Genomic DNA, 57,671 nt, shown 5'->3' on the forward strand with positions numbered 1-57,671 from the left:
AGTTTATGTAAACCTGGGTAGATTACTAAATAGAAATCAGACGTAGATTTGAGGGACTATTTAACAATAGTTCATAAAAATTCACAAAAAAAGGTATTATCCCTACAGCAATCATCTAATGATTGCTGTTTGAATAATACCTAATAAATATATTTATCTTAATAATGGTTTACAGGAACTTTATAATGCGTCTACGCGGATATGCTGTACTTGTAATATTTTTACAGTAAATTGTAAAAACATTTTTTCTAACATGTTTTGGAATGTTCCTTCTCCATATGGAACACCTTGTTCTAGAGGTGTACGGTCAGTAGCTTCATCCCACTCAATAATACTATGTGATACAAGTTCACAATAAGGAAGGTTATTATAGAACTGGGTGCTCACTTGGTGGAATTGGGAAAGATCGCTAGACATAAATTGATCCTTTTCTGGGAAACCGTGGCCTAAATTTTGTGTTCTAAAGAAGTCAAATTCAGAGCGAGTATTTGTTAAAGGTAACTGTACAGGTCTAATAAAATCTGCTGCGTCAATTGTTGCTACACACTTAAACGGAATTTCAGTTGTAAATGATTTCATTGTAGAAGAAACACATTCGCCACTAGAATATGGGGCAGGTGCGGCATATTGAATATTTTTTCGTACATGCCCTTCAATATACAACTGATAGTCTCCAGTAGCAAACGGATCTACACCTGGTCCTGGTGAAACAGTTGGAGTCATCAAACGACATTGAGTAATTGCTACTCTTTTCTTAATGTCCTTAATTTCTAGAACAGGTTCTGGTAATTGGATATTAGCCACAAGATTACTAGAAACATTAACTTGTGATAATATCACAGGAACATTTAGGATGGGATCAGCTGCAGCAGATGGTGCTACAATTGGTGCCTGAAAATTAGCTTCACATTGTTCCACCGTTGCGGATTTACTAATATTTACACAATTAGTAGAACTAGAATTGGAATTTTTCATTTTTTTTCCTCCTTTTATTTATGATACAGTTTATCCTATGCTTTGTGAGTACTAGAAGAATAGATATATGGAGCAGACAAAACGTGGATTTTTATAAAAATACAAAAGAACATTTTAGGTACTTGCACAGATGTATCACTCTTTTTCATAAGATTTAAAAGGAGGTGGGCGTTTATGGAGAATAATAATTTCCTTGCCGTCGATTTAGGGAACAGCTGGTATAAGGTACTTGCCGCTGATAATGGGTCATTAGCGGAGTATGAATTGCCAAATGCGATAGCATTGTTTGATGAGGAGTTTTACGAGAAGTATTATGATGAGGAAGATGTAAAATTAGAGGAAAACTTAATCGTCGAGGTTAAAAGTGAGGCAATTTCAGCGAAGCGTGAGATTTACTATGCAGGAAAGTCAGCCACTAGACAAAGAAATGTAAGCTTAACTTCTTTTAATAATCAAAAAGTTGAAGAAGACCGTACTTTTATTCTATTATTTTCGGCTACAGCCTTTCACGCAATTCAACAATCACCAAATGAGACGGACATTTTTTACGAGATTGATCAGTTAGCCGTTTCATTACCAACGACACAGTATAAAGAGAAAAAAGAATTACTAAAAAAGAAGTTAAAAGGAACACATACTATTATTCTGCATAAGGTCCCAATGATCCAAGAACCAAAAGAAATAGTAGTGAAAATTCAAGTGAACGATGTTATTGTAGGTGCAGAAGGTGCATGTGCCTATTTAGGACTCACTCGTGACTTAAACACCCTAGAAATAAAAGATGAAGATCTTGTAAAGGATTCTAAAAAGGGAGTTATCATTGGTGATCTCGGCGGCGATTCCGTTGACTTCGTAGGCATTAAAAATAATCGACCAGTTGCCTCTATTGAGGGCGAAACGTTCGGGATTAATTTGTTTCTTGATCATATAATAAAAAAGGTTAGTAAAAATGAGTTATTCAAATTTGATTCTCGGTCCGAGCTAGAGGAAAAGCTGTGTGCCGATGTCTCTGAGTGGTATGTTGAACCTTTTGCTGGAGTTCGAAAGGATATTAGTAAGTATGTCATACCTCAATTAAAAACTATGGCCATAAAGTATCTTGAACTGTTTGATCAAATCCGTAGCAGTTCAACAGAGATTAAAGGGTCCGTTAAATATATTGCTGTTGGTGGCGCGGCTAAGTTAGCTAAAAAGCAAATTCAAGAAGCAGCGTTAAAATGGAACCAAAAAGGTCGGCCAATTGAATTGATGTTCCCTGAAAACTTAGAAAAATTAAATGTTCAAGGATTATTAATACTTGCAAAAATGAATCACTTAAAGAAACAAAGTAATTCGCGTCAATATGTTACTTATAATAGGTGATGACTGTGTCTAGAACATATACAGATTATACTAATAAAATAGCTATAACAATCCCTGACAGTTTCATAGACGTAAAAACAGGTAACAATCTTAAAGTATCAGCAAAAATACAGGAACAGATTGAGTATCATGCGAAAAATAATTCTCTTCATCACTACGTTTTTTCAGCCCTACATGATTATATGAAACCAAAAGTAATAAATTCTAGCCAAAATGAGCTCATTTTACAAGAGTTATCTACAATAAGAAAGTTAGTTGAAAAGGGAGATTTGGGATCATCTCATCCGAAAACTAACCAATCAAAAAGAATTAACAAAAGATCTCAATTAGAGATGAATGAAGTTGAAGATGTTCTAGATGCTTTTGGTGGGTGACGAATGGCTTAACCTCTAAATAACAGGCTTTACTAAAAAAACTCCACGGATTATCACGACTAAAGAGTTAAGTAAGGCTTTCACCTTATTGGTGAAAGCCTTACTTATTTTTACATATTCCAGGGATTGCAGAATTGCTTAAAAAGCATTATTATCATTATTGAGAATGATAATAATGTTGATGGAGATGGGAGGAAATATTATGAAAAGAAGAGACGAGAACATTCAAATTCATGGAAACGTAACAATTGGGGCTACAATTTCATTTCCTGAGACCGCTGAAACTCAAGCGCCGGCAGTGTTAATAATTGCTGGTACAGGTGCTGGGGACCGTGACGGGAATATTGGAAAGTTTAGATTAAATTTATACAAAATGATCGCTGAAGAATTAATTAATGCAGGTGTTATTACTCTTCGTTATGATAAACGGGGGGTTGGTGAAACAGAAGGAGATTTAAATAAGGCGGGTATGTGGGATTTAGTAAGTGATGCAGAAAGTTGTATTGATTACTTAAGAAATCATCCCAATGTTGACAAAGAAAGAATTTTCTTGTTAGGACATAGCGAAGGAACGATGCTGGCAACGGCTCTAAATGAAAAAACAACAGTCGCAGGCTTAATTTTACTAGCGGGAGCAGCAGATACAATTGAAGAGGCAACAAAATATCAAAGGGAACTACTTTACGAAGAATTTAATCAAGAAACTGGTCTAAAAGGCTGGTTATTAAAAAAGCTCAATGTGGCAGAAAAAGCGGAAAAAAATGCCCAGAAAATATTTAGTCGCATGCTTGAAAGTGATAAAGATGTGATGAGAGTTCAGTTCGTAGTAAAGATGCCAGCGAAATGGTTTCGTGAGCATCACAACTTTGACTTATATAATGCAATGAGAAAAATTAGCTGTCCCGTTCTTGCAATTAATGGTTCTAAAGATGTCCAAACGAGAATTGAAAATGTTTATAAAGTGCCGAATTTAGTAAATGGACCAGCAGAAGTTCACGTGATTGAAGGAATGAATCATATTTTACGAAAGCAAGAAGGCGACGTCTCAATTCAAAAATAAAAAAGGCTTACCAAGCACAAAGTGACTCTCCTTTACACCCAGAATTAATGGTAACAATTACAGATTGGTTAAAAAAAGTGTACAATAAGTAGAGAACTTTTTGGAGGTACGTTGATGACAATGTCTAAAGCAGATGTAATCTTACATCCAGTCAGAATGAAAATTATTCAATCGTTAGTGAAAAGACCCTTAACAGTCCAAGAGCTAATGGAATGGAACCCGGATGTTCCACAGGCAACCCTTTATCGGCAACTGAAGGTTTTAACCGATAGTCAGGTAATTTACATTACTGATGAGCGAAAGGTAAGAGGAACGTTTGAGCGAACCTATTCATTAAATAACGAAAAAGCGAATATTTCTTCACCAGAAGCTGCTGAACTGAATAAAGATGATCATTTGAAATACTTTATGACGTTTTTGTGAACTTAATGCATGGAGTAGATCAGTATCTGGATGGTACAGATGTGAACATGGGTGAAGATGGTTTTGGTTTTCGTCAAGTAGACTTATTTTTAGATGAGAAAGAATTTTATAATTTTAGGCAGGATCTTGTCTCGGTCATCCAAAACTATGCGTTGAACGAGCCAGATGGAAAGCGGCGGAGAAGAACCTTAGCAACTGTGATGATCCCAGAAGCGAAAAAATAAATAAAAAGACTGTGCCTGGTTTAAGTGTCTAGTGGACATTTACCGGCACAGTCTTTTTTTTCTAGCGTTTCTTAGCCTTGAACTCAGCTTTTATTTGTTTTAATAATTCAGGGTTTGTCATAACATCATATCCTGTAAGAGCCATACACTTTGCACCAAGCATTAGGCCTTCAAAACCCTGCTCACTCATGGCAGCTTCTCGAAATTCATTCGTATGACAAACATAAGGCTGATCACAAATTTTTACGTAAGGATGAATGGAAGGCACAACATGACTAACGTTCCCCATATCTAGGGAACCGCCACTTCCTTTTTGATGAATGTCATCTTTCGCAATTCCTAGCATCATTAAATTTTCTGTAAAAGATGAAGAAAGTGCTTCATTTGTATTTAAATCATCATAGGACAATTCGTAAAAAGAAGTTTCAAGTCTAGCTCCGGTAGCCAATGCTGCGGCTTTAGCGCAGTTCTTCACTTTTTCAAGTAGCTCATTTAAGTAGCTACGTTGTTGAGCGCGAACGTAAAATTGCGCGACTGCATAATCGGGAACAATATTCGCAGCTTTTCCACCCTCTGTAATAATTCCGTGAATTCGTGCGTCAGGGGTAATATGCTGCCTTAAAGCATTGATGCCATTAAATGTTTGAATAACTGCGTCTAGTGCATTAATTCCTTCATGTGGTGATGAGGCTGCATGTGCTGGTTTCCCAAAAAATTCGAATTGAATCGCATCCATGGCAAGTGAAGAACCACTTTTTTCATGGCGATACAGAGGGTGAACCATCATGGCAACATCTAAATGGTCAAAAACTCCAGCGTCAGCCATCGTTACTTTCCCACCGCGAGTTTCTTCAGCAGGAGTCCCGTAAACATAAACTTTCCCACCACAACTTTTTACTACCTTGCTTAAACCGATCCCCGCGGCAATAGCCATTGTGCCGATTAAGTTATGACCACATGCATGTCCAATTTCCGGAAGCGCATCATATTCAGCCATAAAACCGATCGACGGCCCTGGAATGCCGCTATCAAATAACGCGTCAAATGCTGTTGGTAGACCTGAAGTTCCGAGATTTACTTGGAAACCGTGTTTTCTAAGCTCCTCTGAAAGTATTTTAGAAGCTTGCCATTCTTCGTGACCTAACTCAGGATTTTCTCCAATATATTGGCTTATCTGATAAAAACTAGCGCGTAATTCTTCAATTTGTTGGTTTATTGTCTCTTTCATTCGGAACCCTCCGTATTGGTTGTTATTTGCCCATTTTACCTTAATTTTTAGAGGAACGAAATAATTTTTTTCGTGTATCCAGTTTGATATAATACTTTTGCAAACTATTGTAGAGGAGTGTTCGTAATTGAAAAATTTACAAAGTACAACAACATTACATAACGGTATTCAAATGCCTTGGTTTGGACTAGGTGTCTTTAAGTTAAAGGAAGGAGAGGAGGTTGTAAGTTCTGTAAAAGCGGCAATTGAAACTGGGTATCGAAGCATTGACACGGCTGCGCTTTATGGAAATGAAGAAGGGGTAGGGCAAGCAATCCGTGAAGTAAGTGTACCAAGAGAAGAGTTGTTTATTACAACCAAGGTTTGGAATTCTGATCAAGGTTATGAAACGACACTGGCAGCTTTTGATGAAAGTATGAAAAAGCTAGGGTTGGACTACTTAGATCTTTATTTAATTCACTGGCCACTTCCTGCAATAGGGAAATATAAAGAAACATGGAAAGCACTTGAAAAGCTTTACAAAGAGGGGAAGGTCCGAGCGATCGGTGTAAGTAATTTTCAAATTTCTCACTTAAAAGATTTGATTTCGGAATGTGAAATTGTACCGATGGTGAACCAAGTAGAGTATCACCCTCGCTTAACACAAACAGAGCTTCATGCTTTTTGTAAGCAAAACAAGATTCAACTTGAAGCGTGGTCACCGCTTATGCAGGGGCAATTATTGGATGAGCCAACACTCACAGAAATTGCTCAAAGATATGGGAAGTCAGTAGCTCAAGTTATATTACGCTGGGACCTTCAAAACGAAGTAGTCACAATTCCAAAGTCCGTGAAACCAGAACGTATTAAAGCAAACGCTGCCATTTTTGACTTTGAATTGAGTGCTGAAGATATGGCGCTAATTAATGGCTTAAACGAAAACCACCGTGTAGGACCGAACCCGGATGAGTTTAACCGAGTTTAAGATAGAGTAAAGTAGTCTGCCGCACACATTGGTGTGCGTTTTTTTCGTGGGGATTAGTACTGGGGAGTTGGATTACTAAAATACTTAACTTAAACAGAAAGCATTCGAAGCGATTCACAAATTTGCTGAACCGATTCATATATACCCAACATGTCATTTATCACCCTTAAGTTAAAAGAAAATATCGCCAATAGAGGAAGTAACTGTTAAAATTTAGTGAGAGAATAGAAGAAGAGGGTGAGTCTTATGGAAGAAATATTTTTGAGCTACTTATCGTCGATCAAAAATTTCACTGGTTCAGTTCTCATCGCAAAGGAAGGAAGAGTTATCTTTAAAGAAGGCTTTGGATTAGCTCGTGAAGGGGAAAAAAATACTTCAAGAACGAATTTTGGGATTGGTTCTATCACTAAATCTTTTACAGCACTATCGATTATGCAATTGGTAGAACAAGAGAAATTGAGGTTAGATGATCGTATCATTAAGTTTTTTCCTAAGGTTTACCCAGAGGCAGCAATTACTGTCCACCACCTCTTAAATCAGACGTCCGGCATTCCTAATTATCTTTTTGACAAACAAATGCAAACAGGGGGTGAATTTGCCCCGGAGGAGATTATTGATTTTGTCTTAGCTAAGCCGATCAAGTTTGCACCTGGGAAGAAGTGGCTATACAGTAACACAAACTATGTATTATTAGCGCAAATAATTGAAAAGGTTACAGGACAAACCTTTCAAGATTACGTGACAGAACAGATCTTTTCTCGAGCTAAAATGACGACTACTTATTTTGATGGACAGAAGACGGACAATAAGGCCCAATATTGGGAAAGCGCATTCGATTGTAAGCCTTCGCTACTTTTAGGCGCAGGAGATATCGTATCCAATGTCGAGGATTTATTTTTATATGATAAGCTGCTAAGTTCAGAGGTTTTAGCAACAGCGGATTCTCTGAAAAAAATGCAAGCCATTTCATATAAGGGAAGGCTCATAAAATATGGCTATGGTTGGTTTGTTAAACATAATTTTGGACAAAGAAGTATTTCACATGGAGGATTTCATCCGATTGGATACACCTCTCATTTTGAAAAATTCATAGATGAGCGGTTAACCGTGATTGTTCTTTCTAACAAACTAGAAAAATATTCAAAACTTGGTGTGAAGTATTTTAACAGTACAGATTTAGGTCGAGAAATTGCGGCGAGGTATTTTGGAAAGATTGCTTTACCATGGCAAAAGTTTAATTAATGGGAGATGAGATAAACATGATGACCAACGAACAGTTGAGAGCTGCATTAACCGTTGAGCAGTTTCCGCGCTCAGCGAAATATGATCCAGAGTGGATGATCGAAAATGAAATGGGTCCAAATTCAATCTGGTTAACAGAATTTGCAGTCGAAAAAATGGATTTGAAACCAGGAATGAAAGTGTTAGATATGGGCTGTGGCAAGGCGATGAGTTCGATTTTCTTAGCAAAAGAGTTTGGTGTTCAGGTGTGGGCAAATGATCTTTGGATTAGTGCTACAGAAAATTGGAAGCGAATTCAAGAGGCGGGTGTAGAAGACCTTGTGTTTCCGATTCGGGCAGAAGCACATGCTCTGCCTTATGCGAATGAGTTTTTTGATGCAATTGTAAGTATTGATTCCTACCACTATTATGGAACTGACGATACCTATCTACTTAAGTTTTCCGAACTCTTAAAACCAAATGGTCAAATTGGTATCGTCGTTCCGGGATTAACAAAGGAATTTGAAGATGAGATTCCTAAAAGAATGAAGCCGCATTGGGATAACGAGTGGTACTCGTTTCATTCTCCTGCTTGGTGGTCAAAGCTTTGGAAAAGATCTGGTGTCGTTGATATCGAGGTAGCAGATACACTACCAAATGGCTGGGATTTGTGGATGAAGTGGGAAACAACTGCGAAACAATCTGGGCTTTGGCAACGAAATGGTGATATTGACTTATTAGCGGCTGATGATGGGGAGTATTTCACGTTTACAAGAGTAGTCGCTAGGCGAAAGGATATTCTTAACGATCGACGTTCACCTTTAGTAAAATAGCGCACATAAAATAACCGCTAGGAGAACCTAGCGGTATATTTGTTATTTAATATAAGCTGACCCTACCACTACTAGTAGGATGAATAAGACAACAATTAACGTAAATGAGCTACCTTTACCGTGACCAGTTGGGTAACCTGCAAATTGTTGTGGTGCGCCATAGTGATACATGAAAGACCCCCCTTTTTTGAGTGGTACAGTATATATCTATGTAAGGGATGGTAAATCGGGTGGGCAGCTATCTCGAAGACAGCCAAGTTGGTGCACCTGCCTACTGAAAAATTTCTTGAAGCAGTAAGTCTTCATTAATAAAATCCATGGCTTTCTTTTTATAGGCATCATCGTGGAGAAATGTATAACGATTAGGTTTTACGCTTGGTGCAAGTTTAATAGCCTCTATATACTCGTCTTTTCGTAATCCTAGCCCTTTTACATGATCAAAAAATCCAGTTCGTTCGAAAACTTTCTTAATTCGTAAGGCTCGATGTTCCTGGGTATGAGCCATTATATAAGTGGCGATACCGACTTGAATCCCGTGCATCTGTGGCTTAGTAGAAATTTTATCTAACGCATGGGAAATCAAATGCTCTGAACCACTAATTGGCGAGCTATTGCCACTAATTGCTGTTGCAATACCTCCCATGGTTGCTGAACTAATTAATTCTTTTAAAAATATCGGATTTTTAATATCGTTCATTGGTGTTCGGATAAAACTATTGACTGCTTTTTTACTTAACATATGAGCAAAAGCGTTCACATGGCTAGCGCCGTTTTTCTCTTCAAACTCCCAGTCGTAAAGAGCAGTTATATTGCTAAGTAAATCGCCGATTCCTGCTAGGATTAGAGGAGTTGGAGCGTGCTGAATAATATTTAAGTCAGCGATAATTCCAAAGGGAACCTTTGCAGGAACTGTCGTTTTTTTACCTTCAACGTGGATCGAGCAGTTAGAGCTAGCAAAGCCATCGTTGGATGCAGAAGTTGGAATACTTATGAAAGGACTTCTCCTTGAGTAGGCGATGTATTTCCCGTAATCGATGATCGAACCACCACCAATAGCAATGACTACATCATATCGAGGCATCGCAAATGCTTTTTTTATTAGATCTTGGATATCGAGATTAGATGGCAGCATCATGGTATCTACTTCAATCGTTTCCAGAGATTTTTCTATATCATCCTTAAATGTTTCATAAGTGAAATCATCAAAAAGGATAACGGCATTTGAAAAGTAGTGCTTCTTAAGAATAGTTCCAAGTTTGTTTAGAACTCCAGAATTAATTTCTAAAATAGCAGGTATTGGTACACTTGTGACTGGAGAAATCATTAGGAGAGCACTCCTTTTTCAAGTAAATACAACTCGATTTCCTTAAACGTATCTACTGCGACAAATGGAATGTTCTTTTCTTTTAAAATGTCTTGCAGAGCATCTTTCGCAAAAGTGATATCCGCAAATGCTGCAGGATGACTATCGGGCTCGCTATCTCCACTAAAGTAAATGTGCGTATACTGGTCCTTCAGTTCTAAAATAACTTTTGATTTATCTATTCCGTATCGTTTTGAATAATGAGGATGGTTTTCATCAATGTTCATATGAACATTTTGCTCGCGGAAAAATCCTTCGTTTGAAAAGACTGTGACATTTTCTATGCCGTGTTTCTTTAAAATATGGTGGATATAGTAATCCGTTCCTGCACTTAATACGTAAAAATCGCCATTATTTTCTTGTACCTTTTTAATAAAGCTCGGGACATGCTCATCAATTGGGATGGAAAGAATATCAGCGATAATTTGTTCTTCATTCTGGTTTATGGAGCTAAAGACTTTACTAAGAAAATCAATATCTAACAGCTCTGCCCGTTTCCACTTATGAAATAACTCCTGACCATCAGGAAAATATTTTTCAATAACTAACCAATAAAAATCTTGTTTCGAAATCGTACCATCAAAATCTGATACAAACGCCCATTTCTTCATCTTTTCAGCTCCCTAGTTTTAAAAAGTTGCAATCTATATTGTTCCACATTAAGGAAGCCAATACAATCATTTTTAGTAAAAATTTCAAGCAAAAAAATAAAAAGTCCATCTGATATGGACTTTTTAAGGAAAATGTTCTTTTTGGGTGTCAGGCACCACTATGTCAATTTAAAGTAATCTTTTTCTAATCCTCGTAAAACTTCAATAGACTTTAAGGCAAAGGCAGAGCCATTTGCTTCAAGTTCTGCGATTTCCTTATCTAATGCTGTTTTTAGGGATTCTTCGTATGAAGGTAGTTCTCCATAAAAAGGCTTTACATAAACGTTTGGAATGTTTACCTGCTCACGGTGTGCTAAGGCACGGCGTTCATGAAAAAAGACGCCTTCAACCTGATTGGGGTTATGTAAATCACCTTGAGTTGGGTGGTTAACGACAGCTAGAACACGCATCACGTAATTCGTTTCTTTTACCATGGTGATTTCTCCGATATACTTTCCTGTTTTGTAAATCCCTGTGACTAACTGTCCAACCTCTAATTGCTGACTCAATGTTCATCATCCTTTCCTTTTGCCACTATCATAACATAACTGGTAGTATTTACACTGTGTTTAGCTTACTAACAGAAATGCTTGTTCCTTTATGAAAGGTACTCTTTAGAGTATAATCAAAAAATGTCGAATCTATTTAAGTAAGGAGTTAACTTATAAATTATGAAACTTATTTCTTGGAATGTGAATGGCCTTAGAGCTTGCGTGAAAAAAGGGTTTTTAGATTATTTTCATGAAATGGATGCAGACGTATTTTGTATTCAAGAAACGAAGCTACAGGAAGGACAGATCGAATTAGACCTCAGTGGATACCATCAATACTGGAACTATGCAGTGAAAAAAGGATATTCCGGTACAGCGATATTCTCAAAATAGAGCCTTTACATGTACACTATGGAATTGGTATTGATGAACACGATCAAGAAGGACGAGTGATCACATTAGAGTTTGAAAGGTTTTTCCTCGTGAATGTGTACACACCGAATGCAAAACGTGATCTAGCAAGACTAGGTTATCGACTGCAATGGGAAGATGACTTTCGTGAGTACCTGTACAATCTAGATACGAAAAAACCAGTGATTTTGTGTGGTGATTTAAATGTTGCCCATTCTGATATTGATCTGAAAAATGCTAAGTCCAACCAAGGTAACTCTGGATTTACCGATGAAGAAAGAGGGAAGCTAACCGAATTACTTGAAGCAGGTTTTGTCGACTCATTTCGTTATTTCTACCCAGACCGTGAAGAAGTTTATTCCTGGTGGTCTTATATGAACAAAGTAAGAGAACGAAATATTGGTTGGAGAATTGATTATTTTATTGTTTCTAATCAATTAAAAGAAAATCTTTCAGGCGCAGACATACATTGTGAGATTCACGGCAGTGATCATTGTCCAGTCGTGCTTGAGCTTGAAATTTAAAAAAAATTCAAAAAACCTTGAAGAATTACTTTTTTCTTCAAGGTTTTTCGTTTATAATTTAGAAAAGTTTATCTAGGTAAAGCGGTGAAGTGTGATATTCCCAGTGTGATTTTCTAAAAAATATTTTTAAAAAAGTTAAAAATTTCACTTGTCTAACCAATAAAGTAGTCTTACAATGAATTAACAGAAAATTTTAATAATACACAGAACTTTTGAAAAGGGGATAATTTTTATGAGTGCCACTGTAGTTGAAATTGTGAAGGCTTCAAATTTAAAAATCAAACCAGAAGACGACAAACTCGGTTTTGGTAGGTACTTTACGGATCACATGCTTGTCATGGATTATTCCGTAGAAACAGGCTGGACTCATCCGCGAATTACCCCGTATGAGCCAATTACTTTAGATCCAGCAGCAGTCATTTTCCATTATGGGCAAACCGCGTTCGAAGGCATGAAAGCATACCGAACAACTGATAATCGGATTTTATTATTTCGGCCTGAAAAAAACTTTAGCAGGTTAAATGCTTCAAGCGAACGTTTAAGTATGCCACCTATAAATGAAGAAGAGGTTTTAGAATATGTAAAGCAACTCATTAGTGTTGATCAAGATTGGGTTCCAACTTCTGAAGGAACATCGCTTTACATTCGTCCTTTATTATTGCAACAGAGTCATTTTTGGGCTTAGCTGCCTCAAAGCAATATAAGCTGGTCGTAATTTTGTCTCCAGTAGGTTCCTATTATTCGAACGGGCTTGCACCTGTCAGCATAAAGGTAGAAGAACATTACACAAGGGCTGTACGAGGCGGTACTGGAATGGCGAAAACAGCAGGAAATTATTGTGCCACTTTTAATGCGCAAACAAAAGCCATTGATGAAGGTTTTTCTCAAGTTTTATGGTTAGACGCTATTGAGAAGAGATATGTTGAAGAAGTAGGAACAAGTAATGTGTTTTTTAAGGTTAACGGGGAAGTCATTACGCCAGAATTAAGTGGTAGTATTCTACCAGGAATTACTAGGATGTCTGTCATTGAGATGCTTAGAAGCTGGGGGATGCCTGTAACGGAAAGAAAGATTTCGATTGAAGAAATTTTTCATTATTATGATGAAGGACTTCTTGAAGAAGTTTTTAGTACAGGAACGGCAGCGGTTATTTCACCAATTGGTGAGTTAGAATGGCAAGGGCGAAAAATCCACATTAATGATAAAAAAATTGGAGAGGTATCACAAAAACTTTACGTAAATCTTACTGGTATTCAAACTGGTAGAATTCCTGATTTGTACAATTGGACAGTCGAAGTGAAGTAAGGTATTTTTAACACGAGACTAGCACTTAAGCTTGACAGAAAAGCGAAATCGCCTCGACCAGCCCCGACAAGCAAATGTTCTTTCAGAAAAAAGTGCGTTTTTCCACTTTTTATTGAAGGCTGTTTTTGCAAAGTTTGTTGCTTTCGTAAAAATCCCGAGTACCGGATTTTTACACATAAATACTAAGATTTCACTACTTATTTAGTAATTAGTGCTCTTTTCTTACTTAATTTATTGGGTGTTATCTTTACCTATCGAATTTCCCCAATTATCTTAGGGTAAAAAGCAACAAGTTTTTTTGTGCGACGAGTAACAGTAGGAGCAATGTTTTAGAAAAGAGCCTTACTGAAAGGTTATTTGAGCTCGAGGGGCTAGGCGATAAAGCTAGACAGTTCTTAGTTGAACTATTATACTTTTCCTATAATTAAAAAATAGCAGCTTGGGTGAATTCCAGGCTGCTTCTGTCTTGTTATCTAAGGTCGTGATATCTATAGGTTAGGTGGTGTTAGGTTTGGCTTACATTAAAGAACAAAATGGAGTTTTTCCATCTGTTTGCTCATTAGATTGTCCTGATCAATGTGGGTTGTTAGTCCACAAAAAAGACGGGAAAATTATTAAAATTGAAGGAGATCCTGATCATCCTGTAACGAAAGGGAATATATGTAATAAAGTTCGACATATGACTCAGCGGATTTATGATCCGAAACGCCTTCAGTATCCTCTTAAACGAGTTGGGGCGAAAGGGGAAGGAAAGTTTGAGCGAATAACCTGGAAGGAAGCGCTTGAAACAATTCATACTCGTTGGACTGATTTGATCAGTACAGAAGGACCAGAAAGTATCTTACCTTACAGCTTCTATGGAAACATGGGGAAATTAAACTCTGAAGGAATGGATCGACGTTTTTTCCATCGCTTAGGTGCAACTCTTCTCGATCGGACGATTTGTTCAGCGGCAGGGTCAAAGGGATATCGCTACACGATGGGTGGTAGCTTTGGTACAGATCCGGAGGAAACAATCGATACGAAATTGTTTATATTCTGGGGCGTAAATGCGGTAAGCACAAATATGCACCAAGTGGCGCTAGCTGAAAAAGCACGTAAAAATGGCGCAAAAATAATTGTCATTGATGTTCATAAAAATCAAACAGGTCGCTGGGCAGATTGGTTTATACCAATATTACCTGGAACAGACAGTGCCCTTGCACTTGGTATTATGCACATTTTATATCAAGAAAATATGGTAGATCATAGATTCCTAGAAACATATACAGTAGGTTATGAGGAACTAAGAGAGCATGTAAAACAATATGATCCTCAAACAGTTGCTCACATCACCGGTGTTTCTGTAGAAGATATCTTTAAATTAGCTAGGATGTACGGAACCACAACACCGGCGTTCATTCGAATTGGGAATGGAATGCAGCACCATGATAATGGAGGCATGTGTGTTCGAACCGTTGCGTGTTTACCAGCTTTAACTGGACAATGGCTCGTTCGTGGTGGCGGTGCGATTAAAGGGAATGGTGGTTTCTTAGCCCATAATAGTGAAGCGTTGGAAAGACCCGATCTACTAGAAAATAAACATACACGTGTAGTTAACATGAATTTAATTGGGAAAGCGTTACTAGAATTAGAACGTCCAATTCGTTCGATGTTCGTCTACAATTGCAACCCCGCACTTGTCGCGCCTGAAGGGAACAAAGTAAGAGAAGGTTTGCTTCGAGACGACTTATTCTTAGTCGTACATGATTTATTTTTAACGGAGACAGCGAAGTATGCTGATATCGTCTTACCTGCGACTTCAGCATTTGAAAATATTGATTTTTATGCTTCATACTGGCATCATTATATGCAAATACAAGAGCCAGTCATCGAAGCATATCAGGAAAGTAAATCAAACTCAGAAGTTTTTCGTTTACTTGCGAAAACATTTGGCTTTGAAGAAGAATGTTTCCGAGACAGGGATGAAGATCTCATTAAGCAAGCACTGGATTATCCAGAAAACTCTTGGATTGACGGCATAGACTATGAGACATTACTAGACAATAAATATGTAAAAGCGAATCGAAAAACGCTAGTAGCTGAAAAGCTTAAAACACCTAGCGGAAAAATCGAGCTTTATTCCGAGCAATTAGAGGCATTGGGACTACCTGCGCTTCCGACGTACACACCAATAGTAAAGGATAATGATCATCCTTTTTTATTTATCCCAGCACCAAATCATAATTTCCTAAATTCTACTTTTTCTAATAATGAGAAACATATTTCATTAGAGAAGGTTGCCAGATTGCATCTTAATTGTAAAGATGCAGAACGCTTAGGGATTGAAAATGGTGAGAAAGTACGAGTTTGGAATGAGCGAGGTGAATGTGAGCTTGTGGCCGCAGTCGGTGAAAATGTCCTTCAAGGAGTTGTTGTCACCCAAGGTCTGTGGGCGGATCTTCCCGATACGAAGTATTTTGTCAATGCATTAACACCTGATCGTGTAGCTGATATGGGTGGGGGAGCGACATTTTTTTCTGGTCGAGTCAGTGTTGGAAAACTGTAAAGGAAAGATTTTATTGGAAAATTGGAAAATTTTATATATTATATAAATTAAGATAAAAGTTATGGTTATTTTTATAATCATAACTTTTTCTATTTATCAACGGTACATAATTTAATAGCCAAAAGGAGTTTTTCTATGACACATGAAAATCGCAAGTCGATTTTTAATGAAGAATTGCGACACTTAAAAGAACACAATTTTATTGAGCAAAGTGATTTTGAAAAAGTAGCCGCTGCTTATGAACAGTACTATGAAGCTATTTTGGTAGAAGAAAAAGCAGAGGCAGAACGCCTGGCAGAGCGTCGCAAAGCTAGACTTGCAGAAGCTAATCGGATTGCAGAAGAACGGATAGCTAACTTAAATTGGAAAAGGAGAAAAAGAAACTTACTCCTGAGCAAGTTAGAGAAAGAAATATTAGTTTATCATTAACTGTAGGTGTCATTCTTCTATTAATAGGTGGCTTGGTTCTGGCTACAAGTAGTTGGGAGAAAATGAACCACCTTATGAAAGTGCTGTCGATCGGTGGAGTATCATTACTTTTTTTTGGTATTAGCTATATTGCTGGAACATACTTAAAAATAGAGAAAACGGCATTTGCCTTCTTAACCTTAGCCTCCTTGCTTATACCTGTAACGTTTGTTGGGATTGGCTATTTCCAGCTTTTTGGCGAATGGCTTTCATTATTTGGTGAAGGTAAATACATTCTAGGCGTTATCGCAACATTGATCTGTTTTCCATTGTACACGTGGATAGCTATTCAAAATAAAAATCGCTTATTTATTTGGTTATCGTTATTTACTCTTACCGTTATGACAGGATTTGTTTTAGCTGCGTTGTATGTGCCAATTGATGTGTTTTATTTCGGAATGATCATTTACAATGGCTTATTACTAGCTGGATATCACTACTATAAATCTGATCAACGGGTAATGAATTTCACCCAGGAATTACCGTTATTTACTCAAGCGAACCTTATTATTAGCACATTGTTAATGCTCGTATTCTTTCAAAATCATCTTTTATACAGCGTGAATATTTTACTTACGGCTGTCATGTATATTGCAATTGTCTTCGTTTATAATCGCAAGGAATTTCATATTGTCTTTTCGCTGTTATTTGTCTATGGGATGTATCAGTTATTAGAAAATACATTTTTACAACCATTAAATTATCTAGGTTTCGCCTTGATCGGGATTATTTACATTCTCCTAGAGGACCGTATTGCTGATGGGTTTTTAAAGAAGGTTTTTAGAGTTACTAGTGGTATCGTTTCTGGACTCGCGTTCCTTTATATTAGTTTTGAAGGGTTAGTTGTCCGTGCTGATGAAAAATCCATCGTTTACTACTAGCTTATCTAGTGATTGCCATTAATTATATTTACCTAGCATTTATTACAAATCGAAAAGTATTTCAGTTTTTAGCGCCGATATTTTTAATAGCAACAGGGTTTCAATCCTGGAATTTACTTTCTTCGGCCTTCAACTTCAAATTGTTTGAGACCTATATGTTTGCTGTAGCGGGAGTTATGTTTTTATTCCTATATGTAAAAACAACAACAAGTATTTAATACCAATTCAACATTCAAGCTTTTACGTAGCAATTGCTACAATGGCGATCACATTGTGTTCTAGTTTTATCTTTCAAAGGTATCTTGAGTTAGGATTGCTTTTCGTATTTTTTGGAGTTATTTTGTTGATGACCCACGAGGTTCACCATAAAAAAGAGTATCAGAAGATTGCAGCATGGTTATTACCCATCTCATGGCTCTTGGCTTTGCGTTCATTTTACGAAGAATATCATCTATTGGATACCTTTTATATGAATGAAGTTGGCCCGGCAGGACATGTAGCTTTAAGTTCACTCATACTGCTTGGAATAAGTTACGTACTTCGGAACTACCGCGCACGGTTATTTTTACCAATGTTTGCGATTGCAATCAGTAGCTATACTCTTAGCCTATTAGCGATTATAACGACAAATGTACTACCTGTCTTACAATCAAGCTTTTTACTAGTTGGGACCATCGTGTATGTGCTCTTAGTTTATCAGACAAAAAATAAGCAATTTTGGTCACTGGTGTCCATTTCAACAGCAGCGCTATTCTTGTCACTGATTGAACCGTTAAAATTATATGAAAATTATAGCACACTCGTTGTTTCGTTATTTTTGGTTCCGGTTATACTCCTAATTATTTATGAATTTGTCGGTCGTAAGATTATTGATCTCAAGCCGTACTTCTTTTGGACTGCACATAGTTTATTAGTGATCATTATTGCGGGAGCCTTAGCTTTTCAAGCATTTTTGAATTATCAGCCACTAGCGTTCTTAATTCCACTTGTCATATATACGTACAGTTTGTTTAAACAAAGAGAAGAATGGGGCAAGAATTTATTTTTGTATAGTGCTTTGACTCAGATTCCAATTCTTGTTTTATTATTAATAAAATACTACACAATCAATTTCGATTATGCCCAAGGGTTAGCCTTTTCTACGATTATGATTGGCGGATTATGGGGGGCAAGTCGAACGGAATGGAAGGCACGAGTTGAACTGTTTCTAATAGCAATTGGAATGGTTTCATTGGTAAGTTTTAGCATCTTACATCAGCTAGATATCATTGATGTAGGAATGCTTGTAGTCATTGCTGCGTTTGTAATTATGCTTTTATTTAGGAGAAAATGGGAGCTTTTAACCATCCTGCCACTGTTTTTCGCAGCACTCTCCTTTTATGGCTATTCCGTTGGACTTGAAAAACCTATGAAAATCGTTGCCTATATTGTAGTTGTAATTATCCTGCATTTGGTTGGCAAATTCAGTCACACCTATTTATTTCTCCAGGAGGACAAAAAGTATCGGATTGATTGGTTTACTATTGTTTCGCCAGTTTTTCTATTTTATATAGATCATGCCATACTCTATAATGATCCTTTATGGCTTAAGCTAATACCTTATCTTTTCTTCGTTTATTTACTTTATATGCAAATTGGTAGAGTGAAAGGGAGGGTATTCAAAAACATTGTCATGACAGCAACGGCGTTATCTGTATTACTGCCATATTACTTAGTTTTAGATCATGTTAATGTCCCAGAGCTTATTGCCATGGAAGCAACGATGCTGCCGTTTATCGTCTTAACGATCTTTTTGAGTAAGAAAGCCTGGAGTGATTATTCAAAAGAAATGAATATCATTCAGGCAATTGTTCTCGTATTGGTAGCTGTCTTTATCGTAGGTGATGCCATCGAAAGTAATACACTCAATGATGCGATTATTGTTGGAGGATTGTCGCTCCTATCAATCATTGCCGGAATGCATTATCGTATCAAATCATATTTCTTTGTCGGTATAGCTGTTTTATTGTTAAATGTCTTTTTACAAACAAAACCATTTTGGGGTAACTTACCATGGTGGATGTACTTAATCATTGGTGGAGCAACACTAATCGGCTTTGCTTCGTTTTATGAGTGGCAAAAGCAACGTCCAACTCGAGAAGGGAAGACGATTTTACAAGAAAAGAAAGAAAAGTTCTTAAGGTCATTTAAAGATTGGAAGTAGACCAATTGCTTAACCTAAAAAGCACAAGGATTGTTTGTTCATTTCCTTGTGTTTTTTAACAGCGATGTAGGAGGGATAGAGTGGAAATTCGAAAGTTAAACCCAAGCGATGCAAAACAGTATGTAAAACTTAGATTAGAAGCTTTACGTATGAATCCTGAAGCATTTGGGTCAAGTTACGAAGAAGAAAAAGATAATCCAATTGAACTGTATGAAGGAAGATTGCGCTCCGAGACGTCGTATCATTTTGGTGCTTTTGTTCATGAGCAACTTATTGGGGTTGTTTCGCTGGTAAAGGAAACAAAGCAAAAATTTAGGCACAGAGCCAACATTTTTGCGATGTACGTTACACCATCTAAGCGTGGGTGTGGAATTGGAAAGGGATTAATGCAAAGAGCGATTGAAACCGCGAAAGATCTAGATGAAGTGGAGCAACTTCATTTGTCCGTCGTCACTACGAATGAATCTGCTAGAAAACTGTATCTTTCTTTAGGTTTTAATGTATATGGATATGACAAACGTGCGCTTAATATAAATAACCTGTACTTTGATGAAGAACATATGGTGAAGTTTTTGTAAGAGAAAGGAGGTAGGTAGTGAGTACAAGTTTATTAGAGTCACATACAGAAATTGATGAGACGTTGGAGCCGAAAAAGGTAAACGTGGTTGGAACGATCTGGGGTATTATAGTAATGGGTATTTTGGCCACAGGCGATAAAATTGGCTGTATTGTTTATAAACAAAAGGGAGAATTACTAAAATGCATAGTAAACAAAAGTACTTTGAGAGTGAGAGAGTATACTTAAGAACTTTTAAAACGAGTGATTTCGAAAAAATCTATCAAGCTCTATTGAATCCGAAGTTTCGAAAGCTAACCGGGACACAAACCTTTTTTTCACAAGAAGCAATCGAAAAGGCATATGAGGGCTTTAAGTCCGACAAGTCGAGATTAGACTTTGTGATTGTGTTAAAAGAAACGAATGAAGCAATTGGCGATTTAGCGTTGAATGAAATTGATTATGTAAATAATAATGGAAACATACGAATTGCTCTTTATCAGGAAGAGCATTATGGAAAAGGACTTGGAACGGAAGCATTAAATCTTATTTTAGAATATGGATTTGAGGTACTAAACTTATATAGAATTAGTCTCAATGTATTTGAATTTAATAAACGAGCGATTAAAGCCTATGAGAAATTAGGTTTGTCAAGGAAGGTGCCATCCGTGCCGAGCTCTTCTATAATGGCACATATTATGATAATTATATTATGGGTGTATTGCGACACGAATATAAGAACCTGAGAAGACAACCTTCGTTGCTCAATAGCAACAAAGTTTACGAATAGGGCCTTTAACAAATTTGGTATATTTTGCATAATTTCCTCTAATTTGTAGAAGCTAAAATTTGAGGTGAATTTAGATTTGAGGCTTTTTTTAACTGTTATATCAATGCTTTTCATGGGCGTTTCGTTTACTACATTTTTTAGCAATGAGGAGACGACTGCTACACTTTCTCCAGAATGTCTAGAGCAAGCAAAAATCAGAGACGAATTATTTAATCAAAATATAATGGCCGACATTATTTCGAGCTTTGATCTAGATATCGATAATTCCTATGATAAATTTACATTAAGAGAAATTGAAGCGGCTCACCTTCTATTTGGAGGAAGGGAAAATGATACATATATACTTTCTCTGACAAAACTTTTTAACGAGATACCAAAAAGTACAAGAGGTACTCCAAGATTATTTGTAAGACCAGAAAATGCTTATTTTCTTTATAAAGAAACAACGAATACGAATGTAATGGTTCGCTTAAAGCTCGAATATGATAGCTGGGTAGTAGTGGAGGAAAAAAAGGTATCAGGTAAGCCAATTGAGCTTGAGCAATTAAAGTGCGAAAAGGATTTTTTGAAAATGAAAAACAACAAAATGGAAACGACTGCAAGCTAGCAGTCGTTTTTTTCTGTTCGATAAAGGGATATGGAGAGGTTTCTAGAATAAATTTAGGTAGAGTTTTGTTAATTTGGAGGGATACATTTTGAAAGCAGTGATCGTAACTAAGTTAGGCTCACCAGAAGTCATGAAGTATACGGAAGTTGAGATGCCGACGTATAGTGCAACAGAAGTGTTAATTGAAGTAAACACAACAAGTGTGAATTTTGCAGATATTAAGTCACGTTATGGGAAAAAAGGTACCGGGAAGTTTCCGTTTATTCCGGGTCTAGACGTTGCAGGCATAGTGGTTGCGGTTGGATCTGAAGTTAAAGAAATAAAAGTAGGTCAAAGAGTGATCGCTTTTCCGTCCACTGGTTCTTACTGTGAGTTTGCCGTTGCCAACGAAAAATTAACGTTTGTCATACCAGAAAATATGAGCTTTGATGTGGCTGCAGCATGTCCAATTGTCTCGTTTCTTTCATACCAGTTACTTGCAATGGTAGCTAAAATTGAAGCAGGGGAGACGGTCCTTGTTCATGCTGCAGCTGGTGGAGTAGGGACGACGGCGATACAATTTGCAAAACTATTAGGTGCGGGGAAGGTTATTGGTACCGTAGGAAGTGAGGAGAAAATTGCTTTTGCCGAAGAGGCAGGTGCTGATCACGTCATTTGTTATGAAAAGGAAGATTTCTCGGTAGCAGTAAACGATCTTACCAATGGTCGTGGAGCAAATGTAATTTTGGACTCAATTGCTGGGCAAGTTTCAAAGAAGAGTATTGAATGCCTTGCTCACTATGGAAGGCTGGTACACTTCGGAAATTCAAGTGGCGAAGTTGGGATGTTCAGAACAATTGACCTTCATTCAAGTTGTAGATCAATACTTGGTTTCAGCTTTGGTACAACGAGGAAAGAACGACCAGAATTGTTGAGAGAAGTATCAAAGCATGTATTTCGTTATTTGGAAGATGAAAGCGTAAAGATCAAAATCGGACACCATTTTCACATTTCCGAAGTAGCAAAAGCACATCAATTAGTAGAACAACGTTTAAGTTGTGGAAAAATTTTATTGCATGTGAAAGAATAATTAGAAGAGGGTGTAGTAGGATGCTAGAGTTTTTAGAAGTGAACAAAGAGATGGAAGCGGATATCGTCGATTTTATAACGAAAGAAACATGGCCTTTCCATGGAGTTGAAAATCCGACGGAACAATCTGTTCGCGAAAAGTTTCAAAGTGGATTGTATACAGAAAAAGGAAATCAATCATTTTGGATAGTAAAAAACGGTGAAAAAATTGGCGTACTTCGATTATTTGATTTGGAGGACCCAACCTGCCTTTTTGACTTACGTTTTAAGGAAAGTGCTCGTGGACAAGGGCTAGGAGCAGAGGCGGTAAAGTGGTTAACAGATTACGTATTTTCGAACTATCCAGCAATGGTAAGAATTGAAGGGCATACAAGGAATGATAATTATGCCATGCGCAAAACGTTATTTCTTAGTAGCTATGTGAAGGAAGCTTATCATCGCAAGGCTTGGCCGCAAAATGGTAGACTATACGATTCAGTTGGTTACGCAATGACGAGAGATGACTGGGAGAGCGGTAAAGTGACTGAGATCGATGATCCATGTAGCTTTTAACCACACACAGCTTGGTTAAGTTGCGTTAAATAACTAGAAAAAAATCAAGATTAAGTATGGAGGGGTAACGGGCTCTTTGGAGAACTATTACATATAAGTACAAAGGAGGAGAAGGCATTGGAATTTTATATGATTTTGGTTGTGTTTTTTATTTTTTTGAGCATTAGTTCAGTCTTAAATATATTACTTAAGATGACAGAAAAAAACATTGGATTGTATCATTATTAATAAGTATAGGTTTATCATTAGCGACGGTTGCGCTATTAGGTAGTTAAGAAGTACTAATTTATTTTTCTAAAATAGGAAACTTTATTAATGTTGAAACGTAGAATCATTGGGAGTATATTAGGGTACTAAACAAAATGGCTGTTTTCGTAGAGTTTGTGGCCTTTAGTTCGTCTTTTGAGAATAAATAAGCTTTTTGGGACAAATTAATTTGTCCCAATGGCTTATTTATTCTCAAAAGCTTCACGCAAAGCGTGAAAAACCAAGCATTCGCTTGGTTACGACCTAAAAGAATTAGCAACAATCTTTTAGAAAATAGCAAAAAATAGCTAGCTACTGCAAATGGCTTAGTAATTGCAAGAAGAAGGGAGAAGAAAATGACGTTAGTATTAAACGGTATTAAAAAGAAGTTTGAGAATGACTATGCTGTTAATGATATATCTCTTCAAGTAGCACGGGGAGAAATGTTTGGGATGCTAGGGGCAAATGGAGCAGGTAAGACTACTTCCTTTCGGATGATTCTCGGGCTACTTGATCCAACAGAAGGATCTGTTACTTGGGATGGAGAACGGATCACTTATAAACGCACTCATTTAGTCGGATATTTACCAGAAGAACGAGGGCTATTTCCGAAACTGACTGTAAAAGAACAGCTAATCTATTTAATGAGATTAAAAGGTATGAATAAGCCTGAGATTATCAAAGAAATGCGCAATTGGCTTGAGCGCTTTCAAGTCCCAGAATATGAAAATAAGAAAGTTGAAGAACTATCCAAAGGGAATCAACAAAAAATTCAATTTATGGCTGCAGTTTTACATAAACCGGAACTACTAATACTAGATGAGCCTTTTAGCGGACTTGACCCTGTCAATTCGGATATGTTAAAGAAAGCGGTGCTTGACCTTCAGCGGGAAGGGACGACAATTGTTTTCTCTAGTCATCAAATGAGAAATGTAGAAGAACTATGTGAAGATCTACTTATGTTAAAAAAGGGGAAACCGGTGCTTCATGGAAGTTTAAGAGAAATTAAACGTTCATACGGTATGAAAAGTATTAGTATCCGTGCTGATTACGACTTAGACTTTCTAAAGGCGGTAAATGGTGTCTTATCATTGGAAAAATCCAAGGACGGCGCAACTGTGAAAGTGGAAAACGAAAAGGTGGCAGAAGATGTTTTTCGAATGATTATGGAAAAAGGTTTTGTTCGGAAGTTTGAAGTCGAAGAGCCTTCTTTACATGACATTTTCATCGATAAAGTTGGGGGTGACGCTGATGAATAATTTCTGGATAACAGTCGCTCATACGGCAGGAAAAAGACTTAAATCAAAAGCCTTTATGTGGTCCACCATTATTATCTGTGTCATAGTAATTGGATTAATGAATATCGAAAACATCGTGAATGTTTTTTCAGGGAACGATGAAAAAGGTGAAAAAACGACTGTTGCAGTTGTAAGTGAAATAGAAAACTCCGAACTTGCAGAAATGCTGATTTCATTTGAAGAAAGTGAATTTGACTATCTGAAGTATACTGATGGAGACACAAATTCAGCTAAAGAAGCAGCAGAAGAGGGGACATTTGATTTTGTACTTGCCTTATCTGGAGACATTTTACACCTAGAAGCCGAACTGTTTGGTGCAGGTACAGATTTTATGTTGGGGCAACATGTTAGAATGGATATTCAACGGATGAAGGAGACTTTAGTTACGAATGAACTTGGATTAAATCAAGAGGAACTAGCCATGATTTACAATCCAATCACATTTCGGGAATTACCTCTTACTGAAAATGGAGAAGTGAAAACAGAGGAAAGCCATATGCAATCTTATTGGATGGTTTATGGTCTTGTATTTGCAATCTATATGATTATTATCTTATTTGGTTCGATGATTGCTACTGAGGTAGCAACAGAAAAATCCTCTAGGGTAATGGAACTTATTGTCTCAAGTGTTAACCCAGTAACACAAATGTTTGGGAAAATCATCGGGATAGGGATTTCAGGATTCGTTAATATTTTGTGTATTGTAGCTGCGGCTATTGTTGGTTATAAGATTAGTGGTGCGGATTACCTCGACACGATGCTTCGTGACGTAATTGACTTGTCTCTGTTAGGGTATGCCATTCTGCTTATTATTTTAGGATATATTTTATACGGTGGAGTAGCAGCAATGCTAGGGGCTCTAGTAAGTCGCGCAGAAGAAGTGAACCAAGCGCTACAGCCATTAATTTTTCTGGCGATGATCGCATTTTTCATCTCAATGTTTGGCCTTAATGTACCAGAGGCAACCTTCATAAAGGTACTATCTTATATACCTTTCTTTACGCCACAGTTGTTATTCCTTCGAATGGGAATGACTACGGTACCAACTTGGGAGATTTTTGTCATTCTTAGTATTCTCATTGTTAGTGCCTTTTGATTAATGTATTGGCTGCACGCATCTATAAAGGCGGAGTGCTCATGTATGGAACGTTTTCACTTAAAGGCAGTATTAAGCAGGCCCTAAGATTAGGTAAAAAGAAATTTAATAGACATTTGTTCTTAGTTCCCCAGAATTACTTTAGGGGACTATTTTTTTAGCCCGTCATCATTATTGAAGCATGGGTCATTGTTTTTAGGTCGTCTTTTGAGAAGAAATAAGCCGGTGGGACAAATAAATTGGTCCCACCGGCTTATTTTTTTCTCAAAAGCTTCACGCACAGCGTGAATCACCAAGCATTCGCTTGGTGATTACCTAAAAGCTAGTAGCAAAAGTCTTTTAGAAAAGAGCGTTTCAAAAAAAAAATTAACAACTATTGCCACATGTACCTAATTAGAATAAAATCTAATTAGATACATGTAAAAGTAGTGTAATGTAAATTCAAAAACATATTTAATATAATTGAAGGGGGAAATCAATTGAACAGTGTTAATGATTATTTCACTAAAATTTTATCCATGGAAGATGACCTTAAACTCGTCCAAGACTTATGTGAAAGATGTACAGATTATTATGAGCATTGTGAACAAAGACCAACACCTAGTACAGCAGCTGAAGATATATTTACGGAATTCCCCCCCGGGAAAACACTTGAAGATAAATATGTAATTGGGATTTTAATAAAGAAAATAAATTAGTCGGATTAATAGAAGGAGTAAAAAATTACCCTGATGGTTCCTGGTTTATGGGGCTTATGTTTATCGATCCTTTTTATCGAAATACCGGTTTAGGTGAAACCATATTTACTAACTTTAAAGATTGGGTACAAAATTCAAATTTGAAAGAGATACAATTAGGAGTTTTAATTGAAAATAAAAAAGCATTCAAGTTTTGGAAAAAGCTCGGTTTTCAAGAGTTTAAAAGAATAGAAAATTATCAAATTGGCGATAACGAGACAACAGTTATCGCGATGAAGTTGGAATTAATTTAATTCTATGAAACTGAAATCGCAGAAAAAAATCGTTAGAAATAGAAAAGGCTAACGGTGAAAATAAAAGTTAGCCTTCAATTTTTTCAATTTTCCGCAGTTTCTCCATTGAAAAAATTCCTACTATCGGCCCGATGCTAAGAAAAGCAAATACCCACTCCCAGCCAACTATCGCTTGAAGAAAAGGTAGTGCCTGGATTGTGATAATTGTAATGGCAAAACCGATACACATTTGAAACGTTAACGCAGTTCCTACATATTCTACCTCAGCAAATTCGGAAACCGCTGCAGAAAATTGTGCTGAATCGGCAATTACAAAAATCCCCCAAATGAATGCAACCAAAAGAGTTAGCCAAACCATTTTTCCGAATGTAAAGCCAATCAAAAGCGCACACAAACTGCTACCTACTAGGGCAATCATTGTTAGTTGGGCTCTGCCAATTTTATCAGCGACAAAACCGCCAACAACTGAACCAATCGCCCCGGCGACACCAATCGCGATAAATGCAGCCAGTGCACTATACCAAGGGGATATTTCTGGGGAGTTTACTAAAAAACTTGCAGTAAGAAAAGCAGGTAACCATGTCCACATCGCATAAAGCTCCCACATATGTCCGAAATAACCGTAGTTTGCTAGCATGACTGGTTTATTCTTTACGACTTTCCTAAGCAGCATAAATGAAAAGATCGTTTTCTTTGCAGTAGTTGGTGCGTCTGTAACAAAATAATGCATAATCGTTGCTGCAAAAATGGCTAAACAAGAGCTTATCATAATAATGAATTTCCAACTTACTGTTTCTAAAAAAACGATAATAAAATGAGGTAATGCAGATCCAAGCGTTAGTGCAGCTATTAATATACCAATTGCTAAACCTCGATTTTTCGGGAACCATTGAGCGAGTATTTTCACAGCGATAGGATAAATGCCAGCAAGTGTAAAACCTGTTAATAGTCGTAGTGAAATACCTATAAAGGCTGATCCAGAAAATAGAATGAGTAAATTAAAAAAGGCACCAGAAAGAGCAGAAACGACAAAGATTTTTCTTGGGTTAAATCGATCAGCAATCCCAAAATAGGAGCTAACCAACGCACCGACGATAAAACCTAATGGTACAGATGAAGAAACGAAAGCTTCGGTAGAATTTGATAACCCCCAGATTACCTTAAGTTCTGGGAGAATGACAGATGCACTGAACCATATTGATAGGGCAAATAATTGACTTAATGAAATCCAAAATAAAGCTTTCCAACGTCCTTGTTTCACAGTCATCCACCTCTCGCTACCATCATATCAAAATCGAGAAACAATTGTCTTCATTCTAAAAAATAGTGCCAAAAAACTGAAGGAATATGTGCTAAAATAAGTATGGGCAATTTTACCAAATTGATTTTTTTATGTATATTGTGATATATGGAGGGGTGCTAATGGGAAAACGAATAGTCATTATCACTGGTGCAAATTCTGGAATAGGAAAAGCAGCAGCCATTAAGTTTGCAAAAGAAGGTTATCGTGTCATCATGGCTTGTCGCAATATTGAAAGAAGTAAAAACGCTCAGGAGGAGATTATTGCGGTCTCTAATAGTGGTCACGTTGAGTTGATGGAGCTTGATGTTTCTTCGTTTACCTCTATTCGTCATTTTTGTTCAGATTTCAAAAATAATTATGAAAAGCTAGACATCTTAATTCATAATGCGGCTTATTTTAACCATGGCGAGAAAACTATCAATTTAGTGATGACCAGATTGAATTAACCTTTGCAACCAATACTTTTGGACCGTTCTTAATGACACAGTTGCTCGTTGATCATCTAGCTAAATCAGAGGACCCAAGAATTTTGAACGCCTGTACGACAAATATCCGATATTTCTTTGATCCAAAACGAAAAATTGAGTTTGATAACCTGCAAGGTGAATTGAAACATACAAAGCCCTATAGTGTTTACGTTAATTATGGTAACTCGAAAATGGCCTTGTTAATGTTAACATTTAAAATGGCAGAAGAGTTAAAGGATGTTGGGATAAAGGTGAATGCAGTACAAATTCCGGCAATTAAGATTTCTAAAGATACGTTGAAAAAATTAACACCAATGTATCGAATGATTGCTACCGTACAAACCTTTTTCAGTGATTCGCAAGAGTCAATGGGAGATACGTATTTTCATATAACGACATCAGAAGAATTTAAAGATGTGACTGGAAAACTTATTAATGATAAACGAGAAATTGTTCGTCGTTCTCATTATGGATCGGGTGTTGGTGACGTGATAAAACAATTCCGTGACCAAGGTGTTTATCCTAGGTATGCTGATAGTCAGGAGATTATCGAGCAAGTCTGGGAGTTGAGCAAAAAATTAACAGCTAGTGAGATCATACTTTCTTAACTGACGCTTAGGACATTCTGAGCGTTTTTCTTAGGTTAATAAATGAAATCTTACCAAGACGAATCCTCCAAAAAAATTTCAAAGCCATTTGGATAAACTTGAAAATCTACAACATAGAGTAATGTTTCAATCAAAATAGGTATAATATCTCCTTTTGGAAAAATACTATAAATTGCTTTATTAATTTTATAAATTGTAAAGTGAGAGTGAGAAATGTGGAAAATAAAACCAAAGTCATTTTATATGAGAGTTTGATGTTTATCTTGGTAGCATTCTCTATTGTTTTTATTTGGCTAGAAAATGACATCGTCATCCTATTAGATAAAGTTATCTGGTTTATCTTTGTATTTGATTTTTCATTTCGCTTATATAAAAGTGAGAGTAAGTGGGGCTACATAAAAAGTAATCCATTTGATTTAATTGCTATTGTTCCTTTTGATGCAATTTTTAGGCTAGCGAGACTTGCAAGACTGTTTCGGATCATTCGGTTATTTTCGATCGGTATCCATTACCTCAAACCTTTTTATGGAATATTGAAAACGAATGGTTTGGATAAGATTATCGCTGTTACCTTTTGTTTGATATTTATCTTATCAATTCCTATTCAGTTTTTAGAGCCAAATATTAATACTTATCAAGATGCATTGTGGTGGAGTATTGTGACAAGTACAACTGTTGGTTATGGTGATATTTCCCCACAAACAATTGGTGGGAGAATAATTGCGGTCCTTTTAATGATCTTTGGGATCGGCTTAATCGGGATGATTACAGGATCAATTGCTACATATTTTATAAAAGGTGATGAGGAAAATAATAAGATTGTTTTTTTGAAAAATGAACTAAGCAGAATCAATGAATTAACAAATAGTGATATTGATGTTTTAATTAAAACATTAGAAAGTTTTAAACATAGAGAAAGTGAGCAGGTACGATGAGTAACAAGGAAATCCTTGTTGCAGGCATGGTTATCTTTGTTCTTACTTTTGGCCTTGTCATATTTGAGGAAAAATTGAATGACAGTCAAATGGTTAAGCAATTTATTCTAATGAACAATCATGAAGAAATTATCAACGTCGAAAAGATTATCTTAAAAACAGTGGGAAAACAAAATATTATGTTGAAACAATCAATGATAATTATGAAGTGATTTATAAAAGAAACATTCTATTTTTATTTGGCAATATAGAAGAAATTAGAAGTACTAAACACAAGATATAGTTAACGGCATGTCACAATTGGACATGCCGTTTTTTTTATATTTGACGTACAAACGCATAAGATGTTTTTTTGTATTCCATCTTTTCTTCGTAAAATCGGTGGGCATTTTTACGTTGAAGTCCTGAGGATAGTGCGACCGAATGACAGCCTTCATCATTCGCTAATTGATGAATAAAGGATAAAAGCTCTTCACCGTACCCTTTTGACCGTTCTGTTTCTTTAGTAACCAAATCATACACATAGATGTGCTTCAAGTTATAGAAGTTTACTAATTGTGCAATTCCCGCTAAGGCTACGATCGTTTCATTTACATACAAGGCAAACATTCGGTACCCTTTAGGAACCATGGCATTAAGCAATTGGAGATAGTCTTCTTCTGAAAGATGCGTTCGTAATTCGTGCATCACGGGATAGGCTTCTAACCATTGTTGTTCAGATGTTAATTGTTTTACAATCATCATTTATTCCTCCTCAAGCGTTGTATATATTCTAATTTACCGCTATATCGTTTCAGAAGAAAGGATAATTTTATCATGAGTTATAAATGGAACATTATGTTAAACTAGTACTAGTAAATAGGTAAAGGGGAGAAATGATGTCTAACACTACTTTAAATAATTATAAGAAAACGATTGAGTATTTGTTGACTTTAAAAGGAGTGCCTCAAGAAACATTACTTATTCCAATACATGCAGACAAATGGTCTGTTAGAGAAATCATTGGCCATCTTTTCTACTGGGATAAGTTTATTTTAGAGCAAATGGTGCCAAAGATTTGTAAGGAGGCGAAACTCCCACCATTTCCTGATCATGATGAATACAATACAAAAGCGATAAATTACATAACGAAATTTCAAACAACTAGTGACTTAATTGATGAATTTGCTTCAACAAGAGAGACATTATGTAATAAAATTGCTTCTGTCTCACCTGAGTTTAAATTTACAATTGGAAAAGGGAAAAGACAGTTTACTACTGACAGCTTCTTAAAAATGTTTGTAAAACATGATGTTCACCACTTGAAACAAATTCAAGAATTTTTGAAGGGATAATCCTTATGGAAATCTTACTTGAGAGATTAACAGAGAATAATGCTGAGAAATTGTTTCAATTTGAGCAGGAAAATCGCGTGTTTTTTGAAACGATGGTCCCAAGTCGGGGTGATGAGTATTATCTTTACGAAACATTTCTTAATAGACATCATGAAATACTAGAAGAGCAAAAAATCGGGAGTTGCCAATTTTATTTAATAATGGACTGCACAGGTTTGATACTAGGTAGAGTGAATCTAGTAGGTATCGACCGTGAAAATGTTTCTGCCCATATAGGTTACCGTGTTGGGGAACGGTATTTAGGGAAAGGTGTGGCAAAACAGGCAGTAGCAAAAATGCTAGAAGAAGCCAAGAACCAGCAGCTACGAACAATTTATGCAAAAACAACGAGTAACAATCTTGCCTCGCAAAAAGTATTGAAAAAAAACTCTTTTCAACTCATTTCGAAAGATCAAAAAGAAGTAGAGTTTAATGGGGAAATGATCCAATTTTTCCATTACCAATGGAAGTAATGGGAAAGCAGTACAAGTGGTTTTTTAGCCAGTTGTACTGCTTTTTTTAGATACGCTTTAACATTGTTGGGCGTAGCGTAAGGGGTATGCCGATCTTGTGGCAGACAGTTACATAGTGCATTAAGGTTAGTAAAACAACACCGGTGTTCATGCCAATAATAATTCCATGCATTTGCAAGCTTGCCATTGAGCCTAGATAATACATTAGCAAGAAGGAGATAAATGTTGACCAGACGGCGTGCATTAAGGCATCCTTAACAAGTCCTAACCCGATTAAGTACGCTTGAAGTGGAATGACAAAGTAATGAAATAAAAAGTATGGAACCAACAGCTGTAAATAAACGACAGCAGGAGAATTTTTAAAAAATAGTCCTGTTAACGGTTCTGCAAAAAAGTAAAAAATGAAGGCTGCAGGTAGGCCGTATCCGAACGTGAGCTTCATTACTTTTACAAGCAGCTGTTGCAGCTTTTGATAATCATTTTTCGCATAAGCTTCAGCAACGGTTGGGATTAAAACGATTAATAACGAATGGGCAATAAATGCCGGGAAAAAACCAATTGAAAACGCGACGCCAGCCAGTTTTCCAAATTGAGCAGTGGCCATAGCCTCTGTAAGTCCAGCATTTACAAGGGCTGCTTTAATTAAAAATGGCTTTATGGCAAATGTAACTGAATGAAATATTCGTACGCCCGTCATCGGAAGTGAAACAGCCAACAGTCCATTTCTAACAGTTTTTCCATCAAGGGAAGCATGATCATCATATTTCTCAGATTTTAATTGAATAAAGAACATTGTTGCCATATAAGCAAATACTACAAATTCACTTGCAATTAAAGTACATAAAGCAACCAAGAGAGCAAGCTCGTGCTCAAATTCAAATAGTTGGTAGACGATAACAAGTAACAGTAATTGCATCGCTCTTCGTAAAAAATTCGAAATGGCGATTTTCCCCATCTGTTGTGAACCCATAAAATAGCCTCGAAATACTGAAGAAAAGGATATAATTGGGATTAGAATATAAACGAGTAATCGCACGTATGGATGATACTGATCAAAGACAGAAATATGTGGAACGAGAATTAACGAAGCTACTAAGAAAATGATGGCTATGATCGTCGCGATCCCTAATGCTTGAAGTAACATACTGCGATGAAATCGTTTTTCCTTTTCTGCGACAAACTTTGAAATAGAAATAGGAAGCTCCATACTTGCTAGTACTGCGATTAACATAACGGTTGGTAGGATGGACATATATAATCCTAATCCTTTTTCGCCAAGCTCTCTGGCTAAGACGATATTGATCACTAATTCAAGACTTTCTCCTATAAAAGCAGCAATTGCTAGTAATATAACTCCTCTGAAAAACAACTTCATACGACCGTCTCCTAACAAAACCAAAAGTTTACTTAAAGAGTATGAGACAAGTCTCGAGAATATGTGTGCTTGTAATATATTACCCTTATGAATGAAAATTCAAATTGTTAGCTTATATTTTCAGTATTCGTCCTTGGTATAATTATGAAATTGATATTGAACCTCTTTACCACCCTTTTTTGTGGCAACTGGTAACGGGCCATATGAAGTTACGTACACCTTTACTAAGGAAAAAGCGACTTTGTCATTATTAAGATGAAAGCATTCTCTTTGTAGGAATGCTTATTTTTTTCTGTTTAAATGGGATTAAATGGTATAATATAACTCTAAAAACAAAAGAGTTCTTGGTATTGATAACTATAGAAAGGGAACGAACGAGTATGAAGAAGACGTTAATGATCCTTGTGATACTTTATTTGTTTTGGTCATTTTTATTTCCAACTAGCTGGACGGAAGGGATCGCTGTAACTTAGGCATGAAATCTCATCATTTTGAACATAAATTTTCGGTATTATTTACGATTAGCTTTCTTATCTGGTCACTAGTGTTATTTCTAAAAATCACTTACAAAACATGGGCGAAAAAGAATTTCTAGTCATACCTTTTCTTCTGAAGTTGACCAACATTCTGTGTGTTAACAATTACTTTACAAGAAAACCATACCCGATTTCCTTTAGTTGGTAAAAAGTGAAACTTCTTCATGAAGTGATCGTAAATAGAAATAACAAATTACTGAATTGGAGGAGTTAACTATGAAACAAAAAGGGTGTATTAAATGCGGTGGAACTGAGGCAGCAACAAAGAAATTGCTACGACAGGAACTGGGCTATCTAAAATGTTCGACATTCAACATAATAAATTCCTAGTTGTTTATTGTAAAAATTGTGGGTATTCGGAGTTATATAATAAACAAGCGTCTACGGCTTCAAATGTTATTGATTTCTTTTTTGGAGGATAAAACAGTTGGATCTCTTCGATCGAAGAGATCTTTTCATTATAGGAGGTATGTTGGTGGAAACGGAATTACTAAAAGTGTTTGATGACAATCGCAATGTGATAGGAGAAGCCTCGCGAAAAGATGTTCATCATAAAGGTTATTGGCATGAAACATTTCATTGTTGGCTAACGAAAAAAGAAGCCGGAATTGATTATATTTATTTTCAACTTCGTAGTGAACAAAAGAAAGATTATCCGAACCTTTTAGACATAACAGCAGCAGGTCATTTACTAGCACATGAAACTGTTGTCGATGGTATTAGGGAAGTAAAGGAAGAACTAGGTATAAATATTTCCTTTGATAATCTGATTCCATTAGGTGTTATTGCCTATAGTATGAGAACTGAAGCAATTGTTGATAACGAACTAGCAAATGTATTTTTACTGAAATATAAAGGTAGTTTCAAAGAGTTTCACTTGCAAAAAGAAGAAGTATCGGGAGTTTTCAGGGCAAGGTTTTCAGAATTCAGTGATTTGATTTTTGGTAAAATAGAAGAAATTGTAGTTGAAGGTTTTATGATTGGTAAACAACCTAGCATAGTTAAGGAAGATGTTGGCATGTATCGTTTTGTGCCTCATCAGAAAGAGTTTTACCAAGAAATCATTAGATTAATTGAAAAAGAATTGTAGTGTTTCTTTGAAAGATAAGAATGTATAACCGTTTTGAGTAGTTATTGTCTAGCTCCAGCGCCCAGCCCCTCGAGGTCAAATAACCTGCCAGTTAAAAAGTGAAAAGGCCCACTTTTTACTGTCAGAACATTTGCTTGTCGCTGCTCCTGCGATTACTCGTCGCAAAGCAGAGAAGTACCCCGAGGAAGTTACTTGGCTACCCAAAGAAAAAGCACACTGCGCTTTTTCCCAGGGCGCTTGCACTTTTCTTGAAAAGTATGAGGTGATCGCAGTGGCGGAATTAAAAAGATTAAATCCAATTGAAGCGGCTGAAAAATTTATTGTGAAGTATTTTCCACAATGTGATGGAGCAATTTTAGCCGGTAGTGTCGTGAAGGGTGATTGGACGCCTACTTCAGACCTTGATATTATTATCTTTGATAAAAAACAACCTACCGCCTACCGGGAGTCGCTAGTCGAATTTGGGTGGGCGATCGAAGTATTTGTACATAATTTTCGTTCATATCAAAGTTTTTTTATAACTGATTGTGAGCGAGCAAGGCCATCATTACCGAGAATGGTTTTAGAAGGTATTAGTTTGAGAAACAACGCGATCGTAAAAAAAGCAAAAGCAGAGGCGAAAGCGCTCTTAGAAAAGGGACCAGAAAAATGGTCCCATCAGACACTAAAAACGAAACAATACTTTATCACAGATGCATTAGAGGATTTTATCGGTGTATCAAATAGAGCCGAGGAAGTTATGATTGCCAACACATTAGTTGAGTTAGCCAGTGAATTTGTATTAAGGACAAATGGTCGCTGGATAGGTGCTTCGAAATGGTTGATTCGTGAATTAAATCATTATGATGAACGATTTGCTAAGCGCTTTTTTGAAGCATTTGATGACTTTTACCGAACAGGAACCAAAGAAAAAGTTATTGAATTAGTTGACGAAGTCTTAGAACCCTATGGGGGGAGATTTTTTGCGGGCTACTCATTAGGGAAGTCACAAAAGTAGGATTGGTTTTCAAGCATTTTCTTTTTGAATTATCGAAAAGTACGCTTTGCGTGAAGCTTTTGAGAATAAATAAGCGGACAAAGAAATTTGTACCAAAAGCTTATTTTTTCTCAAAAGACGACCTAAAAGCAACAAAGTTTACGATAACAGAATAATATTAATTAATGAAGCTATTGGCCCCTGGGACCTTGATATATTACTAGATAATTTAAACGAAACAATCTTAGAGAGAACAAGCTTTGCTAAAATAGCAAAGTGGACGTTTGTAATTATCGTAATTTTCGAAAATTAGCTACTTACAAATAGTCGAAGAATATAGGATAATGTGAATATATAAAAGATGTATATCATAAAAGTGAGGAACAAGAATGAAAAGGAACTACGATAGACTATTCGGGATTATTCTCGTACTTTCTGCCGCTATTTTTTGGGGTGTTTCAGGAACGGTTGCCCAGTATTTATTTCAAGACCATGGTGTAACTGTAGCATGGCTAGTTGTGATTAGATTACTAGTGGCTGGTGTTCTTATTTTAAGTTTTTCAGTCGTAAAGAAGGATAAAAAAGTTTGGTCAATTTGGCAACAGAATTGGTTTAGTCTACTCTGTTTTGGACTATTGGGTTTACTAGCTGTGCAGTATACATATTTTGCGGCCATTGAAGCTTCAAATGCAGCAACTGCGACATTATTACAATATTTAGCACCAGGTATGATTGTTCTTTTTGTAGCAATGAAGCTAAAGAGTTTACCGACAAGAACACAGGTATTGGGAATTATTCTTGCTTTAGTTGGAACGTTTCTCCTAGTTACACATGGCAATTTTCGTGAGCTATCGATAACTAGCGCGGCGCTTTTCTGGGGGCTTGCATCAGCATTTGCTTTAGCATTCTATACCTTACAACCAATTAAACTATTAAAACAGTATGGTTCTTTTGTAGTCGTCGGCTGGGGTATGATTGTGGGTGGAATTGGGATGAGCTTTATTCATCCGCCTTGGAAAGTGCAAGCTTCGTTCTCATTATCATCCGTAATGGCGATCATCTTTGTGATTATTTTTGGAACGTTACTAGCGTTTGTTTGCTATTTAGAAAGCTTAAAGTACCTGAAAGCGACAGAGGCTAGCCTACTTGCCTGTGCTGAGCCATTATCAGCTGCTGTTTTGGCTGTCATCTGGCTCAAAGTCCCGTTTGGCATTTCTGAATGGATAGGAGCCTTCTGTATTATGGCGACCATTGTTATTTTATCGCAAGTAAAAAAAGAGAAGCAAATTCCATCTATCATAAAGGAGCGAAAAAGAGCATGAATGAGTTTGCTAACAATTTTTTCGAAAAATTAATGCAAGATTTTGACTCTAGATTAAATCATTCTGGTATTGATGGGAAACGATTAGCTAATCGTTTAGCCCTTCTTTCTGAGATTGGCGTAACAAGTGAAAATGGTTCAAATAGAATGGGGTTTTCAAAAGAAGAACGCCAAGCAAAAGAACTAGTGAAATCCTGGATGCAGGAAGCTGGTTTAGTCGTTCGAGAGGACGGAGCTGGCAATGTATTCGGTAGATTGAAAGGGAAGGACAGTACTGCTCCCGCAATCCTTTCGGGTTCACATGTTGATTCTGTTCCAAATGGCGGTCATTTTGATGGTCCGCTTGGGGTGTTAGTTGCCCTTGAAGTGGCAGAAGCATGGAACGAAACAGGGTTTCAACCAAGGAAGTCGTATGAGGTAGTTGTTTTCACGGATGAAGAAGGTGCACGCTTTAGTGGAGGATTCAGTGGCAGTGCCGCGATGATCGGTGATGTGAACGAGGAGGATCAGCTAAAGCTTAGGGATCTAAATGGGGACTCCTTTAAAACGGTAATTGAGGCAGACGGATTATCGGTTGCTGAGTATTTTAGCGCTAAACGTAATGTCAAAGAGGAAATTGCAGCCTTTATTGAAGTTCATATTGAACAAGGAAAACAGCTAGAAAAGAAAAACCTTCCAGTTGGAGTTGTAACAGGAATTGCCGGACCGTGTTGGCTTGAGTTGTCCTTTCATGGGGAAGCAGGTCATGCAGGAAATACGCCAATGAATGACCGAAAAGATGCTTTGATTGCAGCAAGTATGTTCATTCATGAGTTAGAACGTTTTCCTAAGGAAGTAAGTCCGACGGCAGTTGCTACAGTTGGGCGTGTTCAGGTTTATCCAAATGGGATTAACGTGATTCCAGGAAAAGTAACTCTTACCGTTGATGTCCGTGATATTTTTAAGGAAACAAGAGACCTATTAGTTGAGGAAATAATCAAAATGGCCCAAGAAGTTGCTGAGCATCGAGGTGTTAGGATAGAGGTTATTGAAAACCTTAGGATTGCTCCTGTTCTTATCCCTGTTCAAATGCAGGGGAAAATGATGAAAGCAGTTGAAGAGCACGGAGTAGAAGCTCATTTATTACCTAGTGGTGCAGGACATGATTCAATGATTGTTGGACGGCATGTACCAACAGCGATGCTTTTTGTTAGAAGCAAGGACGGAATCAGTCACAATCCTAAGGAGTGGTCATCATTAAATGATTGTGTAATGGCAGCTCATGTATTAAAAAGCGTTATTGAGGATTTAGCTGAATAAAGAGAAACCCGTTTCCGTAATGAGAAACGGGTTTTCTTCAAAGAAACGATGTCTGGATTTCTCTCTTTTATATTAGGTTGCTGGCATGAACGCTACTTTAATCCAACTCCCATTAATCGGACTAATTGTTGGACCTTAGGTAAAACGGTTAAAAACTTCTTCTAACTTGTTCTATAGCTTGACGTATCTACGCCAGTAATGATCTATAGTTGAAGCCTAGTGATGAAATTTACACTGTCGGAGTTGCTCATTCTACACTTATGGGAATATTCATAAACTTCATTACTAGACTTAGTTAGCTAGACACAATGTAAATTGAGGAGTGAATTAGAAAATGAGACAAATCATTGCACTTGGTGGTGGTGGCTTTTCTATGGAGCCAGATAACCCATTATTAGACTCGTACATATTAAAACAAGCAAATAAAACAAACCCTAAAGTATGCTTTATCCCTACCGCAAGTGGAGATGCCGAAAACTATATTACAAGATTTTATGACTTTTTTAATGAACAAACTTGTCAACCATCACATTTATCTTTATTCAGGCCACCGACAAGGGATTTAGAAGCCTTTGTTTTAGATAAAGATATCATCTATGTTGGTGGTGGTAACACGAAAAATTTATTGGTTTTGTGGAAAGAATGGGGTTTAGATGAAATTCTAAGGAAAGCCTGGGATCATGGAATTGTTTTAGCAGGAATAAGCGCTGGTTCAATTTGTTGGTTTGAAGAAGGAGTTACGGACTCGTATGGCGATAAACTTGAGCCATTAACATGCTTAGGTTTCCTGCAAGGAAGTAATTGTCCCCATTATGATGGTGAACTTGATAGAAGACCTGCCTATCAAAATCTTGTTGGTTCTAAACAAATACAATCTGGGATTGCTTCAGATGATGGGGTAGCCCTTCATTACATTGAGCAGGAACTAACTAAAATCGTTAGCTCAAGACCATCCGCAAAGGCGTACAGAGTTTCGATTGATAACGGTCTAAAAGAGGCTGAACTGGAAACAGAATTTTTAGGCTAGCAGTATCATTACAACCAGGGCAATGAACAATTTTCAAAAGAAACTCTTTTAAAACCATATAGATGCTATACTTTGTACTCTAAAATGCAGCAGTTGCACCACGGTGTAGGAAGACTTTTGTTAGAACAAATTATTGACCAAGCCAAAGATAATTATGAAATTTTAGTGCTGCATACAGACACAGTTTCAGCTAATATTTTTAATACATCATTGGGATTTATAAAAGAAGCCAAATATCCAAACTCGTCACATTGGTTAGCCGTGTAATACAAAACACATCCCCCATAAAAAATAGGCCAGCAAAAAAAGTTTTTCAATGCAGTTAGGCATTTTTAGAACTTTTCTAGCTAGTCTTTTTTTTGAACAAAAGTTACAATTGACAAAATATACTAATTTGTTTTAAAATTTTAAAAAGTATAAAAACAAAAAGGGGAGTGGAGAGTGGCGATATTAAAAAGTGAAGTATGGATAAAGAGACTCCTAGCTAAACAATATCGAGCGGGTATTCGGTCAAGATTTTTTGCATTTATTTACGACATGTTTTGCTTATATTTCGTCTGGGTATTTGTGGGGATATTTACTTCTGCATGGATGGTCCTTTCATCAGACGCACCTTTAGACTATAATTTATTAGAGGTTCGGGACTACATATTACAGTACGAAGCTCATCGCTTCTATATTAATATTGGCATCCAACTGATTGCAGTGATTTTGTATATCTTTGTATTACCAATAGCTATTCTTGAGCACCGTACGTTAGGAATGATGCTCTTAGGAATTAAGTTTTTAGATGAGAATGCAGATGAAATTACAACAAAAGTTTTTCTGAAAAGAGAAATATTGAAGTGGATCTTGTTTCCAGGATTTTTCCTATCTTTATCAAAAGAAAAAAGATCTACTGCTGATAAGCTTTCTGGCACGTATGTGACTTATTATTAACTAACTTACTAAGTAGAAAAGCAGAGCCTGTTTGTCTTTTAAATCAGAGAACAGGCTCTTTATTTCGAAAAATTTTAGAAGACACTGTTTAAAGAGGTGATTTTTAATGTTACACAAAATGGGGTTATCCGAAGAGCCATTTCAATCTATTAAGTCGGGAAAGAAGATCGTTGAAGTACGTTTAAACGACGACAAAAGAAGAAAAATTGAAGTAGGCGATACGATCGAGTTTCTAAAAGTACCTGAAGAAAAAGGAACGTTAACAGCGAAGGTTTTGCAACTAAGGACGTATGATACTTTCTTGAGTATGTATAAAGATATTCCATTTAGTGACTTCGATTGTGAAGGGTGGACGATGGAAGAAATGATCAAAGGTACATATGAAATCTATACCCCAGAACAAGAAGAGAAATGGGGTACACTGGCAATTACTTTAGAGAAGATAACATTAGATTAAACAGAGCACATTATTAGTAACATATTAATTAATATGGGGGAAAGCTACATAACTAATTGAAAAAATAGGGCAGTGGTGGACCTGGTTGGTAGTTAACCAGGTTTATTTATTTATCTTTAAAATTTGTCTTTTGCAAATGGTATATTGTGTTAAAATTTACTTATTCAAGTAAAAAGAGTTTAATAAGCGAAAAATAGTATTAAAAGTAATCGGACACCAGATCCGTTATTTTCAAAAAAATACATGAATTTTAGATTTGGCGGACTGAGATTCCGCTATTTGGTCATTTACTAGTGAATTTTCATAGTTTTTAGTCAAATAAGGGATCTGGAGTCCGCAAAAATTTAATATAGAGGGATTTTTCAAAAATAGCGGAATCTCTGTCCTATTTGATAGGTTAACAATTTAATATTTTTATCTTGTTGAACTATTGAAGGCAATAGTGGATCAAGCTGTTTTTGCTGTTGTGGTGCTAACTAAGCAGGGTAATTTAAGAAATTAAGGGGGTAAGAATGAACAATTCAAAGTTATTTTATAACATTTTTATAGCAATAATGTCACTTTCAACACCAATAGGAATAATATATGGATTGGACTCTTGGATACATTTTTTTAGAAATAATTCAGACTTTAAATTGTCTATGTTGGTACTACCAGTGTTTATAAGTGTTAGTATTTTTTGTTGTATTAAAGCTGAAAAGATAAAAAAGTCTTGATATAAGACATCAAAAAAGCAGACAGTGATTCTATATAATTTTCACTAACGGGAGCTTAAGTTTAAAAGCTATTGCTACAGTTGGTGATACATATTTATTAGAATACCTTAGATTAGGCATTATAGGGGGAGTAGAAAATTAGAAATATAGGAATTCTTTTAATAGGATTGTCTTTATTGTCATTAGCCATGATTTTAGTATTATCAGAAGTCATTGAAGCAATCTACCATTCAAGTAAAAATTATACTTATGGCAGGAGTTTAATTCCTTCAATTGTATACATTTTACTAGGTAGTGTATTTGTAATGGGGGTTACATCTTTATTTGCAGGTAAGATAATCGAGAAAAAGGATTAACCTTTCTTATTGAAGTAACGCAATACCTCAATAAGAAATAGAGCTAATAATTAGACGAGATATATTAAATAGGGAAGAGGAAATGTCATTGTTGAAAATACTAGTCTTGAAGAGGTTAGGTTTCATACTTTTTACCGTTCTATTTTTGTGGTTTATCATACATACTACCATCATAGTAACAGACGGATTAAGAGATGAAGTAGCGAGTGTAGATATGGCGGTAGTTCTAGGTAATACAGTAGAATTAGATGGTCAGCCATCTAATAGATTACAAGCTAGGTTAGATAAATCTGTAGAACTTTATGAAGAAGGTTACTTTAAGTATATAATTGTAAGTGGTGGTATAGGAAAAGAAGGTTTTGATGAAGCCAAAGTAATGAAAGAATACTTAGTGAATAAAGGTATCCCCTCAGAGATAATTATAGAAGATAGTAACGGTTACAATTCATACATGACCGCAGAAAATACTAGAGCCAAAATGAAAGAATTTAATATAGAAACTGTTATGGTAATCACACAATACTTTCATATTACACGAACAAAATTAGCGTTTAATAAACTTGGTTTTGAAAATGTATATTCGGCACATGCAGAAATCTTTGAATATAGAGATTTTTATTCGATAATTCGGGAATTTCCTGCTTATTACAAATACATCTTAAATTAATAACTTTTTCGTCTATAAATAGCGAGTTATACAAGTAATATGATAAAAAATGCACGAAGAAGAGTTCTTCGTGCATTTTTCCAATTCGAATAGTAAGCAAAAAAAGTCTTCGAATTTCTTGTTTGACGGAATGTATCGAAAAATCGTCCTTAGGAAAGTGCTCTAGAGTGAGAGTGGAGTTCCATCTACCCCCGTAAAGCACCATGAGGTAGAATTGCATGAACTCCTTTTACCCCATTAACGATTTGGGTGACTCGTAAATCAACAGCTACGCTTGCTAAGGCAGTCGCTTCAGCCTTACCAATTTGATAAAGTTGCTGCATCATTTCGACCATTTCGTTTAAGGCGATAGCTGTTGCCTTGTTTAAGTCTTCATCAAAACCAAAGGTGATCCATGATGTAGGGGTCTTTGCTCTTGGTAAACGAAGTTCCATGTCTTCTCTAATCGTTAGGGTGACGTCAACAAAGTCCATTGGACATTCAATAGCAGTTCCTGAGACTTCTCCATCCCCTTGTAATGCATGACCGTCTCCAATAGAAAAAAGCGCTCCGTCAACGGCAATCGGTAAGTAGAGTGTACTACCTTTGACTAACTCCTTACAATCAATATTACCCCCACAATAACGCGGAGGAGAGGTAATATGGACCCCTGGTTCAGCAGGAGCTACAGCTAGTAATCCCATAAATGGTTTTAGTCCGACATGAAACTGCTGCTCACCGATGTAGCAGCTTCCAGTCATTGTTTGCGCATTCAATTCCCAGTCTAGCTGGATACGTTCGCAATTCGAAATCCCCAGCTGCTCATTTTGCCAATTGCTAATGCCACCGCCCCAATTTCGGCCATACCAACCAGGGGAAATTTCATTTAAGCGAACTTCGAGGACCATTCCTTTTTTTGCTTCTTGAATTTCAATTGGTCCAATCATTGGATGGATCCGTTTTTCTTCATTAACTCTTGATGAGTACAGTGTTCTCTCCTTACCTTTTTGTTCTGAATATCCCCATTCGATGTCAGGCGTCGTTAAATGGAGTGAGTCCCCAGAATTAATTGTTAAGGTTGGTTGATAATCTTTGCTAAAAGATCCGTGGAGATTTTTCGTTTCTAAGCTTACTTTATGTATCAACATTTGACACTCCCTATTTGATAATTAGTTTCTACTATATGTTTCGCTGCAACAAATCAAATTCCTCTTTAGTATGCTAAAAGGAGAGGTGTAAGAAAATAGTTTGGTCCTTTTGGCTATTTGAAAGCTGCAATTTTAAAAATAGTCTATACTAATAATTAATAATGAAGCTAAGGAGGAAAATGATGGTCCATAAAAAAAATGTAAGCATAAAAGTCTATGAAACAGCAACCTTTGGAATGGGGTGATTTTGGGGGCCGGATGCTCAGTTTGGGCATTTACCTGGAGTACTTAGAACACGTGTTGGCTATGCAGGTGGAACTGCGGAAAATCCTACATACCGAAACATGGGTGATCATACGGAAACGCTCGAGATAGATTTTGATCCAACCTTACTTTCATTCGAAGAGGTTGTTAAGCTTTTTTGGAAGAGCCATAATCCTAATCGAGCAAATTACCGTGATAGACAGTATATCTCGATATTCTTCTTTCATAATGAACAGCAAAAAGAAGTGCTAATCAAGGAAAAAAGAAGATTAGAAGGCTTGAAAAATATTGAGATAGAAACAGAAATTGTCGCTTATTCAAGATTTTACCTAGCAGAAATGTACCACCAAAAGTATTATTTGAAAAGGTATCCAGATGCCGTTGAAAAGGTGTACCAATTTTACAAGTCTGAAGAAGAATTCATGAATTCTACATTGGTAGCAAGACTAAATGGCTTTGTAAAAGGGTATGGGAAGTTAGCAGATATTAGAAAGGAAGTCGAGCATTGGCATCTAAGTGAGGATGCTCGTGGAAAAGTGCTCGATGTAATTAGCAGCATTAAATGGTAGGTAGGTGTAGTGAAATGCAAGCAACTTTTGCTGGGGGGCGATCCTGGTACTTAGTTCCGATATTCAAAAAAAGCAGAGGTGTGATCGAAGTTCTGTCAGGCTACACGGGTGGCCATATCGAAAATCCGAGCTATAAAAATGTTCAGACAGGAACTACTGGTCATTATGAAGCTATCCAAATGGTATACGACCCTAACGAGATTTCATATCAAGAACTCCTTAATATATATTGGAAGCAAATAAACCCAACTGATCCTAACGGGCAATTCAAAGACCGAGGGAGCCAATTCAAAACTGCGATCTTTTATCATAATGAAGAACAAAGATTGTTGGCAGAATCTTTCAAAACAATGCTCTTTGAGGCAAAACATTTTTCTGAACCGATTGTTACAGCTATTTTGCCATTTTCAAGATTTTATCGTGCGGCGGACTATCTTCAAGATTTCTTCAGTACAAATCCGTTTCGTTATAAACTTTATGTGGAAAGATCTGGGAGAGAAAAAGGACTTAAGGAAATCTGGAAGGATCAACTACAAGATGAAGAATTGCTACAAAGGTTAACAACCCTTCAATATCAAGTGACTCAATTAAATTACACCGAACCGCCTTTTGAGAATAAATACTGGGATAATCAGCGTGAAGGTCTTTACGTTGACATTGTATCAGGTGAGCCTTTATTTCTTTCGGTAGATCAATATGACTCTGGTTGTGGATGGCCAAGCTTTACAAAGCCAATCGATGAAAAAAGTTTGAGCGAAGAGATGGACGTTAGTCATGACATGGTTAGAATTGAGGTTCGAAGCACAAAAGCAAATTCCCACTTAGGGCATGTATTTCCTGATGGACCTAAAGAACAAGGGGGATTAAGGTATTGTATTAATTCCGCAGCACTAAGGTTTATTCCAAAAGAGTCTTTAGAAAAGGAAGGGTACGGGCAATACATAAAACACTTTTCTAAATAGGTATTAAAGCCAGAATTTCCTGGTTGATAACAATGGGGAAAGCGAAAAAAAAATTTTAAAAAAACACTTGAAAATATTTCCTTTTGAAATTATAATTTAATTAACCGATGGTCAATTAAAGGGGTATTCGATGTCGCCACGTAAACCAGCCGCTGAAGAATTAACAAGAGATATCATTCTAAAAGAGGCAAGAACTCAGTTTATCGAAAAAGATTATCAAAAGTCTCAATGCGCATGATTGCAAAACAGTTAGGCTGTAGCCATGGTGCACTATACTATCACTTTAAAAACAAAGCAGAATTGTTTTACGGAGTCGTTGAAGAAGATTTTACAAAGCTTAATAAGCTAGTTGAAGAGGAAGTACAAAGTTCCGAAGATGATGAAACAAAAATATTTCATATCTTTCTTCGTTTTATTGAATTTGGGTTAAATCATCAAAGTCAGTATGAAATTATGTTCATGACTAGAAATTCAGAAGTCGATAGTTTAAATCAGCAGGCAGCTTATCAAAGTTATCAAAAGTTTGCTCATTGTGTACAGTCTTTGGCACCTAAAAAGCTTTCAATCAAAGATATCTGGGCAGCTTTTATTTCCTTACATGGATTTGTTTCCTATTACCGAGGCTATGTTGGTTGCTTTGAGGAAGCGAAACTACCTGCTGAGGGGCATGTAGAATTTGTGTTGAAAGGTTTATTAAAATGAGTGAAGGTCATAATCCGAATTCATCAGCCACTTCAAGCTACGTAGTGGCTGCAAAAGGATTATGAAGTTCATTTAAGTAGCATCATATTTTTTTTACTAATAATTGACCAGTGGTCAAAAGGAGAGGTTCATCATGAAAAAAGCATTAGTGTTAGGAGCTTCAGGTGGTATTGGATTTGCCTTAGTAGAAGAATTAGTGGCTCGTGGGATAAATGTTGTAGCATTTGCGAGAGGGAAAGAAAAGCTTGAAGGTTTATATGGAAATCGGGTAAATGTCTCGATCGTCCCTGGAGATGCATTAGTTGAGGAAGACGTTTTTACTGCAGCTAAAGGAGTTGATGTCATTTTTCACGCAGTAAGCTTTCCTTATCAGGAGTGGGAGCAAACGCATCCGAGGTGTGTAGAAATAATGATTAAAGCAGCAAAAATATATCAAGCAAAAATTGCCTTTGTCGATAATGTCTATGCTTATGGAAGACAGTCAGAAGTAGTAACTGAAAGCACACAAAAACAACCACATACGAAAAAAGGAAGACTACGTCTTGAAATCGAAACAACGTTAAAAAATAGCGGTATTCCTACCTTAATTGTTCATATGCCAGATGTTTATGGTCCTAACTGTGGAAATACAATTCTTCATGAAACATTGAAAAATGTTGTCCAAAACAAAACTGCTAATTATGTCGGACCAACAAATAAAGCAAGGGAATATCTCTATTCACTCGATGGTGCGAAGGCAATGGTAGAATTGGCCTTACGAGAAGAAGCGTATAATCAGAATTGGAACATTCCTGCTGTACATCCGATTACGGGAGAGCAGTTATTAGAAATAGTTCGAAAAGAATTAGGATACAAAAAATCTTTCCGATCTATATCAAAGTCCATGATTCGCTTTATGGGTTTTTTCCAACCGTTTATGAAAGAAATGGTCGAGATGATGTATCTAACAGAAGAGCCGGTCGTGTTAAGCGGAGGAAAGTATGAAGTAGAAATTGGGCCGCTACCACAGACCCCTTATGAAGAAGGGTTAAAATATACGATTAGCTGGATGGAAGAGAATGCGGAAAAAGTAGTATTAGTTAAATAAACGCTTTTTAAAGTGGCAAACACGTTAGGTTTTTGCTCCTTTTTTTAGATGTACTTTTTATGAAAGGCTGTTTTCGTAAACGTCGTTTCTTTTAGGGTATCTTTTGAGAATAAATAAGCTTTTGGGGACAAATTTATTTGTTCCCAGAAGCTTATTTATTCTCAAAAGCTTCACGCAAAGCGTGAAGAACCAAGCATTTGCTTGGTTGCGAGCTAAAAGCTAACAGCAACAATTTTTAGAAAAAAAACTGATCTACGTTAGTGAAGTTACGAAAAACACAATTCGTCATTTACAATGTAAAATAGGTTTAGTACCATGTTAAAAAAAGGATTCGAAAGAACTTTTACTGAATACTCCCTAATGGAGCTTACAAACTGGAGTGAAGACAATGACGACAATTTCTCATTTATTTTATGATCCTTCGATAGGAAAGAAGAAGCCTGAAAGCATCATCAATAGGGCAGCAAGTTGTCCATTTTGTGGGAAAGCTGATCTTGAACAAATACTTGATGAGGAAGGACCTTTCATTTTAGTGAAAAATAAGTTTCCGACCCTACAAAATACGTATCAAACGGTATTAATCGAAACAACCTCATGCGAAGAAGAGTTTTCAAGTTATCAAAAAGAACACTTATATCACTTCTTTGATTTTGCCTTTAAACATTGGTTTGAGATGATGAATAATGGAGAGTATAAATCAGTTCTCTTATTAAAGAACTATGGTCCCTTATCAGGTGGCTCAATCCACCACTCACACTCGCAAATTGTGGGTCTAAAAGATTTGGATTACCGTGAGGCAGTAACTCTAGAGCAATTTGAAGGTATCACAATTGCGCAAAAAAGTTCCGTTATTTTTACCCTTTCTACAAAGCCTAAAATGGGATTTTACGAGTTTAATGTCATAATGGAAAATCTTGAAGATCGGAAGGTAATGGCTGACTTCACTCAAATGGCTGTTCACTATATCTTGAACCATTTCCCGTCGAAATGTGGAAGTTACAATTTATTCTTTTATCAGATGGAGGGGAAAATACTTGTGAAAGTTATTCCTCGCTTCGTCACATCGCCATTATTTGTGGGTTATTCTATTGCACAAGTAGCGGTAAATCTAGAGGATATTGTTGAACAAATGAAGGAGCTTTATTTTTGAGCTAGTAGGAGGTAGGTATGCAAAAAATTAAAAAACAAGACATAAACCATTTATATGAAACACAAAAAGTTGTCTTGTATTGGTTATTAGGAATGATTTATCATTTTTGGCCAGAAAACCCCCACTTCAAGGAGTTTACGAGTAAGTGGGGGATGAATGGCTATTTTTTTCACAAAACCAGAACGTACGATCTTGTTTTGTGGTATAATATGGTTAGAGAGTGAGGTGAAAAATATGGTTGTTAAGAAAGCCTATAAATATCGTATCTACCCAACAAAGTCACAACTAGAGCTCATCAATAAAAACATGGGATGTGCGCGTTTCGTGTTTAACTTCTTCCTTGCCAAGCAAAAACAGAAAGATGCCTATTGGTACATCGTGGAAGAAATGAAGCAATCCGGGCAGCTTCCTACAAATGCTTGGAAAGGTGAATTCTTTAAAAAATACGACTCGGTAAAAATGGTTCGTTTGTTAAAGAAACACTATCCGTTTTTAAAAGAGGTTGATAGTATTTCTCTCCAAAAATCCGTAGAAAACTTAAATAATGCGTATACTCGCTACTACAAAAAACAAGCCAACGCTCCTCGGTTTAAGTCAAAGAAGAACAAGATTCAATCGTACACCACAAAACAGACCAATGGTAACATCATGGTTTTGGAACGTTACATCAAGTTACCAAAACTCGGACTCGTTCGTTTTGCGAAAAGTCGTGAAGTGAACGGTCGAATTATAAATGCGACGATTCGGCGCAGTCCAAGTGGGAAATACTTCATTAGTATTTTAGTAGAAACAAAGGTCGAAAAACTGCCTGAAACCCATTCATCTGTCGGTGTCGATGTCGGTCTTAAAGCTTTTGCGACTCTTTCGGATGGTACTGTCTATCAAAATCCTAAATGGTTTCATTCGCTTGAACAAAAGTTAGTAAAGGCTCAACAAATCCTTTCCAGACGAAACACCGGTTCATCCAATTGGTACAAACAACGAAAAAAGGTTGCTCTGATTCATGAAAAGATTATGAACGCTCGTACAGACTTCTTACAAAAACTTTCAACCAATCTTGTCAAAAACCACGACATCATTGGGATGGAAGATCTTTCGGTACAAAACATGGCAAAGAATAAAAACCTTGCCAAGGCCATTAGTGAAGCTTCATGGTATCAATTTCGTCAAATGCTTGAATACAAAGCAAGGTGGTATGGCAAACAAGTAGTAGTAGTCGCTAAAAACTACCCAAGTAGTCAGCTGTGTTCGTGTTGTGGCTACAAGAATAAAGACGTGAAACATCTGGCGTTGCGTGAATGGGAATGTCCATCATGTAGGAGCTATCACCAAAGAGATGTAAACGCAGGAATGAATCTTCGTAATGAAGCATTACGATTAACTGTCGGGACGATAGGGATCGCCTAATCAACTAGATACCATTAGGTATCTTTACTTAGGAAGCCCCCACTTCAAATTTTCGTTAGAAAATTAAGTGGCGGGTAGTTCACTTTTCTTTTTTTCTTTACAACTAGCTCGAGTTTTAGCTATTCGCTGCATGAAGTATTGTATTTTCCCGTAAGGATGGCGATGTTTCTTGTTCCAATTGGGGCAATTATTTATTTCTATTTTGCCTATAAATTTTTACGGGTGAGAGGACTAGGTCTTCCAAAGCTTAAGTCAGCGCTAAAACTAAGCTTTGTAGTAGCGACAATCCTAGTAATTTTAAGCACTACATATTATCAGTTCAATGAAGTGACAACTCATGGAGTATTAGTGATTGGCGAGAAAGTTCAACAGGACCACAAATACTATTTTTGGATTAATGAAAAAAAAAATTCAAGTTGCAATGAATGAGTATTATTTGGTAGATACGGACAAAGAGTACTGGGGGAGTTATGTGTGGAATCACTTATCTCCTAACAAAGGGAGATTGCTTACGATTAAACCATCATAATTTAATAGTTTTTTAGGAGGGCTGACATTCATGCAGATTAGATTTTGGATTTTAGCTTTTTCTTTCATAGCGTTAGTGTTATCAAGTTGCTCAAACTTAAATGATAAAGAAATGACAGATAACTATGATAATGTAAGGGAAGTTGCATGGGAATTCATTAAGGAACAAGGTTGGCATGATAGAGTTTCTGACGATTGGCAAAGTGCAAGAGTGAAACAAATAGTTGTAGATAAAAGCTATCATTTGTTTGATCAGACATACGAAGGAACCGAGGTGCTATCTGTATCATTTAAAGAAAAGCAGGAATTAGTCGCTAGTTTCCCTCTCATTTTGGTGGATGAACAAACTAACAAAGTAATTGGCTACATCCCCGGAGAATAAACTAGTGCGTTTCTTCAATATTGAGGGAGCGCTTTTTATTTAGTTCTTTTTTAAAACGGGAAATTCCCCAAAAATACTGTACATATAATAGTTCAGCTGCAGGTTTAAGGCTCTTTTCTTAAACTTTGTTGCTTTTAGGTCGTCTTTTGAGGAGAAATAAGCCATTGGGATAAATTTATTAGTCCCAATGGCTTATTTATTTTCAAAAGCTCACGCACAGCGTGAAGAACCAAGCGTTCGCTTGGTTACGACCTAAAAGCTAATAGCAACAATCTTTTAGATTAGAGCGATGTTTAAATTTCTTCACTGTAAAAAGGAAAAAAATGCTAAAATTATAAAGAGATTATATATAATTTAAGCTATGGGAGCGTGAGCAAATTTGATCATATTTTTATTTTTCGTAGTAGGGATTTTTCTAGCTGGATTTGCAAATCGGATTAAGAAATTGGAAGAAAGAATTAAAGAATTAGAGGATCGGCAATAGTATTTATTGTTTCTAAATAATATGTATTTTAATAATTAAGAAAAAGGCGGGGTATCATTGTTCTCAAAACATCGCTTTGGAGGATTTGTTGTACTATTAATGATTGTAGTTGCAACAATAATCTTTACTAAATCTAACGAAAAGGGAATAGGCTACGTATTTAATAACTTAACTAAGTTTGAAACTAGTACAATTCCTTTTGATGAAAATATTACATTCCAATTAACTTCGGAACAGATATTACAGGGAATAGATAAGCCCATTAAAATAGCGACTATCTATAACACAGAGGTTGATATTACGGAGATCTTCGAAAGAAAGAATGGGCTTACGAACAAAACAGAGATTTTACTCACTATTCGTTTTCATCATCATTTTCAAGCTCCAGAAGGAAAAATGTTGTCTTTAATTAGGTTAAATGAAAACCATACATTCACGACGGGTTTGGTTCACGCCAAGGTCCATAATGATAAACAAGAACCGATTTCATTTGGCACTGGAGCTGATTATGATAATTCTTATCACCAATACACTTTGTATTTTGAACAGGATGAGCTAGATAATAGTAAGGAATTATTTTTTGAGATCGAGGGGTTGCATTTATTAACATATAAAGAAAAGTAATAAAACTGTGCGTTACAGAGATATAAATCCTAAATACCTTTGATGTATTTATGCGTGCAGGGGAAATTACTTGGATAGTAAATAGGAGGATTTCGATGACGGCGACATTAAGAATTTCCCTGTTTCTAATAGTCTTGTTTAGTTTTTCTATCGGTTGTCAAAAAGTAGAAACAGTAAAGACTATGACATTTGAAGAGATTTATCCGGGAAATTTATCAGAAGTGTCTAAAGTAGAAATTAGGCATGGTGGTGGAGAAGTAAAGACCATCACTGATAAAGCTACGATCACCGATTGGTTAGATAGCATAAAAGACATTTCTTTTATTCATGATGAAAATCAAGAAAAAAGAGTGGGTTATCTATTTTACGTAAAGCTGTTTGCCGGGGAAGAATTAAAGTTATACTTTGATACTTCAAGTATTAATGATTATTACTATTTGAAAAATGAACAGCTGTTAGAGAGAATATATGCCTTGTTTAATGAAAGAAGATAAGTATAAATATCACAACTAAATAAAATCCCCTCTTGGATGAAGATGAGAGGGGATTTTGTCTTGCTTGACTTAATTTGAAACGCGTGTAAAATATTAATCTTATTCTAGTTAGAAAGAACCATTTCTTTTTCAACTTGAATTTGGATAAACAATATGAGAAATTTACTAGCATACAATGTTCTTTGAGGTTAAGAACCTTACAAAAAAGAGAGGTGCGTACAGCAAATGAAATTACAACAGAATATGCGCCGGATCCTAATCGGGATCATCGTAGTAGTTGCTTTATTTATTGGAATAATATCGATATTTTTAGCAAAAATGGTTGCAGGTGCATATCAGATAGACCTTAGTAAACTTGAAGAACCATTACCAAAGCCAACAGTTATCATTGATAAGAATGGTGATGCTGCAGCGGAGCTATCATCGGCGCGGTTTACAACTGTACCGTTGACTAAGATCCCTGATGAATTAATACATGCAATTGTAGCAGTGGAAGATCAACGTTTTTTTGATCATTGGGGTGTTGATGTTCGTGGAATTGTCAGGTCAGCGTGGCGAAATTTTCGTGCGGGTTCAGTTGTTGAAGGTGGTAGTACCATCACGCAACAATTAGCAAAAAATTTATTTTTTACGTCTGAACGGACATATACTCGAAAGTTGAATGAGGTTGTAACGGCTTTTCGAATCGAACGACAATATAGTAAAGAAGCAATTCTAGAATTATATTTAAATCAAATCTATTTTGGAGAAGGAACTTGGGGTATTCAGGACGCAGCGAAAACTTACTTTGGAAAAGATGTTGAAGAAATTACCGTTGCTGAGGCAGCACTATTAGCTGCTTTACCAAAAGCACCGACACATTATTCTCCGTTTCAAAATGAACAGAAAGCAAAAGAACGAAGAGATCTTGTATTATATTTGCTTTATCAGCAAAATTACTTAGATAAAGACGAATATGAAGAAGCAGTTAATCAAGCAATTGTTTTGAGAGATTGGGAGCTTGAGGGCTTAAAGGGGAAATATCCTGGCTATGTAGATTACGTTATTGAAGAAGCGATTCATAAATATGGTTTTAGCGAAGAATATATCTTAACAGGTGGCTTGCATATCTTCACTCAAATGGACCCTGAAGTTCAAAGTGCCATTGAAATAGCGTACCAAACAAATGAACTTTTCCCCGAACATACAGGTGAAGAACTCGTTCAAAGTGCAACAGTTGTCATAGATCCTTATAGTGGCGGTGTTCGTGGTCTTGTAGGATATCGGGGTAGCCATGTCTATCGTGGTTTTAATCGGGCGAGTCAGTTGAAACGTCAACCAGGATCTTCAATAAAACCTCTGGCGGTCTTTGCACCTGCGCTGGAGAATGGATATAAACCTAATTCGATGCTTCTGGATCAGAAAGTCGATTTTAACGGCTATTCACCTAGAAATTATAATGATCGTTACCAAGGAAGAGTGACTCTTTATAATGCTTTAATTAATTCGATTAATGTTCCTGCAGTTGCATTATTAAATGAAATGGGTGTTGGAGTCGGGGTAGACTTCTTACAAAGAGCAAGTATTCCTTTACACCGTGAAGATCGAAACTTAAGTTTGGCGCTTGGTGGCTTCACCGAAGGGGTCTCGCCTTTGGATATGGCTCAAGCCTTTAGCATGTTTCCGAATTTAGGTTCCATGAAAAAAGCCCATGCGATTACGAGAATTACCTCAAATACTGGTGAAATATTACTAGAAGTAGTTGAAGAAGAAGTTCAAGTGATGAAACCCGAGAATGCTTATACGATGACGCAAATGTTAATGGGCGTTGTCCAGGAAGGTACTGGGAGAAATGCTGCTTTAAATCGCCCAACCGCAGGGAAAACAGGAACAACACAATTACCAAGAACGGGGGCTTTTGAAGGAGTTAATGGTACCAAAGATGCATGGTTTGTTGGATATACCCCTGAATTAGTGACTGCGGTTTGGGTTGGTTACGACAAAATTGATCCAAACCATGTGATGCAGTCCACTGGTGGTAACTATCCTGCAAAAATCTTTCAGGCGATCATGACAAGGGCGTTGCAGAATACTGCAGTAAGTCAGTTTTCAAAACCAGCAAATTACCGCGAGGAAGTATATAAAGAAGAGAAACCAAAAAGTAACGTAAAAGAAAGAAATGAAACTAACAACAAAAAAAATAATAATAAAAAACCTGGAAAAGGGAATGACAAAGACAAAAAGCCAGGAAAAGGGAAAGGTCGAGATTAGGCGACAAGGAAAGTAAATAACTTTATTAAAGGGCATGGATTTTCTTAGGGGAATTCATGTTTTTTTTAAAGATAAGAATGTATAAAATTTCAACGTAATAACTGTCTAGCTCCAAGACACATCAATGAAGTTACTTCATTGCAGGAGCAGCCCCAGGCCCTCGAGGTCAAATGTTCTTCGAGAAAAAGAGCACACTTTTTTTCTCGAAGAACATTTGCTTGTCGGGGCTTAACAGGGCGCTTGCGCTTTTCTTATCTATGCTTCAAGTGCAACTAAAGGGAAAGTGGTCTAATGATCTTTATACAGTCATATATATTTAGTCATACTAAAAAAAGGAGGTTTTTTTGATGATTCCGTCAATATTAATTAAGATTGCGCTATTTATCATAGTCATCCGTTCGGGTTATGTTGCTTTCAATCTTTTAAATAAATATCGAAGGAACCTATTGGACCTACTTTACCATGCTTCGATCTGTATTATAGCCTTATCATTTCTTCTTTAATTGACGTGCGCACATCTTTAAGGCTTTGACATATAATAAGAAAAAGCTTTATGAGGTGCACATATTATGACTAATCAGCGAGTGATTGAGGTAGTTGAAGAGTTCATACAAAAGCGTTTTAATAAAATACTAGAAAATAATGAGCAGGAAAACTTCGATAAACTACCCGGTTTAGTGGAAGCTTTAAAGATCATAAAAGAAATGGAATTTGATAAATAGCATAAATGGGGCGGGGGACGTTTTTTAGAGGTGCCACTAAACAGGCACCTTTTGCACTAAAGATATTACATAACTTTATTAATAGAGTAGATACTAGTACTCCTTAATCAGTTTATATAGAACTAAAAAAATAATGAATGAAAAAATACTAAATATAACCTCATTGTCGTAGTCAGACAGTGAGGTTTTTTTGAAGGCTTAGAAAGTTTCACCTTACTTACATAAGGAAATTATTAAGTTTGAACAAAAAAACACCGCGTTAATGCGGTGTTTTTGCTGAGATGATTTATTGAATTCCGTGGATCATTGTTAAGAATAATTGCCCGTTTTGTTGATAGTAACTATAGGTTACCGTGCTATCTGCTTCAAGAAATTCAATAAGATCCTTTGAGCTAGCAGTTAAACGGAATGCCATTGGATGCTTCCCTTTGCATCAATAATTTCAACAGAATTATTGTCAATTTGACCTACGAAAGTGCCTTCGATATTATTCCCAACTTCTTCAAGTGTAAATTCGATTTCTTCACTTAACCCGTCTGCTTCAAGAGCTACTGACCAGATTTCTAATGTATACGTCCCAGGTTGAAGTGTAGAGAAAGCTTCAACATCGACATTTATCACATAGCCTTCAGTCGGTGTAAGTGTCTTTTCTATGATTTGTTGTAAAAACATTTTATCCATAGAGTATGTGTAAACGGCACTACCACTAGCATCTTTAATTTGATATTCATATTCTTGGCTACTGCTAAAAGTTAAATCAACGTCTTTATCGGTTACGTTTTCTAGAGAGAAAGTATAGTATCCATCTGAGAATTGTAGGTGAGTAGAAACAACATCCTTATTAATTACTACTTCATTGCCATCTTTTTCACTAGGAGTTTCGTACCCTGTTTGATCCCCACTACCCGTTTTTTGATCAACTTCACCAGAACCACAAGCTGTTACTAATATAGTTGCTAACGCAATCGCTGATAATACTTTCCAATATTTTTTCATATTGACCGCCTCCATTAAGCTGTTAAGTTATTTGTTCAACTAGTTAGTCGACAAGTACTTTAAAAGGTTACAAGGAAATAATAATTTAACAATTCTAATTTTTTGTGGCAATATGGTAGAGAGAAGATAACTAATTTTAAAGGAGAAAAACTATGCAAAACCCTAGATTACAAAAGCTTCATGACGATTGGCTGGTTGAGGCAACGATCGATGAAATACGAGAAAAACTTGCAAGTGGAGAAGTTTCGTCAAAAGATCTCGTTTTGATGTATTTATATCGGATTGCTAATTTTGATCACATAAATTCTGTACTAGAGATTAATCCTGATGCCCTACATATTGCAGAATTTCTCGATTTAGAAAGGATGTTTAAAGGAACTAGAGGTCCGCTTCATGGTATTCCTGTTCTAGTGAAGGACAACATCGATACAAATGATAAAATGCACACAAGTGCCGGCTCGCTAGCATTACAACATTCTGTTGCCTTAAAGGATTCATTTGTGGCGAAGCAACTTCGTGACGCTGGAGCTATTATTCTTGGAAAAACGAATATGACCGAATGGGCAAACTTTATGACAACTGGGATGCCTAGTGGGTATAGTTCAAGAGGGGGCCAAGTCCTTAATCCATACGGACAGGGGACATTTGATGTTGGTGGCTCTAGTTCAGGATCAGGCGCGGCAATTGCTGCTAATTTTGCAGTAGTAGCGGTCGGTACCGAAACATCTGGTTCGATATTGAGTCCAGCGAGCCAAAATTCTTTAGTAGGTATTAAGCCTACAGTAGGCTTAGTAAGTAGATCTGGAATCATTCCGATTGCCTTTAGTCAAGATACGGCAGGACCGATGGCTCGTACTGTAAAAGATGCAGTGTATTTACTTAATGCTTTAAACGCAGTTGACGAAGCAGATGTGATAACAAAAACAAATCCATTTGAAGACATTGATTTTACTGATTTTTTAAGTCAAAAAGATCTAACTGGTGTTCGGATTGGGATCGCACGAGAAACCTATTTTGATTCCTTAACAGAGGGAAAATTAGAAGTTATGAATACAGCCATCAATAAATTACAAGAGTTAGGGGCAGAAGTGGTGGATGTAACGATTCCTTCGACAAAAGAGAAGTGGTCATATGATGTTCTAACATACGAATTCAAAGTGGCGCTTAATTCTTATTTAAATACATTACGACCAGGGAAAATCCACTCTTTAGCAGATGTCATTCAATTTAATCATGCTCATGGGGATAAGACATTAAAATACGGACAAAAGCTTTTAGAAGAAGCAGAGGAAA

The 57,671-nt window shown here is 36.5% G+C and carries 62 protein-coding genes and 4 pseudogenes (1 of these 66 cut by a window edge); 54 read left to right on the plus strand and 12 right to left on the minus strand.

Annotated features, from left to right (window positions below; all coding sequences use genetic code 11):
- Nucleotides 1-180 precede the first annotated feature (180 nt).
- On the minus strand, nt 181-975 hold the full coding sequence (locus H1D32_RS11520) for a CsxC family protein (protein ID WP_261178438.1): 795 nt from the start codon (nt 973-975) through the stop codon (nt 181-183).
- A gap of 174 nt (nt 976-1,149) precedes the next feature.
- Here H1D32_RS11520 and H1D32_RS11525 point away from each other — a divergent pair, with 174 nt between their 5' ends.
- From H1D32_RS11525 to H1D32_RS11545, 5 genes are all read left to right on the plus strand, one after another.
- Nucleotides 1,150-2,337 (plus strand): ParM/StbA family protein, encoded by a 1,188-nt coding sequence (locus H1D32_RS11525; protein WP_261178439.1) that lies wholly within the window; start codon nt 1,150-1,152, stop codon nt 2,335-2,337.
- A complete protein-coding gene (locus H1D32_RS11530; protein ID WP_261178626.1) occupies nt 2,337-2,711 on the plus strand; it encodes a hypothetical protein in 375 nt (124 codons plus the stop codon). Before H1D32_RS11525 ends, H1D32_RS11530 begins: the two co-directional genes overlap by 1 nt.
- Before the next feature lie 202 nt (nt 2,712-2,913).
- On the plus strand, nt 2,914-3,771 hold the full coding sequence (locus H1D32_RS11535) for an alpha/beta hydrolase (protein WP_261178440.1): 858 nt from the start codon (nt 2,914-2,916) through the stop codon (nt 3,769-3,771).
- Between the two features lie 114 nt (nt 3,772-3,885).
- On the plus strand, nt 3,886-4,194 hold the full coding sequence (locus tag H1D32_RS11540) for a helix-turn-helix domain-containing protein (RefSeq protein ID WP_261178441.1): 309 nt from the start codon (nt 3,886-3,888) through the stop codon (nt 4,192-4,194).
- A complete protein-coding gene (locus H1D32_RS11545; RefSeq protein WP_261178442.1) occupies nt 4,191-4,418 on the plus strand; it encodes a helix-turn-helix domain-containing protein in 228 nt (75 codons plus the stop codon). Before H1D32_RS11540 ends, H1D32_RS11545 begins: the two co-directional genes overlap by 4 nt.
- A 61-nt stretch (nt 4,419-4,479) precedes the next feature.
- Here the strand turns inward: H1D32_RS11545 and H1D32_RS11550 are convergent, their stop codons facing one another.
- Nucleotides 4,480-5,646 carry a M20 family metallopeptidase gene (locus H1D32_RS11550; protein ID WP_261178443.1) on the minus strand — a complete coding sequence of 389 codons (1,167 nt, stop codon included), beginning with the start codon at nt 5,644-5,646 and terminating at the stop codon, nt 4,480-4,482.
- 172 nt (nt 5,647-5,818) lie between these two features.
- Between H1D32_RS11550 and H1D32_RS11555 the strand changes: the two genes are divergently transcribed.
- From H1D32_RS11555 to H1D32_RS11565, 3 genes are all read left to right on the plus strand, one after another.
- On the plus strand, nt 5,819-6,610 hold the full coding sequence (locus tag H1D32_RS11555; RefSeq protein ID WP_261178627.1) for an aldo/keto reductase: 792 nt from the start codon (nt 5,819-5,821) through the stop codon (nt 6,608-6,610).
- 246 nt (nt 6,611-6,856) lie between these two features.
- Nucleotides 6,857-7,852 (plus strand): serine hydrolase domain-containing protein, encoded by a 996-nt coding sequence (locus H1D32_RS11560; RefSeq protein ID WP_261178444.1) that lies wholly within the window; start codon nt 6,857-6,859, stop codon nt 7,850-7,852.
- A gap of 17 nt (nt 7,853-7,869) precedes the next feature.
- Nucleotides 7,870-8,664: an SAM-dependent methyltransferase gene (locus H1D32_RS11565; RefSeq protein ID WP_261178445.1), complete on the plus strand. Its 795-nt coding sequence runs from the start codon at nt 7,870-7,872 to the stop codon at nt 8,662-8,664.
- A 42-nt stretch (nt 8,665-8,706) separates the two neighbouring features.
- Here the strand turns inward: H1D32_RS11565 and H1D32_RS11570 are convergent, their stop codons facing one another.
- From H1D32_RS11570 to kapB, 4 genes are all read right to left on the minus strand, one after another.
- A complete protein-coding gene (locus H1D32_RS11570) occupies nt 8,707-8,835 on the minus strand; it encodes a YjcZ family sporulation protein (protein WP_261178446.1) in 129 nt (42 codons plus the stop codon).
- Nucleotides 8,836-8,935: 100 nt separating this feature from the next.
- Nucleotides 8,936-9,988 carry an iron-containing alcohol dehydrogenase family protein gene (locus tag H1D32_RS11575; RefSeq protein ID WP_261178447.1) on the minus strand — a complete coding sequence of 351 codons (1,053 nt, stop codon included), beginning with the start codon at nt 9,986-9,988 and terminating at the stop codon, nt 8,936-8,938.
- Nucleotides 9,988-10,638 (minus strand): MtnX-like HAD-IB family phosphatase, encoded by a 651-nt coding sequence (locus H1D32_RS11580; RefSeq protein WP_261178448.1) that lies wholly within the window; start codon nt 10,636-10,638, stop codon nt 9,988-9,990. Before H1D32_RS11580 ends, H1D32_RS11575 begins: the two co-directional genes overlap by 1 nt.
- A gap of 158 nt (nt 10,639-10,796) precedes the next feature.
- A complete protein-coding gene (kapB, locus tag H1D32_RS11585) occupies nt 10,797-11,186 on the minus strand; it encodes a kinase-associated lipoprotein KapB (protein ID WP_261178450.1) in 390 nt (129 codons plus the stop codon).
- 162 nt (nt 11,187-11,348) lie between these two features.
- Between kapB and H1D32_RS11590 the strand changes: the two are divergent.
- The 16 genes and pseudogenes from H1D32_RS11590 to H1D32_RS11665 all read left to right on the plus strand — a co-directional run bounded on the left by H1D32_RS11590 (nt 11,349) and on the right by H1D32_RS11665 (nt 26,712).
- Nucleotides 11,349-12,103, plus strand: a pseudogene (locus tag H1D32_RS11590) (exodeoxyribonuclease III).
- Nucleotides 12,104-12,335: 232 nt separating this feature from the next.
- Nucleotides 12,336-13,408 (plus strand): annotated as a pseudogene (locus H1D32_RS11595) (branched-chain amino acid aminotransferase).
- Between the two features lie 511 nt (nt 13,409-13,919).
- Complete coding sequence (locus H1D32_RS11600; RefSeq protein ID WP_261178451.1) at nt 13,920-15,956, plus strand: molybdopterin oxidoreductase family protein; 2,037 nt, start codon at nt 13,920-13,922, stop codon at nt 15,954-15,956.
- A 135-nt stretch (nt 15,957-16,091) separates the two neighbouring features.
- Complete coding sequence (locus H1D32_RS11605; RefSeq protein ID WP_261178452.1) at nt 16,092-16,385, plus strand: hypothetical protein; 294 nt, start codon at nt 16,092-16,094, stop codon at nt 16,383-16,385.
- A complete protein-coding gene (locus H1D32_RS11610; RefSeq protein WP_261178453.1) occupies nt 16,319-17,305 on the plus strand; it encodes a hypothetical protein in 987 nt (328 codons plus the stop codon). The genes H1D32_RS11605 and H1D32_RS11610 overlap by 67 nt, the downstream gene beginning before the upstream one ends.
- A gap of 346 nt (nt 17,306-17,651) precedes the next feature.
- Nucleotides 17,652-19,508 carry an SCO7613 C-terminal domain-containing membrane protein gene (locus H1D32_RS11615; protein ID WP_396126181.1) on the plus strand — a complete coding sequence of 619 codons (1,857 nt, stop codon included), beginning with the start codon at nt 17,652-17,654 and terminating at the stop codon, nt 19,506-19,508.
- A gap of 80 nt (nt 19,509-19,588) precedes the next feature.
- Nucleotides 19,589-20,086 carry a GNAT family N-acetyltransferase gene (locus H1D32_RS11620; protein WP_261178456.1) on the plus strand — a complete coding sequence of 166 codons (498 nt, stop codon included), beginning with the start codon at nt 19,589-19,591 and terminating at the stop codon, nt 20,084-20,086.
- A gap of 17 nt (nt 20,087-20,103) precedes the next feature.
- Nucleotides 20,104-20,313 carry a hypothetical protein gene (locus H1D32_RS11625; RefSeq protein ID WP_261178457.1) on the plus strand — a complete coding sequence of 70 codons (210 nt, stop codon included), beginning with the start codon at nt 20,104-20,106 and terminating at the stop codon, nt 20,311-20,313.
- Complete coding sequence (locus tag H1D32_RS11630) at nt 20,268-20,810, plus strand: GNAT family N-acetyltransferase (protein WP_261178458.1); 543 nt, start codon at nt 20,268-20,270, stop codon at nt 20,808-20,810. The genes H1D32_RS11625 and H1D32_RS11630 overlap by 46 nt, the downstream gene beginning before the upstream one ends.
- Before the next feature lie 120 nt (nt 20,811-20,930).
- Entirely contained in the window at nt 20,931-21,461 is a 531-nt protein-coding gene (locus H1D32_RS11635; RefSeq protein WP_261178459.1) for a hypothetical protein, read from the plus strand.
- A gap of 88 nt (nt 21,462-21,549) precedes the next feature.
- A complete protein-coding gene (locus H1D32_RS11640; RefSeq protein ID WP_261178460.1) occupies nt 21,550-22,530 on the plus strand; it encodes a quinone oxidoreductase family protein in 981 nt (326 codons plus the stop codon).
- A 20-nt stretch (nt 22,531-22,550) separates the two neighbouring features.
- Nucleotides 22,551-23,081, plus strand: a complete 531-nt coding sequence (locus H1D32_RS11645) for a GNAT family N-acetyltransferase (protein ID WP_261178462.1) — start codon at nt 22,551-22,553, stop codon at nt 23,079-23,081.
- A 602-nt stretch (nt 23,082-23,683) separates the two neighbouring features.
- Nucleotides 23,684-24,586: an ABC transporter ATP-binding protein gene (locus tag H1D32_RS11650; protein WP_261178463.1), complete on the plus strand. Its 903-nt coding sequence runs from the start codon at nt 23,684-23,686 to the stop codon at nt 24,584-24,586.
- On the plus strand, nt 24,579-25,721 hold the full coding sequence (locus H1D32_RS11655) for an ABC transporter permease (RefSeq protein ID WP_261178464.1): 1,143 nt from the start codon (nt 24,579-24,581) through the stop codon (nt 25,719-25,721). The genes H1D32_RS11650 and H1D32_RS11655 overlap by 8 nt, the downstream gene beginning before the upstream one ends.
- Nucleotides 25,722-26,200: 479 nt before the next feature.
- Nucleotides 26,201-26,419, plus strand: coding sequence for a hypothetical protein (locus tag H1D32_RS11660; RefSeq protein WP_261178465.1), 219 nt, complete (start codon nt 26,201-26,203; stop codon nt 26,417-26,419).
- Between the two features lie 8 nt (nt 26,420-26,427).
- Entirely contained in the window at nt 26,428-26,712 is a 285-nt protein-coding gene (locus H1D32_RS11665) for a GNAT family N-acetyltransferase (RefSeq protein WP_261178628.1), read from the plus strand.
- Nucleotides 26,713-26,779: 67 nt separating this feature from the next.
- Here H1D32_RS11665 and H1D32_RS11670 read toward each other — a convergent pair whose 3' ends face one another.
- Nucleotides 26,780-27,973, minus strand: a complete 1,194-nt coding sequence (locus H1D32_RS11670) for an MFS transporter (RefSeq protein ID WP_261178466.1) — start codon at nt 27,971-27,973, stop codon at nt 26,780-26,782.
- 161 nt (nt 27,974-28,134) lie between these two features.
- Here H1D32_RS11670 and H1D32_RS11675 point away from each other — a divergent pair, with 161 nt between their 5' ends.
- The 4 genes from H1D32_RS11675 (at nt 28,135) to H1D32_RS11690 (ending at nt 30,237) form a co-directional block, all read left to right on the plus strand.
- Nucleotides 28,135-28,461, plus strand: a complete 327-nt coding sequence (locus H1D32_RS11675) for an SDR family NAD(P)-dependent oxidoreductase (protein ID WP_261178467.1) — start codon at nt 28,135-28,137, stop codon at nt 28,459-28,461.
- 32 nt (nt 28,462-28,493) lie between these two features.
- Nucleotides 28,494-29,090 carry a Rossmann-fold NAD(P)-binding domain-containing protein gene (locus H1D32_RS11680; RefSeq protein ID WP_261178468.1) on the plus strand — a complete coding sequence of 199 codons (597 nt, stop codon included), beginning with the start codon at nt 28,494-28,496 and terminating at the stop codon, nt 29,088-29,090.
- Between the two features lie 215 nt (nt 29,091-29,305).
- Nucleotides 29,306-30,025 carry a potassium channel family protein gene (locus H1D32_RS11685; protein WP_261178469.1) on the plus strand — a complete coding sequence of 240 codons (720 nt, stop codon included), beginning with the start codon at nt 29,306-29,308 and terminating at the stop codon, nt 30,023-30,025.
- Nucleotides 30,022-30,237: a hypothetical protein gene (locus H1D32_RS11690; protein ID WP_261178470.1), complete on the plus strand. Its 216-nt coding sequence runs from the start codon at nt 30,022-30,024 to the stop codon at nt 30,235-30,237. Before H1D32_RS11685 ends, H1D32_RS11690 begins: the two co-directional genes overlap by 4 nt.
- 106 nt (nt 30,238-30,343) lie before the next feature.
- Here H1D32_RS11690 and H1D32_RS11695 read toward each other — a convergent pair whose 3' ends face one another.
- A complete protein-coding gene (locus tag H1D32_RS11695; RefSeq protein ID WP_261178471.1) occupies nt 30,344-30,769 on the minus strand; it encodes a GNAT family N-acetyltransferase in 426 nt (141 codons plus the stop codon).
- A 134-nt stretch (nt 30,770-30,903) separates the two neighbouring features.
- Here H1D32_RS11695 and H1D32_RS11700 point away from each other — a divergent pair, with 134 nt between their 5' ends.
- Together H1D32_RS11700 and H1D32_RS11705 are read left to right on the plus strand one after the other, a co-directional pair.
- Entirely contained in the window at nt 30,904-31,359 is a 456-nt protein-coding gene (locus H1D32_RS11700) for a DinB family protein (RefSeq protein ID WP_261178472.1), read from the plus strand.
- A 5-nt stretch (nt 31,360-31,364) separates the two neighbouring features.
- Nucleotides 31,365-31,871: a GNAT family N-acetyltransferase gene (locus tag H1D32_RS11705; protein WP_261178473.1), complete on the plus strand. Its 507-nt coding sequence runs from the start codon at nt 31,365-31,367 to the stop codon at nt 31,869-31,871.
- Nucleotides 31,872-31,917: 46 nt separating this feature from the next.
- Here the strand turns inward: H1D32_RS11705 and H1D32_RS11710 are convergent, their stop codons facing one another.
- Entirely contained in the window at nt 31,918-33,246 is a 1,329-nt protein-coding gene (locus H1D32_RS11710; protein WP_261178474.1) for a polysaccharide biosynthesis protein, read from the minus strand.
- A gap of 752 nt (nt 33,247-33,998) precedes the next feature.
- Here H1D32_RS11710 and H1D32_RS11715 point away from each other — a divergent pair.
- From H1D32_RS11715 to H1D32_RS11765, 11 genes and pseudogenes are all read left to right on the plus strand, one after another.
- Nucleotides 33,999-34,204: pseudogene (locus H1D32_RS11715) on the plus strand (zinc ribbon domain-containing protein).
- Nucleotides 34,205-34,251: 47 nt separating this feature from the next.
- Nucleotides 34,252-34,872, plus strand: coding sequence for an NUDIX hydrolase (locus tag H1D32_RS11720; protein WP_314733405.1), 621 nt, complete (start codon nt 34,252-34,254; stop codon nt 34,870-34,872).
- Nucleotides 34,873-35,143: 271 nt separating this feature from the next.
- Nucleotides 35,144-35,869 carry a nucleotidyltransferase domain-containing protein gene (locus tag H1D32_RS11725; RefSeq protein WP_261178476.1) on the plus strand — a complete coding sequence of 242 codons (726 nt, stop codon included), beginning with the start codon at nt 35,144-35,146 and terminating at the stop codon, nt 35,867-35,869.
- Between the two features lie 368 nt (nt 35,870-36,237).
- The gene (locus H1D32_RS11730; protein ID WP_261178477.1) at nt 36,238-37,170 is read left to right on the plus strand and encodes a DMT family transporter; all 933 of its coding nucleotides are present in this window, start codon (nt 36,238-36,240) and stop codon (nt 37,168-37,170) included.
- Nucleotides 37,167-38,468: a M20 family metallo-hydrolase gene (locus tag H1D32_RS11735; protein WP_261178478.1), complete on the plus strand. Its 1,302-nt coding sequence runs from the start codon at nt 37,167-37,169 to the stop codon at nt 38,466-38,468. Before H1D32_RS11730 ends, H1D32_RS11735 begins: the two co-directional genes overlap by 4 nt.
- Before the next feature lie 334 nt (nt 38,469-38,802).
- Nucleotides 38,803-39,495 carry a Type 1 glutamine amidotransferase-like domain-containing protein gene (locus tag H1D32_RS11740; RefSeq protein WP_261178479.1) on the plus strand — a complete coding sequence of 231 codons (693 nt, stop codon included), beginning with the start codon at nt 38,803-38,805 and terminating at the stop codon, nt 39,493-39,495.
- A gap of 117 nt (nt 39,496-39,612) precedes the next feature.
- Nucleotides 39,613-39,762 (plus strand): hypothetical protein, encoded by a 150-nt coding sequence (locus H1D32_RS11745; protein ID WP_261178480.1) that lies wholly within the window; start codon nt 39,613-39,615, stop codon nt 39,760-39,762.
- A 174-nt stretch (nt 39,763-39,936) separates the two neighbouring features.
- On the plus strand, nt 39,937-40,434 hold the full coding sequence (locus H1D32_RS11750; RefSeq protein ID WP_261178481.1) for an RDD family protein: 498 nt from the start codon (nt 39,937-39,939) through the stop codon (nt 40,432-40,434).
- A 106-nt stretch (nt 40,435-40,540) separates the two neighbouring features.
- Entirely contained in the window at nt 40,541-40,891 is a 351-nt protein-coding gene (locus H1D32_RS11755; protein ID WP_261178482.1) for an ASCH domain-containing protein, read from the plus strand.
- An 892-nt stretch (nt 40,892-41,783) separates the two neighbouring features.
- Nucleotides 41,784-41,963 (plus strand): hypothetical protein, encoded by a 180-nt coding sequence (locus tag H1D32_RS11760; protein ID WP_261178483.1) that lies wholly within the window; start codon nt 41,784-41,786, stop codon nt 41,961-41,963.
- An 88-nt stretch (nt 41,964-42,051) separates the two neighbouring features.
- Nucleotides 42,052-42,630 (plus strand): YdcF family protein, encoded by a 579-nt coding sequence (locus H1D32_RS11765; protein ID WP_261178484.1) that lies wholly within the window; start codon nt 42,052-42,054, stop codon nt 42,628-42,630.
- Nucleotides 42,631-42,815: 185 nt separating this feature from the next.
- Here the strand turns inward: H1D32_RS11765 and H1D32_RS11770 are convergent, their stop codons facing one another.
- The gene (locus H1D32_RS11770) at nt 42,816-43,754 is read right to left on the minus strand and encodes an acetamidase/formamidase family protein (RefSeq protein WP_261178630.1); all 939 of its coding nucleotides are present in this window, start codon (nt 43,752-43,754) and stop codon (nt 42,816-42,818) included.
- Nucleotides 43,755-44,014: 260 nt separating this feature from the next.
- Between H1D32_RS11770 and H1D32_RS11775 the strand changes: the two are divergent.
- The 12 genes and pseudogenes from H1D32_RS11775 to H1D32_RS11830 form a co-directional block, all read left to right on the plus strand.
- Nucleotides 44,015-44,590 (plus strand): annotated as a pseudogene (locus H1D32_RS11775) (peptide-methionine (S)-S-oxide reductase MsrA); the annotation flags it as partial.
- 14 nt (nt 44,591-44,604) lie between these two features.
- Nucleotides 44,605-45,552, plus strand: coding sequence for a peptide-methionine (R)-S-oxide reductase MsrB (msrB, locus tag H1D32_RS11780; protein WP_261178485.1), 948 nt, complete (start codon nt 44,605-44,607; stop codon nt 45,550-45,552).
- Between the two features lie 228 nt (nt 45,553-45,780).
- Complete coding sequence (locus tag H1D32_RS11785) at nt 45,781-46,254, plus strand: TetR/AcrR family transcriptional regulator (RefSeq protein ID WP_261178486.1); 474 nt, start codon at nt 45,781-45,783, stop codon at nt 46,252-46,254.
- A gap of 133 nt (nt 46,255-46,387) precedes the next feature.
- On the plus strand, nt 46,388-47,341 hold the full coding sequence (locus tag H1D32_RS11790) for an SDR family NAD(P)-dependent oxidoreductase (RefSeq protein WP_261178487.1): 954 nt from the start codon (nt 46,388-46,390) through the stop codon (nt 47,339-47,341).
- A 388-nt stretch (nt 47,342-47,729) separates the two neighbouring features.
- Entirely contained in the window at nt 47,730-48,491 is a 762-nt protein-coding gene (locus H1D32_RS11795; protein WP_261178488.1) for a DUF4931 domain-containing protein, read from the plus strand.
- Between the two features lie 17 nt (nt 48,492-48,508).
- Nucleotides 48,509-48,715 carry a hypothetical protein gene (locus tag H1D32_RS11800; RefSeq protein ID WP_261178489.1) on the plus strand — a complete coding sequence of 69 codons (207 nt, stop codon included), beginning with the start codon at nt 48,509-48,511 and terminating at the stop codon, nt 48,713-48,715.
- Between the two features lie 10 nt (nt 48,716-48,725).
- The gene (gene tnpB / locus H1D32_RS11805) at nt 48,726-49,898 is read left to right on the plus strand and encodes an IS200/IS605 family element RNA-guided endonuclease TnpB (protein WP_261178490.1); all 1,173 of its coding nucleotides are present in this window, start codon (nt 48,726-48,728) and stop codon (nt 49,896-49,898) included.
- Between the two features lie 559 nt (nt 49,899-50,457).
- The gene (locus tag H1D32_RS11810) at nt 50,458-50,808 is read left to right on the plus strand and encodes a hypothetical protein (protein ID WP_261178491.1); all 351 of its coding nucleotides are present in this window, start codon (nt 50,458-50,460) and stop codon (nt 50,806-50,808) included.
- A 541-nt stretch (nt 50,809-51,349) separates the two neighbouring features.
- Entirely contained in the window at nt 51,350-51,916 is a 567-nt protein-coding gene (locus H1D32_RS11815) for a hypothetical protein (protein ID WP_261178493.1), read from the plus strand.
- 95 nt (nt 51,917-52,011) lie between these two features.
- Nucleotides 52,012-52,410 (plus strand): hypothetical protein, encoded by a 399-nt coding sequence (locus H1D32_RS11820; protein WP_261178495.1) that lies wholly within the window; start codon nt 52,012-52,014, stop codon nt 52,408-52,410.
- 225 nt (nt 52,411-52,635) lie between these two features.
- A complete protein-coding gene (locus H1D32_RS11825; RefSeq protein ID WP_261178496.1) occupies nt 52,636-54,660 on the plus strand; it encodes a transglycosylase domain-containing protein in 2,025 nt (674 codons plus the stop codon).
- A gap of 569 nt (nt 54,661-55,229) precedes the next feature.
- Nucleotides 55,230-55,382, plus strand: a complete 153-nt coding sequence (locus H1D32_RS11830; RefSeq protein WP_261178497.1) for a hypothetical protein — start codon at nt 55,230-55,232, stop codon at nt 55,380-55,382.
- 286 nt (nt 55,383-55,668) lie between these two features.
- Here H1D32_RS11830 and H1D32_RS11835 read toward each other — a convergent pair whose 3' ends face one another.
- Both H1D32_RS11835 and H1D32_RS11840 read right to left on the minus strand, forming a co-directional pair.
- The gene (locus H1D32_RS11835) at nt 55,669-55,797 is read right to left on the minus strand and encodes a hypothetical protein (protein ID WP_261178499.1); all 129 of its coding nucleotides are present in this window, start codon (nt 55,795-55,797) and stop codon (nt 55,669-55,671) included.
- Entirely contained in the window at nt 55,782-56,378 is a 597-nt protein-coding gene (locus tag H1D32_RS11840) for a BsuPI-related putative proteinase inhibitor (RefSeq protein WP_261178500.1), read from the minus strand. Before H1D32_RS11840 ends, H1D32_RS11835 begins: the two co-directional genes overlap by 16 nt.
- A gap of 152 nt (nt 56,379-56,530) precedes the next feature.
- On the opposite strand from H1D32_RS11840, the gene H1D32_RS11845 reads away from it, so the two are divergent.
- A protein-coding gene (locus tag H1D32_RS11845) for an amidase family protein (protein ID WP_261178501.1) crosses the window boundary here: on the plus strand, nt 56,531-57,671 show its 5' portion. It continues 311 nt past the right edge of the window; 1,141 of the gene's 1,452 nt are visible here — the first part of the coding sequence; the start codon lies at nt 56,531-56,533; its stop codon lies beyond the right edge, outside the window.

The organism is Anaerobacillus sp. CMMVII, from assembly GCF_025377685.1.
GTDB lineage: Bacteria > Bacillota > Bacilli > Bacillales > Anaerobacillaceae > Anaerobacillus.

Bases quoted from the DNA above. Each gene is read 5' to 3' on its own strand.
- H1D32_RS11840 (WP_261178500.1), bottom strand. From the start codon at position 56,378: ATGAAAAAATATTGGAAAGTATTATCAGCGATTGCGTTAGCAACTATA.
- H1D32_RS11675 (WP_261178467.1), top strand. From the start codon at position 28,135: ATGGGAAAACGAATAGTCATTATCACTGGTGCAAATTCTGGAATAGGA.
- H1D32_RS11570 (WP_261178446.1), bottom strand. From the start codon at position 8,835: ATGTATCACTATGGCGCACCACAACAATTTGCAGGTTACCCAACTGGT.
- H1D32_RS11580 (WP_261178448.1), bottom strand. From the start codon at position 10,638: ATGAAGAAATGGGCGTTTGTATCAGATTTTGATGGTACGATTTCGAAA.
- H1D32_RS11550 (WP_261178443.1), bottom strand. From the start codon at position 5,646: ATGAAAGAGACAATAAACCAACAAATTGAAGAATTACGCGCTAGTTTT.
- H1D32_RS11810 (WP_261178491.1), top strand. From the start codon at position 50,458: ATGCAGATTAGATTTTGGATTTTAGCTTTTTCTTTCATAGCGTTAGTG.
- H1D32_RS11525 (WP_261178439.1), top strand. From the start codon at position 1,150: ATGGAGAATAATAATTTCCTTGCCGTCGATTTAGGGAACAGCTGGTAT.
- H1D32_RS11720 (WP_314733405.1), top strand. From the start codon at position 34,252: ATGTTGGTGGAAACGGAATTACTAAAAGTGTTTGATGACAATCGCAAT.
- H1D32_RS11755 (WP_261178482.1), top strand. From the start codon at position 40,541: ATGTTACACAAAATGGGGTTATCCGAAGAGCCATTTCAATCTATTAAG.
- H1D32_RS11615 (WP_396126181.1), top strand. From the start codon at position 17,652: ATGACCCACGAGGTTCACCATAAAAAAGAGTATCAGAAGATTGCAGCA.
- H1D32_RS11565 (WP_261178445.1), top strand. From the start codon at position 7,870: ATGATGACCAACGAACAGTTGAGAGCTGCATTAACCGTTGAGCAGTTT.
- H1D32_RS11705 (WP_261178473.1), top strand. From the start codon at position 31,365: ATGGAAATCTTACTTGAGAGATTAACAGAGAATAATGCTGAGAAATTG.
- H1D32_RS11645 (WP_261178462.1), top strand. From the start codon at position 22,551: ATGCTAGAGTTTTTAGAAGTGAACAAAGAGATGGAAGCGGATATCGTC.
- H1D32_RS11800 (WP_261178489.1), top strand. From the start codon at position 48,509: ATGCAAAAAATTAAAAAACAAGACATAAACCATTTATATGAAACACAA.
- H1D32_RS11535 (WP_261178440.1), top strand. From the start codon at position 2,914: ATGAAAAGAAGAGACGAGAACATTCAAATTCATGGAAACGTAACAATT.
- H1D32_RS11830 (WP_261178497.1), top strand. From the start codon at position 55,230: ATGACTAATCAGCGAGTGATTGAGGTAGTTGAAGAGTTCATACAAAAG.
- H1D32_RS11740 (WP_261178479.1), top strand. From the start codon at position 38,803: ATGAGACAAATCATTGCACTTGGTGGTGGTGGCTTTTCTATGGAGCCA.
- H1D32_RS11835 (WP_261178499.1), bottom strand. From the start codon at position 55,797: ATGGCATTCCGTTTAACTGCTAGCTCAAAGGATCTTATTGAATTTCTT.
- tnpB (WP_261178490.1), top strand. From the start codon at position 48,726: ATGGTTGTTAAGAAAGCCTATAAATATCGTATCTACCCAACAAAGTCA.
- H1D32_RS11605 (WP_261178452.1), top strand. From the start codon at position 16,092: ATGACACATGAAAATCGCAAGTCGATTTTTAATGAAGAATTGCGACAC.
- H1D32_RS11790 (WP_261178487.1), top strand. From the start codon at position 46,388: ATGAAAAAAGCATTAGTGTTAGGAGCTTCAGGTGGTATTGGATTTGCC.
- H1D32_RS11690 (WP_261178470.1), top strand. From the start codon at position 30,022: ATGAGTAACAAGGAAATCCTTGTTGCAGGCATGGTTATCTTTGTTCTT.
- H1D32_RS11530 (WP_261178626.1), top strand. From the start codon at position 2,337: ATGACTGTGTCTAGAACATATACAGATTATACTAATAAAATAGCTATA.
- H1D32_RS11560 (WP_261178444.1), top strand. From the start codon at position 6,857: ATGGAAGAAATATTTTTGAGCTACTTATCGTCGATCAAAAATTTCACT.
- H1D32_RS11650 (WP_261178463.1), top strand. From the start codon at position 23,684: ATGACGTTAGTATTAAACGGTATTAAAAAGAAGTTTGAGAATGACTAT.
- H1D32_RS11630 (WP_261178458.1), top strand. From the start codon at position 20,268: ATGCATAGTAAACAAAAGTACTTTGAGAGTGAGAGAGTATACTTAAGA.
- H1D32_RS11695 (WP_261178471.1), bottom strand. From the start codon at position 30,769: ATGATGATTGTAAAACAATTAACATCTGAACAACAATGGTTAGAAGCC.
- H1D32_RS11540 (WP_261178441.1), top strand. From the start codon at position 3,886: ATGACAATGTCTAAAGCAGATGTAATCTTACATCCAGTCAGAATGAAA.
- H1D32_RS11655 (WP_261178464.1), top strand. From the start codon at position 24,579: ATGAATAATTTCTGGATAACAGTCGCTCATACGGCAGGAAAAAGACTT.
- H1D32_RS11795 (WP_261178488.1), top strand. From the start codon at position 47,730: ATGACGACAATTTCTCATTTATTTTATGATCCTTCGATAGGAAAGAAG.
- H1D32_RS11520 (WP_261178438.1), bottom strand. From the start codon at position 975: ATGAAAAATTCCAATTCTAGTTCTACTAATTGTGTAAATATTAGTAAA.
- H1D32_RS11825 (WP_261178496.1), top strand. From the start codon at position 52,636: ATGAAATTACAACAGAATATGCGCCGGATCCTAATCGGGATCATCGTA.
- H1D32_RS11785 (WP_261178486.1), top strand. From the start codon at position 45,781: ATGCGCATGATTGCAAAACAGTTAGGCTGTAGCCATGGTGCACTATAC.
- H1D32_RS11735 (WP_261178478.1), top strand. From the start codon at position 37,167: ATGAATGAGTTTGCTAACAATTTTTTCGAAAAATTAATGCAAGATTTT.
- H1D32_RS11710 (WP_261178474.1), bottom strand. From the start codon at position 33,246: ATGAAGTTGTTTTTCAGAGGAGTTATATTACTAGCAATTGCTGCTTTT.
- H1D32_RS11680 (WP_261178468.1), top strand. From the start codon at position 28,494: ATGACACAGTTGCTCGTTGATCATCTAGCTAAATCAGAGGACCCAAGA.
- H1D32_RS11555 (WP_261178627.1), top strand. From the start codon at position 5,819: ATGCCTTGGTTTGGACTAGGTGTCTTTAAGTTAAAGGAAGGAGAGGAG.
- msrB (WP_261178485.1), top strand. From the start codon at position 44,605: ATGCAAGCAACTTTTGCTGGGGGGCGATCCTGGTACTTAGTTCCGATA.
- H1D32_RS11820 (WP_261178495.1), top strand. From the start codon at position 52,012: ATGACGGCGACATTAAGAATTTCCCTGTTTCTAATAGTCTTGTTTAGT.
- H1D32_RS11700 (WP_261178472.1), top strand. From the start codon at position 30,904: ATGTCTAACACTACTTTAAATAATTATAAGAAAACGATTGAGTATTTG.
- H1D32_RS11730 (WP_261178477.1), top strand. From the start codon at position 36,238: ATGAAAAGGAACTACGATAGACTATTCGGGATTATTCTCGTACTTTCT.
- H1D32_RS11575 (WP_261178447.1), bottom strand. From the start codon at position 9,988: ATGATTTCTCCAGTCACAAGTGTACCAATACCTGCTATTTTAGAAATT.